The following is a 49,847-nucleotide window of genomic DNA, read 5'->3' as shown; positions in this document are numbered from 1 at the left end:
CGCATGCACCGGGCCGACGAGCCGATGCTCACAGTCCCGCCGTAGGGGAATGAACGTAGTGAATCGGGAGACCCGCACAGTTTGCGCACGCGCCTGTTGGCCGCGGCCCGGGCCGAGCGGGTGACCAAAGCGGTCACCTGTCATAACCTGCGACACAGCTTCGCGACTCATCTGGCCGCTGCCGGGGTGCCGCTGCACCAACTGCAATCCTACCTCGGCCACGCCCACATCGAGACGACCACCGTCTACACCCACCTCACTCCGATCAATCACATCGAGGCCATCGGCTACGTGGACGCCCTGGTCAAGCCGATCCTGCGCCGCTAAGAGTGTCCGGAATCGGGCAGCTGCGCTGCCCGCGGGAGGGCGAGTCACGCCCGCTTACCGTGGCCAGAGTGATCGAGCGCTTCGCTCCGGCCTACTGGGAGCGATACGGCTCGCGCATGAGGCTGGAACAGCGCAAGGCCTTGCAGGCCATCCTCCAGTGCCGCACCCCGGCTCTGGGAGGCCATCGCTATGCCTGTGGATGCGGCCACGAGCACCACGCCTTCCACAGTTGCAATCATCGGCTCTGCCCGCGCTGCGGAGCCGCCGATACCCAAGAGTGGGTTCGCAAGCAACTCGGCAAGCTCCTGCCAGTTCCATACTACCTCGTCACCTTCACGGTGCCCTCGGAGTTACGGTCCGTGATGCTGGGCAACCGGCAGGCTATGGAGCTGCTGATGGGTTGCAGCGCCCGGGCTCTGAACGAGCTCCTCGCCGACCCCGCACGCGGATGCCGCTTCGATCATGCCGGCTTCTTCGGGGTCTACCAGAGCTGGACCCAGGACATGCGTTTCCATCCCCACGTCCACTACGTCGTCCCGGCCGTTGGTCTGGATGAGCGCTGGAAGCTCAAGCATCCGAAGAGTCCGAAGTTCCTTATCCACGCCCAGCCACTGGCCATCCGCTTGCGCACCCTTTTGACGAACGCCCTCCGGGACCACGGGCCGATCCGAGACGAACTGTTCTGGAAGCTCGCCAAAACCGACTGGAACGCCGATGTCGACCGGGCCGGAAACGGCGAGAACGCCGTCAAGTATCTCGGGCAATACATCCGTCGCAGCGTCATCTCCGATCATCGTATCCTCGCCCTCGAGGGAAACCGCGTCCGTATCCGTATCAAAAACCGCGATACGGTATCCTTCGAAACCCGGACCCTCGACGGAGTCGAGTTCGTCCGCCGCTTCCTCCTCCACGCCTTGCCCGATCGCTTCCACCGCATCCGCTACCGCGGATTCCTCCACGCACGGGGCAAGCCCCGCCTGCTATGGCTTCAGCTCCTGCTCGATGCCAAACTCCAACCACCCCCGGAATCCACACCGGTCCATGGACGGGAGATCGCCTGCCCGCGCTGCGGAGGCCCCATGCGCAAAATCAAAAAGATGCCCCGGGCCCCTCCAGCCCATCGTAACGAACACTTCTTCCACGCCGTGGCCGCATGAACTCTTTCATGACCAGCCGCACCCCGTTGATCTCCGTCGATGCCCCGCCGGAGCCCGGTTCCTCTGTGCCCACCCCATGAATACGACAGAAATGGATCCGAAAAACCGATCGGACGCCCTTCGCCACTACCCCGGGTCAGCTCGATCTCTCGAAAACCTCCCCAAAACCAACCGCCATCCTCGGGCAATACATCCGTCGCAGCGTCATCTCCGATCATCGTATCCTCGCCCTCGAGGGAAACCGCGTCCGTATCCGTATCAAAAACCGCGATACCGGATCCTTCGAACCCCGGGTCATGAACGGAGTCGAGTTCGTCCGCAGGTTCCTCCTCCACGCCTTGCCCGAGCGCTTCCACCGCATCCGCTACCGCGGATTCCTCCACGCACGGGGCAAGCCCCGCCTGCTATGGCTTCAGCTCCTGCTCGATGCCAAACTCCAACCTGCTATGGCTTCAGCTCCTGCTCGATGCCAAACTCCAACCACCCCCGGAATCCACACCGGTCCATGGACGGGAGATCGCCTGCCCGCGCTGCGGATGCCCCATGCGCAAAATCAAAAAGATGCCCCGGGCCCCTCCAGCCCATCGTAACGAACACTTCTTCCACGCCGTGGCCGCATGAACTCTTCCATGACCAGCCGCACCCCGTTGATCTCCGTCGATGCCCCGCCGGAGCCCCAGCTACTTTGTGCCCATCCCAAAAATACGACAGATAAGGACCCGAAAAACCGATCGGACGCCCTTCGCCACTACCCCGGGTCAGCTCGATCTCTCGAAAACCTACCCAAAACCAACCGTCATCTCCGGCCCGGAAAAAACGGTCAGGCAAAAACGAGCCTGATAGAAAACGCATAAGCCGACCGTAGACCAAAGGCGCTCAGCGGCTTGTCCAACCATCGTTCAAGTCCGAGCCTCGTTCCTCGGCTCGGCTAGAACGTTTATTGTTCGGCGTAGATGAAATCGTACGGTTTTTCAGCCTCATCGCTGAATTCGTGCTGAATGCCGCAGAGAACCGTTTCGAAACCTTTTTCACGGAGAAACGCGGCTAGGTGCCGTTCGGGATGTTCGAGTGTGAACCCAAGGTGAGCTAGGCCCCACATGCCCGATTCATGCGCCGTCTGTCCAGTGAGGAGCGCCGCCCGACTCGGAGAACAGGTGGGGGCGCAGCAATAAGCCTGGCGGAAAAGAGTCGATTCCCGGGTGAAATCCTGGAGATTTGGTGTGGGAACAGGAAAGCCGTAGGGGGCAATGTATCGACCCATGTCGTGGGTATGGATGTAGATTACATTGAGGGTGGAATTGGCGGTGGTAGGCATTCTTCTGTCTTGGGCTTTAGTTTTCGATTGGATGGTAAAATTCGATTGAAATGCATTGCAAGATAAGGTCTATTTCAGGTTTTATCCGATGTCCAAAGCAAATTTGTAAAATCAGTGTTGAAGATAGTGGATCGGCTATATTTCCTGTGGTGATGGCGGGAAAGATCGTATCGATGAAACAAATTGCAGATTTGGCCGGTGTGTCGACTGCAACGGTTTCCAGAGCTCTGCGGAATCAGGATGTGGTTGATGTTAAGACACGTCAGCGCATCATGGATTTGGCGAATCGATTGCAGTATCGACCCAATCAACTGGTTCACGGTGTGATTCAGGGAAAAATTCGCCTGGTTGCGATTGTCATCGGGAACAGCGAGGCGGAGTCGACTTCTCGTTTGATTTCTGAGATCCAGGCCCACTTGTTCAGCAATGGTTATTCGACGGTTCTCTACAATACGGACCAGGATATCGAGAGGGAGATCGAGTGCCTACACAATGCCGTCGAATACCGGGTTTCCGGGATGATTGTCTCGACTGTGAATTATAATGCGGGAGAAAAGCATTTCTGGGAGCTTCGGGAGCATGGGACCCCTTTCGTCCTGTTGAGTGCGTACGGCGAAAGTGTGAAAGCTCCTCATGTGCACTTGGATGACGAAGCGGTCAGTCGTAAGGCTCTTCTCTATCTCGTGGAAGAAATGGGGCATCGGGACATCCTCATCCTCGCCGGTCCCGAAGCGAGTTGGGGGAATAGCCTGTTTGGGGATTGGGGGCGCCTCATGCAAGAGTATGGAATTGATAATGTGAAAGAACGCTTCGTTGCTTCCTTGTGGGATATGAAGAGTGGCTACGAGTCCATGAAGCGGGTCCTTGAGTCTGGACGTCGCCCTTCTGCAATTGTCGGGATTACGGATGATGTTGCCGCCGGAGCGATGAGAGCAATTCGTGAATGCGGGTTGTCGGTTCCGGAAGACATTTCCGTGATGGGTTTTGGGAACTATCGGTATGGTGAAGTGCTCACTCCACGTTTGACTACGGTGGATACCGGATATCGGGAGGTCGCCCGCAAAAGTGCAGAGACTCTTCTGAAACTGATGAAGAAGAGCCGCTCGGGAGAGGATGGAGGAGAAATTTCAGGCGAGGGGTTTGGCCAAACGGTTCAAGGTTCCGTAATTCATCGGGAATCAGTCGCTCGAATGACTGAGTTGAAGAAAATCTAAAGGCCAAAATTCGGAAGATTCAGATTTCGTTCATTTTGTCGTTGCGGCCTTTTTATGTAATGCATTTCATTTTGCGGTATCAGAATCTCCTTTCTTCAGTAGTTTTCCAATAATGGCGCCTCGCTCGATATATCTCCTGGATCAAAAGGCATGCGACCTCATTTACCGGCGGGAAGCCCGTGATCGCATTCATACTTTAACGGAGAGCGACGGGTTGGTTTATGGCCGAGAAGAGATCCTTGCCTCCCCAGGATCATTTTCCGAAGTGGAAATCGTTTTTTCCGGATGGGGCTGTCCGAAAATGGATGAGGAGCTTCTCGATGCTCTGCCGAATCTAAAAGCCCTTTTTTATGGCGCGGGTTCGGTTCGGTATTTTGTGACGGAGTCCTTTTGGAAGCGTTCGATTCTCTTGACGAGCTCTTTCCGGGCCAATGCGATTCCGGTTGCCGATTATACGGTAGCATCGGTCGTCTTTGCTCTTAAGCGAGCGTGGCTCGACAATCGCGCCATTCGTAGCAATCGAGAAACCGTGAACCGAGATCTGAGTCCGGGAGTGTATCACGGATCGACCGTAGGGATCGTCTCGTTGGGAGCGATTGGGCAACTTGTTTGCAAAAGGCTGTTCTCTATGAATCTCGATGTCCTCGGGTATGATCCCTATGCTCCGTCGGCCATTTTTGACGAATTTGGGGTGCAGCGGGTCAATAGCTTGCGAGAGATCTTTCGCTCATCGAAAGTAGTGAGCCTGCACGCCCCATTACTCCCGAGCACCGTGGGAATGATTACCGGGGAGTTGGTTCGACAGATGCCGGAAGGTGGAGTCTTGATCAATACGGCGCGAGGGGGGCTTTTGGCTGAGTCAGAGGTTTATGATGTGGTCAAAGATCGACCGGATCTCTTCGCTGTTCTCGATGTTCTGACGGAAGAAGAGAATTTGAACGCTTCTCCGTTTGCTCGGCTACCCAACGTCTTTTTGACTTCTCACATAGCTGGGTCGATCGGAAACGAGTGCTATCGAATGGGAGATTTTGCGGTGGATGAGGCGGAGAGATATCTCTCCAGCCGACCCCCTCTGGATGCTGTAGTTGAGGAAAAAATAGAGCTCATGGCGTAGTTTGGCTGAATTGCCTTCCAGTGGATCTCTCTAGTGGATGCGAGCCGATCCAGATTTGCCGACGCCGGATAGGTGAGGTCGGCGGAAATCGATCTGTTGCCCGATTCTCTGCCTCAAGCACAGTTTTATTTTTCTCTATCGAATCTTCGGCAGATCATTGCCATCACGAGTTTCTGAATGGATGAATACCGAGATCTTTGCCTATTTTATGAAATGCATTACATTTTGGATTGACGCATCGCTTAGCTGGAGTTTTGCTACGTTCGTTTTTCGAATCTAATCCAAAAAAGGAGATTACCCCTATGACACGACTCAACCGATCGGGACGATATACCCCATTTCTTCTGACTGCCTTTTTGGCTACTAGCGCTTTGCAGGCGGGTACAGTATTTGAAGATACCTTTGATTACGCCAACAATGACGCCCTGAGGGCTGCCTATCCCATTGTCACGTCTGCGGGTGGGAATCCTGTCAATTTGGGGACGAATGCTGGGGTCGATCCCGACCAGCCGTATCTTTCACTCAGCAATGTGATTGTTGAGCATGATATAGGAACCACACTGACTCAAGACTGGACGGTTTCTTATAATGTGATCCACACGAGCTATCAAAGGTATACTTGGTTTGCGATGCTGAATGATGCGGGTACGGGAGGATACGCATTTACGTGGAATTCGGGGTCCGAAACGAGCTATGGAGGTAAAGGCTTCGTGACCATAGAGAAGCAGACAGGGGCCGTCGAAAGTTGGAATGACAGCTCAGTGTTGGACTCGTTGACCCTGGAACTAAATTCGGGGCACAAGGCAACTGTTGATGGAGGCGAGGGGATGGCCTTGTTTGAAGCATCATGGGATTCGGCGACGAGCACGATTACGATATCGGTAGATGGTAGCGTTTTAGGATCCGTAACTGACTCCACTTTCAATTCTTTTTCCAAAATCCAAATCAAAGGGAACGCTTTCCAAGCCTACGATAATATCGTGATTACCTCCTCGATTCCGGAAATGTCGTCCTCCTCGATGACTATCTCTCTACTCGCTCTTTTTAGTTGTTTTGGACTTCGCAGGAGACGCTAGAGGAGTATTCGGCGACCATACTGCAGGCTAACTCGCTTGAAGATATTGAAATCTGGGCGATCTAAAAAACATTCGGCGTAGCTGGGTGGGAGGTTGTTGACTCTGGGATCTTCGGAACATGGTTTGGTCTGAGAGAATAGGATTGTGCGATGGGGTTAATAGATTCTCTCGCCGCGATTCTATTGCGAATGAAGTCCAACGGACTCTTGAGGTGTAGCGGGCGGGTGGATTCCATCGTCCCGATCTAGACTGATCGGAGATCTGAAGGTGGAAATGGGTCAAATTTTTTCGATGACACTCGGTTCCGCAAGTCGATCAAAGTCGGCTCCAGCGAGCGTTTCCTCCGGTCCGATGACCACGGCAGATGGATTGGATTTCAGACCTCCAAACTGTCGGACGCCATCGACCTCGATGGTCCAGAGGTCTTGATTGCATCTCCAGGAAACGCGACCTGTTGAGCGATGAATGCATGGGATCTGGGTTCTCTTTGGGCTCTTCAGTTTTTTGCCGAGATACTGGATTGCGTAGCTCCAGATTTGAAGCGGAGTGCTGGTTACTTTGAAGAGGTCGTCGTCTCCATTGAGGGTGAGGGGAATCGAGCCGTCAGAGAAAACATAGGCGGCCATAGTCTGTTCGATTTTGTCGAAGGTCTTTTGCTGGTCAGGATTTGGATTTCGCCTCAAATGATCTTTGAGACAAAGAAGGAGTTTAGGAGTTTCCGTCATCACCTGAGGGTTACGGGTCCATGACTTTACGTAGCTCTTGTCGTCAGGGTCGGTTTCAGCGCCCCAGCCGAAATAGGTCCAACCCTCCGAATCGGTGAAAACTGCATCGAAGAGGTGATTACACACATTATCGAGGACGGCTGGCAATCGCTCATCGCCGGTGGCATGATGAGTGATCTCCAACATCCGAATAACGAGATCATGATAGCCGGTGCGCTCGGTGAAGTTGGGTTTGTCGCCTCGTTCGAAAAGGCCGATATTCTCGTGGTAAAATCTTGGGGAGAGAAAGAAATCGAGGGTCGGTTTTCCGTAGGTTTTGTAGAAATGATCCTCACCGGTTATTTGAGCATGGCGCGCCATAGCCGCAACAACGACCAAATCTTGATTGGTTACGCCGCAGAATCCGGCGTCGGGTAGGGGACCTGACCAAACATTCCCCTTTTTCCACCAGTCGCGGGCCAAAAATCCGAGGTTTTTCTCAATGGCTTCGGCCACTGCTGGCTTCCGCTCTTCGAGGGCGCCGGACCAGTCCAGATATTCAACCAAAGTGAGAAGGGGAAGGCCTTGGTGGATGGGGCAGGTTGGGTCGGAGGAATAGATGGGCTCCCCTTCGTTTGCCGCATGCCGAAAGCCTCCGCCAGGCTCTTGAAGGAATAGAATATTGGCGATGATGTCGTCAGCCTGCCAACGCCAAGTTTCGTCTCCAGTGTAATCAAAAAGAGCGCGCATGCCCTGAAAACGGGGGTAGGTTCCTGGAGCGGTTTGACCGTGGTAACGCCGTTGGAGGCTGGACGATTCTCCCCAGCAAGCATGGAGGAGAAGAGTTCCGAAGTTGCCGACGGCTTGTCGCCAGCTGAGAATGTGGGCCGTTGCCATGTCGACCATCTCTTGGGTAAACACGGATTGCGCGGTAGCCTCTGGGCGTGGGTACTGAATATGCGTTGTCATCGATCGCTGTTTGTTTTGAGTCGAATTGAAAGAGGAAGATTCGAGGGAGGCCTTGATTGGGGAAGGAATGTTATTGGTTCTGACTTTTTCTCGGGATGAGAGGGTCTATGAGAGTTATATTGATGGTCGGAGTTTCATGCCATGAATTCAGCGCTGGCGATGTCGTTCAAGAATATTGCCACGGCATGGAACTTGCCCAGAACCATGGGTGCATAGTGCGCATTCATTTCTTGAGGTAGCATTCAAAGGTTCTGAGGGCAGGATCCTTGGTTTGGATCATCCATTGTTTCAGTTGGCTGCGTATTGAGTGAAGGTTGTCGTTTTAGGCGGGTGTTGGATTAGATTTTGTCTGTCGTTTGGATTGATCTCGAAGTCGTAGTGTTCTTCCGGGACGCGGTAGAGAAAGTGTTCGACTCGCTCTGCGATCCGAGGATCGATTTGGGGCGCATTCCTTATGGCTTGCATGGTTCGCCCGGATTGAGATTAGGCATCCGGTTCCTCAATATTTTTGCAATGCGTTACATTGGTGTGAATCTTCTTCCTGTCAAGATTTGCTTCGGAGATTCTCTTTCAGGGGGAAACTTCTTGGACTACAAATGAGTCCAACCTTTTCTCATGGCGCTACGAACTCAGGATATGACTGGAAAATTTCCCCAGTAGTTTCGATAGGAGAGGGAGATGCATAGAATGTCCAGATTGAGTTAGATCGGCGTGAAATCAATACCCTCACGTCGTGAGAGACTTGAGGTGAAAGGGAAGATTTAGTTTGACGATGTAATGCATTTCATTAAGGCTTTTGGTTTAACCCTTAATTCCCCGAGTAATGGCTTCTCTCAAAAAATCGACTCTTGGCCTTCCCACATATTTCTTTGCTTTTCTAGCCCTTGTGGTTTCTGGGATGGCGAATTCCGCTGCTGCAGTGGAGAATCTTCCGGATTCCTTTTATGAAAGGACAGGGCTCGAGGAGATGCCGCGTATCGACTACGCAAGTATGCCAGTTGTAAACGTAAAAGACTTGGGCGCTTTGGGAGATGGTGAGCAGATCGCCAATCCTTATTTTGAGAGGGCCGTTGAAGCGTTGCAGTCGCAAGGGGGCGGCGTTCTTTTCATTCCGAAAGGAACTTATCATTTCGAGATGGATGAGTCGAATCCTGCTTCGATGATCCGTGCCTATGGGAAATCAAAGCCTGGCAACATCTGGCATCCGGGAGGAGGGGAAGGACTGGAGAATATCCACTTTGTCGGAGAAGGGATGGAGTCGGTTCTCGAATTCGAATTTACCAAGACGCTTCCTCATTACGCCTTCCATTCAAACGCGATGATGATCACGGGTGGGAAAAATATTTCGTTGCGAGACTTGGCAATTACGCAGACGCCGTTCAATCGACAGCGCCGAGGTGGTGATGTGAAAACGGGAAATTCCTTTCGGACGGCTAAAACGGATCAGATTCAATTGATTAATGTTTATGTGGATCAGGGGGATCTGGGTCTCGGCTTTTTCTTTTCGAAAAACATCTGGGTTGTTGATTGTGACATCCGGAATACGCGAGCGGACAACGTCAAGGTGGACAACTGTGATGAGGCAACCGTCGCCTACAATTACATGGAAGAGCCCATGGATGATAACACCTCCATGATTTACTATAAACAGCATCGGGATACTCCGAGTCATGGGTATCGCTTTTTGCAGAACACCTTGATTGGTCCTGGATTTGGCCGGGGATTTATTATGGCGGGCGAATCGATTCGAGTCGAAGGGAACTGGATCGAGAGAACTTATGGGAATGGTATAGCCTCCTATGGGCTGCTTCGGGATTATACGGTGATTGACAATACATTGGTGCGCTCTGGTTTGGCGGCCCGTTCGGGAAATCCTCGTCCATACCACTCAGAATCTCACTATTCGTCCGCTTTGAAACTCACGGGAGGGCCTGCTGCTGTGGCGGGGAATCGCATTTATGGTCCAGGAGGAATGGGGCTGCGCATGAAGGGCATGGAAGGTGCCTCTATGGAGGGAAACCGGGTTGAGTTGTCTGAGGCGGAGGGATTGGTTTTCCTGAAGGGGGAGACCCCGGATGAAGTCGCTTTTTCGAGCATCTTCTTTGAAGGAAATACATTTGTCCAAAACGCTAAACCGATTTTGCTCGGAGGTAAATTCGAGGACTCAGTTGTTCTCGGCAACCTTGTCTCCCAGGCACCGATCGATGAGGGGTCCGGGGAAGAGATAGCAGCTGGCTTTGTCGTTGAGGACCTCGATCCCGAGTATTTCGATGTCTATGCATTTGCGCGTGAAGAGACTGCTTACACCGATTTTGATGCGCCGACTTCGACTGATATCTTGGAGCGAATCGGAGAAGAGTTTGTGGATGTTCGTGACTACGGAGCCCTGGGGGATGGGGTTCACAATGACACGGAGGCATTTCAGACCGCGCTGGCCGCGCTCCCCGAGGCAGGGGGGACGCTCTTCGTTCCAGAGGGAATCTACCGGATTGCGCCGATGGAGGAGTATGCCACTTTCCCCTTTACGAAGATCCGCCAACACATCCGCATTGCAGGACGAAATAATATTCGGATCCAGGGAGAGGGACCAGGCAGCAAGCTAATCTTTGAGAGTCTGGATCATCAGGGACTTCGCTTCATCGGTTGTGAGAATGTCGCGGTGCAGAGTTTGATGCTGACTACCGACGAGACTGCTCCGCTTCGTCGAAACCGGGCCTTACTCGATTTCTCCGGATGTCGTGGCGTGCTGGCCCAGTATGTTTCCACGGAAGGCGGAGAGGGGCCGGCGATTCAACTGGATAATGTAAATGAGGGACTCGTTGTGGACTGTTTGATTGAAGGCTCCGGTCAATATGGAATCCGTCTGCAAGGGGCCTGCCAGATCTCGCTAAGCCGTAACGAAATTCGTGAGACGCGCGACAGTGCGATCCATATTGATTCCTATGGTTCGATCATTCGTGACAGCGATTATGTCACCGTTTCCGAAAACCGAATTCTTGGCACTTTGGAGGGCGCCGGTTTGGTAGTCATTTCCGGAAAGGTTCAGCTACTGGATAATGAGATTGAGGATACTTACCTTTCGGGTGTGTATGTTTACCAACCCGGCATGGGTTGGGCCATGAACGAGTTGACCGTTCGTGGTAACCGGATCGTCGATTGCGGACAGCACATCGCACATTCGGGAATCCTCTTTGGTACGCCTCTGAGACGGGGCGACCGGGGCAGGGTGCTCATCGAAGGGAATGAGTTTACCGATCTTCGCCATAACGGTGTGCATGTTGCCTTCGGACGCAGCATGATATGGGGACCGCAGGGATTTTACTCGTTTACTGTCCGGGATAATACCTTTGAGAATATTGGAGGGACAGAGTGCCTGATTGAATTGCAGAGCCACAGTGAGGGTAAAGATGATGATATTCAGATTTCCCATCTCGATGTCGATAGTCCAAGCCTTTAGGTTTGAAGCAGAGGAAATCGCCAGAAGAGTCTGGAAGAGATTCCCGTCTCGTTCTTGAAACAATGGGTGTAGGCAGCAGTGTTTTGGATCCCAAGTTGAAACGCTACTTCCTTGTTCGGTTTCTTCGACTTCAGCATCCTAGACTGGGCCGCTCGATATTTCCCGGTGGGGGCGAAATCGTTCCGCGAGGTTTGTCCATAGGTTTGAATGAAGTCGAACGGTTTACTCGATATTCAAGTTTTTGTCGGGGTCTGGTTCTAGAGCTAGGTGATTCTTTTCCGGGGATGCCACCGGTCTATCGAAATAACATAGTCGTTTTTCCGGTGTAATTTGGGGCTCTTCACTTGACCGGGAAGGCCTCTTATTTACGATGAAATGCATTACATTGACCTTGCCTCATATCATTCCCCGCTTTCTGATTTCGTCTTCTACCCAGTTGTCCTCTCAACCCTTTTGTCTTACTCGCCTATGAATCTAAGAAGTTTACTCTCTTGTTCCTTAGCTAGGCTTCGTCGATTGATGATTTTCCCGGTGATCATGGTCGCTGGTTCAAGTTGTGGCTTTTTCGTAGCGGGATCGAGCGCGCAATCCAGTTTCGAGGGGACGGTGTTGGATCAGGAGTCTCCCGATATCCGGCTGATCTTACTGACCGAGCAAAGCTATACTCTGAATCTATATTACAGTGACGAGCCGCTCTCTGCTGAAGGGCAGGCAGGGACTACGGTCCGCCCGCAGGGTCCGATTGTCGTCGGAGGACGTGGTTTGAGCCAAGCAATCCCTCTCTCCGGATCGGTTCTCTTTCTCTGGGCGAAGGACGTAGGCACTCAGTCGGGTTTTCGTATGGTTGCCAAGGTTACTCTTGAATCTGAAAACGTGGATCAAGTGGTGTTACTTCTTCCAGAAAACGGGAAACTGAGAGGATATCCGATCGATGCCTCTGAGGAGAATTTTAAGGGGGGGGCGACTCTTTTCTTCAACACTTTGGACGTTCCTATTGCCGCCCGTTTCAATGACGACGTTTCAGTGGTTTACCCCTTCAAGCCGCTGATTGTCGAAGCTCCCGAGTATGAAGGGAAGTCTTGGTATGGATTACGAATGTATGAACCCGTCGAGGGAGGGGGCGCCAAAATATTCTGTAGCGGTCGATGGCCTTTTCAGAGTCATGTTCGCGTCTATAATTTTATTTACCGAAATTCCACGAGTGGGAGGATTGATTATCGGGCGATCAATGAATTCCGATGATCGGGAAAGCGCACCGATTCTTCAAAGCAGGATGATGGAAAGAAAAATTACAGATTCTCGCAGCTCCGGTTTTGCATTAGTCATTAGCTTGAGTTTGATGGCTTTCATTCTCTTGCTGCTCCTCAGTGTTGCTAGTATCTCCAGTGTAGAATTGAGAACTGCATCCAATCATATGGACCGACTGCAGGCTGAGCAGAATGCCCGGCTCGGCTTTATGATTGGGCTGGGAGAGTTGCAGAAGCAATTGGGACCGGACCAGCGAATTAGTGCTCCGGGGAGCCAGCGCCTTTCGGACACAGATACTTCGGCTCGCAAGCACTGGACGGGGGTTTTTGATTCTTGGAGCGACAGCATAACTGCGCGGCCACAACCCAATTTTCGTCGTTGGTTACTCTCGGGGAGTGAGACCGTTCTGGATAAAGTCGATACGGTTTCCAATGGAGCCAGTTTGGCTTCGTCCCTAGTGACTCTCGTCCCTGCAGAGTTTGACGGAAACGTAGAGGTCTCCGGAGCAGTTGAAGCTGGCTTGGAGCCCGTCGCGGATCTGGGGGATTATGCCTGGTGGGTGGGAGATGAGAATATCAAAGCGCAGCTGGGTAATCGATTGGATGCACCAGCAAATCCGAGAGAGGCCTCGGGCCAGTTGATGTCCGCCCCTCGTGCGGCTCACGAGTTTTTTCTGGGGACTGGGGTGGCCCCCGGATCTCCGGTGTGGGATCGTCTCCTCGTTGAGGGGCAATACCGATTCATCAACCCAGGACTCGATCTTGATGGCACGCCTTCTTTTCATGACTACACACTGCATGCATACGGGATGGTGACGGATGTTCGGTCGGGCGGTTTTCGGAAGGATCTCAGCCTCTTGCTGCAGCAACCTTTGGCGAGTTTGGAAGCGGAACTCGGGGATCCACTTCCGCCCTTATACACCACCAATGGCGTGGACGGGTTCAATTTTTTCGAGCTATGGCGTGATTTCAATGTGTGGGGGGAGATTCAGTATCTCATTGCTCCTCCCTCTCATGAAGATGGGAACCTTATCGCGTCCGAGACTCCATTTTTGGTCGCAGAACCTACTCCGACCGCGGCAGCGAACGATCCGTTCTTGGCGTATAAGCACATTACTCAACTCAAATGCGAAATCATTTTTTCGCTGATTGCGGAAGAGGATGGTGCGACGGGAAAGTATGATCTGTATTTGGTGGCCGATCCGATTTTTACGATCTGGAATCCCAGCAATATTGCTCTACAAATTCCGGACTCGGTGGTTTCTACCTTTAAGGTGTGGAGACCTCCCTATGATTTGACCCTTTATCTTGATGGCGTTCCTCAAGACGTTGAGTTGGACAAGGTTCTCTCGCCCAATTTCGTGAGTGGGAAGTTGGGAAAATCGCAGGACACGGTGATCCGCCCCGGAGAAGTCCAGATACAATCACAGGGGTTTGGGGCGACTATGCAAAAACACAAAGGTATAGATATCAAATTCTTCTCGGCGGGAATCGGTTGGGAAAACGGTTCAGGCTATAAGGTTCTGCTGGACGATTTTACCGGTCTGGATGGAAGCACCGAGGTGACCTTCAAAATGGATCGCAATGACAGTGCTCTGCATTACGGGTTGGTAATGTTGGGGAATTTGTTTGGAGAGCCTCCCTACGGGTCTCACGTTCAATATGGATCTCACGTTATTGGTGATACCATTCCTAATACGATTCGCGCTACGAATTATCCGGAAATGTTTCCCGGCATCCCTTTGGATCCATCTTATTCGATTTCCGTATCGGCTCTGTCGGTCATCGACCCCATTACGAATTCGCCTCAAAAATGGCCGTTGTCTATCTTCTCATTTGGAGCGAAGACTGAGTCCGATCCAAATTTTTCCGGCCTCCCGGGTGAACGGCGGACGGGGCGGAGTTTGCTTCGTTTCAATCCAGCGACCTATCGGTTGAAAATGAACATGAAGGACGATGCCGACATCGAACTGGCTTTCCCATGGCAGGTAGGAATGCGACCTCTTACCAGTTTGGGCGGGGCGATTGAGATGGATGTCGATGGACTCGGCTATTTTGGTGGATCTTATGGTGCGGGTGAGGGAGTCTCGAATTTGGTGGCCTACACCATCGCTGAATCCCCCATTCATTCTCTGGGGGCTGCGCAAAATTTTGTTCCCGATGGGAGAGGGAAGAATTGGGACGACGGTCATGCCGAGCCCACTCTGATCCAAGCGATCGGAAATTCGTTTGCACCTTCGGTCATTCCCTCCAGCGCCACCTCTGCGGACGCCGGAGATATCACCTATGCGGACCACTCTTACTTGGCAAACGAAGCTCTCTGGGATGACTACTTCTTCTCATCCATCGACCCCTTTTCGCAACCGGCCTATAAGAATAGCGGGGCAGCGTATTCCGAGCAACTGGATCGGTTGGAAGCCTTTGTAGGATTAAATGGGGCGCCTTCCGTTTCCTTGCCCAATGGCCGATTTCATCCGTTTCCCGAAGACGATCCCGCAGGAATCATTTCGACACTATTCTCTGGAGCACAGCCACGGAGTGATGCTTACGAAAAGGTGGGTGCCAACCTAACGATGGATGGCATGTTCAATGTGAACTCTACTTCGGTTGAGGCCTGGAAAGCGGTGATCGGAGGGCTCAAAGGCCTCTCCATGCCCGTCCGACCGGTGAATGGTATTTCGGCAACCGCGACCCTCACCGAAGGTTCAAGTTCGACCAGCAATGCAGTCGTTGCCGCTGGGACGGCAGCTGCGGGTGGGGAGATCGATCCGGCAACTCTCAGCAATCCGGCAGATCCGGCGCAGTGGGTCGGTTTTCGGACCTTGAGCGACCTCCAGATCGGTGAGTTGGCAACCGAAATCGTCGAACAGGTTCGTCTGAGAGGTCCCTTTCTGTCGCTGGCCGATTTTGTGAACCGCCGGATTTCAACGGATCCAAACGTTGCGGTCTCGGGCGTCTTGCAAACGGCATTGGATAACCCGGCAGTCTCCATCAATTCTGCTTATCGTACAGGGGGTCGATCCCTGAGTTTGGCCAATGCCCAGAGCGATGGTTTCCCTTTTCCTGAGGCCGAGGCGGGGGTGAAGTCCGTGGCCGCCCCGGGATACGTCGATCAGGCCGATATTCTGACTTCTCTCGGCCCGCTTCTTTCGGTCCGTAGTGATACTTTTACAATTCGATCTTATGGAGATCGGCAGGATGCCTCCGGGGATGTGGAATCCCGGGTTTATGTGGAAGCCATTGTTGAACGGATTCCTGATTTCGTTGATAGTAGTGTCGAGAATTTTGAAGACGTAAGCAATCTATCAAAGATCAATGAGACTTTCGGTCGGAAGTTCCGTGTCGTTTCGTTCCGAATTATCGATCCAGACGATTTGAGCTAGGGAGGATTTGGGTTCTCGCATGGTTGTGGATTCCCGGGGTTCTTCCCGGTTTCTCGATGATTGGTAATCTGTGGAAGGCTCTTTGCGGGTTCAGTCCGCATTCGTGGATCAGCCTGAATAGCCGGGATGATGTTGAGGGATCTGAAGGCTGCACGAAGAGAATGGTAAAAATCGTTCTTTCGTCGCTGCGATTACGACAATTACTGTCGTGTGATTTAAATTGCTCCGAATTGGTGTGTTGTTGAGAGGCTTCCCCAACTCCAGCGCTTGCTTTCGCTCTCAAATCCTCTCATCGTCATCTCCCATGATTCGTATCTCTCTTCTTCTTCTCGTTTCGATTTTCCTCTCCGCCTGCAATTATTCCCAGCCGGATTTTTCGGAGGAGGACGGCCCTGAGGTCGGTCCAGTTGCCTCGGTTCTTGATGGCGACGAGGATGCCGATCCTTTGGCAGCGACGATCGATGCCTCGAACGAGAATGCCGAACTCGAAGAAACCGATCCGCTTCTCTATGACCAGCAGGAAGCGGAAATGGCCAATCCTTGATTGGCTGATCGGTTCTGGAGTCGGTTGAATTTTGATTTCAGTGATGACGGAGCAAGTTTCCGGCGTCCGGGATCTTTCGCGCGAGGATCTGGCGGGTTGTCAGGAGATTTACCGCCGGGCGGCTCTCGAGAGTGACCCCCATGCTTATTCATCGAAACAGCGGGAGGTCTGGGCATCTTTCGCCGATGAGGAGGGATTCTCCGATTTTATGATGGGGGATGGCGGCTTGGTTGTGGAAAAGGACGGCGCTGTCTGCGGATTCAGTTCGTATGAGGAGAACGGTTACATCCGGTGCTTGTATGTGAGTCCGGACTTTCAGCGTTCCGGCGTCGGAGGGACTCTCTTGTCGATCATGCTCAATCGCCTCACGGGCTCACCTCGGATTTGGACGATTGCCAGTCTTTTTAGTCGCGGTTTGTTTGCCCGTCACGGATTCACACTAACCGAAACGGAACACAAAGTGCATCGAGGGGTCGCCTTCGAGCGCTACATTATGGATTTTACTTCCCGATGAGCCGAGAACTTCCCATTTACCAAATCGATGCCTTTGCCGAAGGCGACTTCCGCGGAAATCCGGCAGCGGTCTGTCCGCTGGTGAAATGGTTGCCGGATACGCTGCTGCAGATGATTGCCGAGGAGAACAACCTCTCGGAAACCGCTTTCTACGTACCGGAAGGGGAGGGCTTTCGCATTCGTTGGTTTACGCCGACGGTCGAGGTAGACCTGTGTGGGCACGCGACCCTAGCGGCAGCGCGGGTGGTCTTTGACCGGGGAGCGGTCGAGGGGGATACCATTCTTTTTCACTCGCGGAGCGGACCCCTCCGGGTGAAGCGTGATGGCGGTTTGTTTCGGTTGGATTTCCCGTCGCAGCCGGGTCAGTCCTGCGACATGCCCGAGCGTCTCGCTCACGGTTTGGGCGGCTGGCCTGTGGAGTGCTACCGAGCCGCCGATTTCCTCGCCGTCTTTTCCAGCGAGGAGGAGATCTACGCCCTGGAGCCCGATTTTCAGGCGCTCGCGACCCTTCCGGGCCGCGGAGTCATCGTCACCGCCCCAGGGACGGACGTCGATTTTGTCAGCCGCTTCTTCGCCCCCAGTCACGGGATCGACGAAGACGCCGTTACCGGGTCGGCGCACTGCACCTTGACCCCTTATTGGGCCAAGCGTCTCAACAAAACCGAACTGACCGCCTGGCAGGTTTCCAAGCGCGGCGGAGTCCTCCAATGCCGCCTCCAAGAGGACCGCGTCCTTATCTCCGGGAAGACCCGACTCTTCCTGAAGGGGACGATCTGGATCGACTGAAGTTCTCTGAAAGGGTGGGGAACTCGCTAAGACTGGGTGTATGAATTTTGACGTTCGGCGGCTGATTTCTTCTCTGGGTGGACGAACATCCGAAGCCATGTCTTTCTGTGGGTGGGTTGCTTTCAGCGCCCACCGAGGTGCGGGAATGTGAATTTGGGGGCAGATTTTAATTTTTCTTGTTCTTATGGCCGGAAGATTCAGGAAACCGGATAGACTGGATCTGGACCGGTTCCGTTTACTCGGTCAATCTAGCGCCTTCGGTTACAGTGGGAATTGGCTCTCCCGATCATTTGGAGAATATCCAAGTTTCTTGATAGGGGGGGCTCTACCCCCGGTGAGGCATCTATTGCGAATTGATTCGTTGATCGTTAGGGGATGGAGTGTTGTTTCAAAATCCCTTGAATTTTGGCGAGATAATTGCAGGTGAACCTTCGATTGTTCCCGGTATTCGGTTTTGGGAGATAATCACTCAACACAAAGAATATCATGATCGAATCGATTGAAGCGGGAGTTTCCTGGGTGAATGGATGGCTTTGGGGGAGTGTTCTCCTGATTTTGCTCGTGGGGGTCGGGATCACGTTGATGGTCGGATTGCGATTTATTCCGGTTCGGAAGTTGCCGATCGGGTTTCGGCAGTTGTTTGGTAAGCGAAAGGAGGAGGGGGACGGGGATATCCTGCCGTTCAACGCTTTGATGACAAGCCTCTCGGGAACGATCGGCACCGGGAATATTGTCGGGGTCGCCTCGGCAATTGCGATTGGCGGACCGGGGGCTCTTTTCTGGATGTGGTGTACGGCGGTAGTCGGACTGGCGACGAAATATTCGGAGGCGGTGTTGGCGGTTCATTTTCGGGAGAAGGACTCCCTGGGCCAGCACGTGGGCGGGCCGATGTATTACATTCAAAATGGTTTAGGGAAGAAATTCGTCTGGATGGCGGTCTGCTTCTCGATCTTCGGGGCGTTGGCCGGGTTTGGCATCGGAAATACGGTGCAGGTGAGTTCCATCGCTCATGGGCTTGAGGTGAGTCTTGGAATGCCTCGGCTCCTCACCGGGCTGGTGGTGGCGGTGCTGGTCGGCGCTGTGATTTTGGGAGGAATCAAGCGGATCGGCTCGGTGGCCGGTAAGATCGTTCCGGTGATGTCGGTGGCCTATATCGGTCTTTGTGGAGTTGTCATCGTGATGAACCTATCGAGCCTGCCGTCGGTTTTGATCGAGATCCTTGAATCGGCGTTTTCTCCGGTGGCGGCGACCGGGGGATTTGCCGGATCGACGATCATGATTGCGGTGCGGATGGGGGTCTCCCGCGGAGTCTTTTCGAATGAGGCGGGTCTGGGCTCGGCTCCGATCGCCCATGCGTCGGCCCAGACCAACAGTCCAGTGCGTCAGGGGACTTTGGCGATGTTGGGGACGTTCATCGATACTTTGGTCATTTGCACGATGACTGGAGTCGCGATCGTGCTTTCCGGGGTGTGGACGCAGGATGTTCAGGGGATGGAGCTGTCGATCCTTGCCATGAATACTCTTCTGCCCGCTTCGGGCAATTTGATCGTCGTCAGTGGGATGGTGATCTTCGCTTTCACTACGGTTCTGGGCTGGGCGTTGTATGGGGAACGCTGTGCCGAGTATCTATTTGGAGTGAAGATCATTCTTCCTTATCGGATCCTTTGGGTGCTGGCGGTTCCTGTCGGTGCGGTGATGGATTTGCGCTTTATCTGGAATTGCGCGGATATGCTCAATGGCTTGATGGCTTTGCCCAATTTGGTGGCGTTGCTGCTTCTCTCCCGGGTCGTCTTTTCCCTGACTCGTGACTATTTTTCCCAAGACGAATGACGGCGGGTGGTGATTCTATGGATTCGACGATGAGATCTGGGGACCGATGAGCTTCGTTTGTTTGATTGATCGGGTGAATCCTCTTTCGCGTTAAGATTGAGATAGCCATTCTCATGGGCTTTGGTCCATTCTATAGGATTTGGTTTTCGTATGATTTTGTCCCTGTTTACCCTGATTCGAATGCGCTGGGCGCTCTGTGTTTGCTTAGGGTTTTGCACCATCTCCAGCAGTGTCTGGTCGGCGGATTTCCATTTGGGTGAGGAGATGCCAATGGAGCAGATTCGGGGATACGGTCTTCTTCAGGATAAGGAGGGGAGTCTGGATCCGAACGCGGTGGTTTCCGGGAATCTGGATGACAAGTTTGTTTCGTCAGATCGGAGGTTAACCTCTTTGGGAATTACCGATGACGGATGGTGGATCCGGTTTGCGGTTGAAAACGCCGAACCGGAAGAGCTGCCGTTTGTCGTGCATTATCCCTTCCCCATGGTGGATCTGGTCGATTTCTACCTGGTAGACGATGGGAAGGTGGTTGATGTGGTTAAGCAGGGCGAGAAGCGACCCCGGAGTGAAGAGGCAATCGGAATCGAGGGGTATGGGGTCGAATTTATGGTGCCGGGGGATTCCCAACGCGTGGTCTATATGAGAATTCAGAATCCCCTGAGCGATGTTCTCGACAGTTATTTTGAGGTGGGCTCTCCCGAAGCCTTTGAGCAGGAGAAACATTGGATCAGCATTTTCTTGGGATTTATCCTTGGGGGAGGGATCATCATCCTCATTTACAATGCCGTCATTTGGGCGGTTGTGCGCGAGCAGATCTACGGGTGGTATGTGGCCTATCTGGCGCTGGCTCTTCTGACCTTTTCGGTAGTGTCGGGGTTTTGGCACCATTTTATATGGGTCCACCAAGGGTTTCTCAGCGAGGCGCTCCCTCCTTTGCTCTCTTCGCTGACTTTTGTCTTTTTGATTCAATTCAGTCGGCACTTTTTGCTGACGCATCAGCTTCTGCCCAGAATCGACCGGATTATGAAGTGGGGAATGTTCTCCCTATTGCTTCCTCCGATTTTGTTCTTTTCCGGATACTCCGGAGCTGCCGCGAGGACCGCCATGATCTTCGTCCTCGTGCTGAACATTTTGCCGGTTTTGGGAATTTATCTTTGGCGAAAGGGGAACCAGGTCGCCAAGATCTATGCCGTTTCCTGGGCGATTTGGGTGGCTGCCATTTGTGGTCTGAGCGGCCGGGCTCTGGGGTGGTTTCCGACGAACGATTTCACACTGCGTCTGGGGTGGCTGGGAATCTGGGGAGAGGCGGTTCTGTTCGCCTTGGCTCTTGTGGCCCGAATTCGGATTCTTCAGCAGGAAAAACTTGCCGCAGAGGCTAGGGCGAAGTCCTTTTTGGAGCAGTCAAAAACCGAATTGGAGCAGCTCGTCACGGAGCGCACGCGGGACCTGGAGAACAAACGATACGAACTGGAGGTGCTCAACGGTGAGAAGGATAAGTTTTTCTCGATCATTGCCCATGACCTGCGAAACCCGTTTCGGGGCATCTTCAGCCTGAGTGAAATCCTCGCGGAAGATTGGCGCAACCTCCCGCCGGAGGAACTTCAGTCTTCGCTCGACGAATTGCATGATGGCGCCGAGCGGTTGAATCGGTTGCTGGAGAATCTTTTGTCATGGGCTCAATTGCAGAAAGGGAGCCTCCAGATCAAACCTCAGGAGTTTCCCCTGGAGCCTTCGCTGAGGAGCTGTGTCGAGCTGTTCCGAGGCATGGCCGATCAGAAGCAAATCCAGCTGAACCTGTTCGTGGAGCCAGGGCTCGTGGTCTTGGCTGATGAGCCGGCCTTGGAAACGGTCATTCGCAACCTCTTGAACAATGCATTGAAATACTCTGAGGCCGAGGGGAAGGTCGAGGTATCGGCTGAGCGGCGGGGAGCCTCCGTCGTCATCGAAGTCAAAGATTCGGGCGTGGGGATGGAGGAGTCGAAAGTGAAGACTCTCCTCACTCTTGGAGAACAGGAGTCGACCCCTGGCACCTCCGGCGAGCAGGGGAGTGGTCTCGGACTCCTGCTTTGCAAGGAGCTCGTAACCCTCCAAAGCGGACGACTCGCGGTGAAAAGTGAAATCGGGAGAGGCACTCGGTTTACGGTCGAGCTTCCGGCCCCAGGAAAGGAATGACGGTATATTATTACAAAGATCGTTTCTTGAAAGGCGGAGAAACTCCTGTGCCCGTGGAGGACCGGGCCTTCAACTATGGAGACGGAATTTATGAGGTCGTGCGGTTCCACCGGGATCGTAGCTTTGGTCTACAGGAGCATTTGGAGCGGTTGCGGGACAGCGCGGAGGCGATCCGGATGGCGCTGCCTTTTCCGTTGGAGGAAATTGAGTCGATCGTGCGGTCGGCAGTTTCTCAGGTCGAGGATGAGGTTGTGGACGTCTACTTCCAGATCAGCCGGGGCGAGGCCCTACGGGTCCATCCTTTTCCGCAGACAGATCCGGTTCTCTCGCTCTATGCGCGACCGGGGAGGATCTATACCGAAGATTTTCGGGAGGCGGGCGTGGCGGTCATCACCTTGCCCGACGAGCGCTGGAGCAACTGCTACATCAAATCCCTGAACCTCTTGCCGAACGTTTTGGCGAAACAGGCGGCAGTCGAGGCGGGGGCCTATGAGGCCGTTCTCATTCGGGATGGATGGGTTACCGAAGCCTCAGCGAGCAATGTATTCGGATATCACGACGGAGTCTTTTTTACGCATCCGGCCAATCGTCATATCCTCAACGGCATCACCCGGCGCTTCCTTCTCCGCGCCATACAGAAACTCGGCTTCACCGTGCAGGAGGAGCCCATGTCTGAGGAATTCTTTCAGAATGAGGTCGAATCCGCCTTCATCACCAGCACGACGATGGAACTGATGCCCATTTCCAAAATCAATCAACGGGAACTCCATCCCCTGGGTCCAGAGTCGCCCGTCTGGCAAATCCTCCAAGCATTCAGGACTCTCTAGCCGTGCAATCAAGAGTAGCACAGGCTGCCAGCCTGTGGCCTTTCTTGCGTGTTCGTTGCACAGAGCCGCGCAGCTGAAGCTGAGCGGCTACGCAAAGTAGGGGAGTAGCTTCAGCTGCCCCCTCTTCGTGTGCATGCGGACGGTTTCCATAGAAAGTAGTGAGAGCTTCTAGCTCTCTCCTGCGGATGAGAAGAGAGATAGCGAACGTCGAACGTCGAAAGAATATTAACTCAGGCGCGCCCGCGCGGGGTAAGGTTCGGAACATTTAGTCGTCCATCAAGAGTAGCATAGGCTGCCAGCCTGTGGATTTTTCCGCAGGTTCGTCACACGAAGCCGCGCAGCTGAAGCTGAGCGGCTACTTTTTGCGTCTGCGCGACCCGAGTCTCAGCGAGTCCTCAGTGTGCTCGCGAACCGTTTTCGCCGAAAGTAGTGAGAGCTTCCAGCTCTCTCCTGCGGATCAGAGGAAAGATGGCGAACGCCCAACCCCGACGAGCCCCGCCCGGAAGATCCAGGACTTCTAGGCGCCCATCAAAAGTACCACAGGCTGCCAGCCTGTTGCCTCCCCCTGACGGGCTCCTCATCTATCCCTTTTTCCATGGCGACTGTCTGTATTTACACGTATGCCCTAGATCACTCCGGACGCGATGACGGCGGCGACCACGGTCACCTGTCCGGCGAGGATCATGATGAGGCTGGCGACTACGCCTTCTTCTTGGCCGAGTTCTCGGGCTTTGGCGACTCCGGCTCCGTGGGCACCCATCCCGAAGAGTGCGCCTCGGGCAAAGGTGGAACGCACGGGGAGATAGCGGAGCAGGGTTTCTCCGATTGCGGCTCCGAAGAGACCGGTGAGGGCGGTGAAGACTGCGGTGAGTTCTGGGAGGCCTCCGAGGCGTGCCGAAGCGTCCATGGCGAGTGGAGTAGTGATGGACCGGGGGATCAGACTCGCCCGCATTTCCGGGCTCAATTCAAAGAGCGAGGCGAGAAACCAGGAACTGCTGACCGCGAGGAGGCTTCCGACCAGCACGCCGACCCCGAGGAGGACCCAGTGACGGCGAACGAGGGCGCGGTGGCGGTGGATGGGGATGGCGAAGGCGACGGTCGCGGGTCCTAACATCCAGACGAGCCAATGTGTGCCACTCAGGTAGTCGTGATAGGAGGTTTGCAGCACGAGAATGAGAAACCCGCATCCGACCCAGGTGAGGAGGAGAGGCGAGCTCCACCAACGGCCATAGTGTTGATGAATGCGGCGGGCGGCTAAGTAGACGGCGATGGTGCAGACCGCCCAGAATATGGGTTTAGCGAGCGGGGGCATGGCGTAGACGAAATCCGAGTTCGACGATGCAGGCAGTTCCGCTCATGACGATGAGGGTGCTGGCAAGAACGGTGATCAGTATCTTTACGCCGAGCAGACTCAGAAATTCTGGGTGATTGACGAGGGCGAGCATCGCTGGAACGAAAAAGAGCATCAGATGGTTGAGGAGCCCATCGGCCCCTTGCTCAAACCAATCGAGGCGGAGAATTTTGCAGTCGAGAAGAATCCAGAGAAGGACCAGGCCGACGAGACTTCCGGGAACCGGGCAGTGCACGATGTGGGTGAACGTCTCTGCGATCCACCAAACTCCGATCAATCCCAGAGTCTGAATCCAACGGAGCGGTAGCTCGGGGCGGGCAAGAGGAGCAAATATGGACGGCGTGACAGCTTTCATAACGATGGGGTTACTATACCCAACGATGGGAGATTCCGGAAATGAATTGACGGAATATTTCATATTCGAATATGGAATGATTGATGGAGCTGCGTCACTTGGAATGTCTCGTCGAAGTCGTCCGTCACGGAGGATTTTCTGCGGCCGCGCGCGCCTTGGGAACGACCCAGCCGACCGTGAGTAAAGCCTTGGGACAATTGGAACACGAATGCGGCACCCGCTTGCTCGATCGACTGAGTGAGGGAGTGCGCGTTACGGATGCCGGTGAGATGGTCCTTCGCCGGGGAAAGGCGATGTTGGCGGAGCGGGATAATCTTCAATCCGAGTTGGCAGGTCTACGGGGAATGGAGACCGGACGCCTCCGGCTGGGATTGCCCGTGCTGGGTAGCAGCGTTCTCTTTGCGCCGCTCGTAGCGGCTTACCGGCAGCGCTATCCGGGGGTTGAAATCGAGCTCCACGAGCAGGGGAGTCAACACCTAGAGGAGCTGGTGCGCAGTGGGGAGATTGAGATGGGAGCCACCCTCGATCCAGTTCCCGAAGACCTGGAGTGGGATCTGGTCATTGATGAGCCCATGATGGCCCTTTTACCGACGGGCCATCCTCTGGCGGAAAGAGAGTCGATCAAGTTCAAGGAGCTGACCCAAAGCCCTTTCATCCTTTTCGAGCGTGGTTTTGTTCTGAATACCATTCTCGCCCAAGCTTGTAGGAGGAGACGCATCTCTCTCGATGTAGCGGCCCGCGGAGCCCACGCCGATTTTATCATCGCGCTGGTTTCGGCTGGGCTGGGCGTCTCTCTCCTTCCCTCACTGGAGTTGAAGTCGCGCGGAAAGCTATCCGTCGAAACCGCTCTCATCGACGAGAAAGACCTACGCTGGCGTTTGGGCCTGATCTGGCGACGAGGCGTCAGCCTTTCTCCGGCGGCTCAGCGTTGGCTGGATCTGGTACGCGGGCAGTCTCGGTAGGTGCGGAGATCTCCGAAAGTGCTTCGCACCTTGAGAATGTTCGACTTCTTCATCCCTAAAAAAGTACCACAGGCTGCCAGCCTGTGTTCCCTCTCTGGTTGAAATACGATAAGTAGCTGGATTCCTAACGACGTCTTTGTTAAGAACCCGTGGCAGTGGCGGAGAGCTGCCTCTCCCGATCCGGCGCAGTGCGGCTTGGGCCAAGCCGCGCGACCTTTGAAGGGCGTCCCCCTTCCTCGCTCCGAAGGTGCGATTAGGACTTCCACCAGGGGCATTTTCAAAATTTTTAATCGAGATCTGCCAGTTCCTTCGCCCGTTCAAGCCCTTCTTCTTTGGTTTCGAATTTTCCGTCGAGTTGGTCTTCGAAAAGTCGGTTGAGAAGCTTGCCCATTGGGGGGGGGCAGGGATGAACACCGAGCTTGAGGAGGTCGCGGCCTTGGAGGATGGGCTGGGTCGTTTAGTTGGCAGTTTCGCGGGCAAGGCTGGAAGCCATGCTCCACTGTCGGTAGGGGGCATGATTGGGCCCGGATTAGAACTACGGAGTGCTACTTTAAGAGGATCTCGAGGCATTCGAAGGTTCCTCGCTTGGATTTAACGAGTTAAATCCTCCGGAACTTGCGGAATTTGCGTCCGAGACCAGTCTCCAGTTTACTCGCAAATGAGCCGTGTTTGGAAAATTGCCTATCCCACAACAGGCGTTATCCTTAGGTTTTGCGAATACCGACTACCCCTTTTTGCTAACTGTTTTATTTGAGAGCTTCCATGAGACGTTTATCCCCAGCCAATGGCTTCGCATTGGTCATCGCGATTACTCTAATGGGGTTTATTCTCCTCATTCTGGTTGCCTTGTCATCCCGGGTGCAGATTGGGATGCAGAGTGCGACGACGAATGCCGCTACGGTCAAGGCGCGTGAGGTAGCTCTGTTTTCGCTCGGTGAGGCGATGGGGCAACTGCAGCGATTCACCGGACCGGACCAGCGAACAACAGCGGCGGCTGATAGGACATCCGGGAGTCAGCCTGGAAGCCGTCTGTGGACGGGGGCGTGGGCGAATACAAATTCTTTCGGAGAGGAAACGAGTAATCCGCAGTTGCTGACCTGGTTGATCAGTGGGAATGGATCCGTCGATTTTTCGGTGGGGGCCGGGGCCGATAATTTCGGGCAGTTGCTTTCGACGAGTGCGGTTCCCTTCGATCCTGCTGATTCGGTTGTTTTGGGGGCAGCGGAATCTCGCGGATCTTCGGCGGATGATATTTTAGTGAACGGGCAGCCGGGTCGACTCTTGATGGGGCCGGGTACTGTTGATCGTGCGGAAGACTATGTCGTCGCCCCTCTTGTGAGTCTCGGCGGGACGCCTGGGGCTGAGTCGGCCGGGAAATTTGCGTGGTGGATCGGGGACGAGGGGGTCAAGGCGCGCTTTAATCTGGTTGATCCCCGTGCCAGCGGGACCACGACTGACCGGGAGAATTTTTATCGTTTGCTTACGGCCCAGCGTCCCGGTATCGAACTCATGACGAAAGACGGAACGACGGTTATTGGTTCTACCTACGATGCATCGGGGAAAGATGCCGGAGCGGACCAGTTCCGTATAGGTCTAGCCCGAGTTGATTTGTCGGGTCAAATCCCTCTTCTCGAAGGGTTTGGAACGAATACGATGCGGCAGGCCATGCGTCGACGTTCTCCAGACTACAGTCTGTATTCGCAGGGTGTTTTGGCAGATTCGCTTCGGGGAGGATTACGCCACGACCTGACGGCATTGTTTTATCAGGAGCCTGGAGACTGGACGGGGGATTTGAAGGATCAGTTGGATGAAATGAGTTCCTTTGATGTGGACGGATCCCGTCGCATCGCTGGTTTTCAGAACGCTTCGATATACAACGATAGTTCACTTTCGATGTCTCCGAGTGTCCCTCCTGGTACTCGGTCGCCGTCAGCGGCTACCTGGGAGCAGCTGGATAGTTTCTTTGACTATTCAGTGACCAATAACGGTCAGATTGACGTGCAGGCTCAGAGTGATAACCAAATGGGCGTGTCTCCGGTTTTGTTGCGCTCCGGAATGGCTTTTGACGTGAGTTGCGCTGCTGATGGGACTGGCGGCAAAATTCATTTCTTTCCCCACGTCGTATTGTGGAACCCCTACAACACTACGCTGCGTGGTAGCTACCGCGTTCGTATGGAGTTTGCTGATAACAACAATACAACGGCGAAGTTTTTGTATTTCGTTACCCCCAGACTTGAAAGCGATGGGGTGACCCCCATTCCCGATCCACCCTACGCCGTATATCACCAAGAACTAATCGCACCGATCAAATCGGGGTCCGGAAAATACAGTGATCGTACGCTGGAGTTTGAAGTCGGATCTATCGCAATACCTCCAGGCGAGGCATACGTCTTCACTCCGGGGTCGTCTCAACCCTACGATAATTCCGGCAGTAATGGATTGACGAATGGTTATAACACCTCGAACGGGTTCACCCGAAACCTTTCCCATGTGTTTACGCCGGAGGAGACTTCGGCTTCTGCGATCGTGCTCGCAAACGAGGAGGGAGGCAACGGAGGAACGGTTACCTTCCATTTACTGGACGATACAGGCAATGAGTTGCAATTGATTGATGCCGTGGGGCTGGCTCAGTTCGTGAACGTTGACAATGATACTAGCGCCTCCCAAGCGACCCAGATCAATCCCAGCGGATTCAACGCTTTTCGGGATATAGAGGCCGGGCCGGTGAATGCTGGTAACCAAGTCGGCATCTCCATTATCAACTCGCTACAAGAGACCGATGGGCGTTTCAATTGGCTGGCTAATGTCAACCAGCGTGCAAGGTCCATGGGTCGGGCCTGGTTCGAGTGGAACGGTGGATGGAGCACCGTGCCGAATTGGTCGATCGCGAAAGCCAACACGGCCGATTCTACTTGGAAGATCGACTTGCTGTCATCTTCTCCCGCACGGAGCTACATCGGACCCGGCCGGATGCCCACGACCGGGACGAGCGAAGCAATTTTATTCAACATTCCTCAGGTCGATACTCCGTTGATTTCCATTGGGCAATTGCAGCATGCACCTATGAGTGCGACTGGTTCCGGTTTGGAACCGAGCTATCCCTTTGGCAATGCTTATGCGGATCCTCGCATTCAGCAGGATCGGCTCTTGCGGCCCAATACAAAATCGCCTGCTTCTGAAGGTTCTGGGGCGGGTATGCATCTAACGGATGTCTCCTACTTGCTCAATCGCGCTCTCTGGGATCGCTATTTTCTGTCGGGTCGTCCCGATCTATCGACTTCCCAGTTACAAAGCTGGTTGGATCGTCACGAGCCACTCCCTTTTGCCCCACTTACCTTTCGAGAGGGCTTTGGGCCTGTTGATGTGGAAGATTTCGACCTGGCCGCCTCTAGTCTCCTGAACCGAGGTGCATTCAATGTGAACTCTACCTCGGTCGAAGCCTGGACGGCGGTGCTTGCAAGTCTTCGCGATGTAGAAGTTGACCCCGAAACCGGAATTAGTGGTGCGGCTATTTCGGGGACCCCCTACATCCGAACCCCTTATGTTCCCGGTGCACGAAATGTCTCATCGCGTTTTGATCGGTGGGCCGGGTTTCGGAGTTTGACCGACAACCAAGTTCGCCAATTGGCGGATGAGATCGTGAACGAGGTTAGAGCTCGTGGACCTTTCCTGTCCTTGGCCGATTTTGTCAATCGCACTCTCGAAGCCTATCCGGACGAAACTGGGTTAAGTGGCACCCTTCAGTCAGCGATCGATGCGTATTCCTCGATTAACATGACCGTTTTATCGCAGGATAGGCCGCCGGTCGGCACAAACTCGCTCCCGTCTGGAAAGGACGAGGTGTGGAAAGTGGGTGCGGTGGATTATTTTCTCCAGAATGCGGCCGCACCTCGGCGAGCGTTTGCAAAATATCCCGGGCGGGCTAAGGCGGCCATGGCCCCGGGTTTTCTGAGCCAAGCAGATATGCTCCAGGCGCTAGCGCCAGCCTTAGCATCTCGATCCGATACCTTCACGATTCGCGGCTATGGTGAAAGCGCCGATTTCGGTTCCTCCGGGCTAGCTGGAGGTCGTGTCTGGTATGAGGCGATCGTTCAACGGCTTCCTGAGTATGTCGATGCAATCGGCAATGCGGCTGAAGTTCGTCCAGTGACAGGAGGCACCGTCAATTTAACGACGATGAATCAGAGCCTCGGACGTCAGTATGAACTCATATCCTTCCGCTGGTTGGAGGCGGACGAAATCTAAAGGCAATGCAAGTAATTTCCTACATCGGCATCTTTCGATTGCTCCCTCTTTTTTTCGTGATGAGCGTAGGGGCCCAGCCCTCCGAAATGCAGGAGGCCCGTCCCGTGACTTTGCGGGTGGTCTCCGTGAACGGAATTGTGACGGATCTGGCCGTTCGTTCTCCCGGGAATGATCGAACGCGTATCATCGCGCGTTCGAGTTCGATCGGCCAACCGATAGAAGCACTGGCTATAAACGGTTCAGTGGATTTTTATCGGTTTCCCCGGGTTGCCCCTACGAATTCTCCGGGAAGTGCAGAACGAGAAGAGCCAGTTGTTGCCCGAATTGATGTTCGGAATGGGGGAGATGAGTTTTTGGTGCTCATTTCGGCAGTTGGTCGCGGGGAGCAACGGAAGTTTGGGATCTTTGCGACTTCTTTTGCGGATCGCTCGCTGGGGCCTGGACAGACTCTGGCGCTCAATTTCACCGAGTGGCCGTTGGCCGTGCGTATGGGAGAGGATATCTCCCGCATTGGGCCGGGTCAGTCCCAAGTGCTCTTTTGGCCGCCCAGTTCTGATGGACATCTGAATGTTCAGATCGCCCGTTCGATCGACGAGGCACAATGGGAACTGGTAACGAGCACCCGTATCAGCATCCCGTCCGAGAGGCGTTTATTCATTTTGCTCATGCCGGGGGCTCAGGCGGAATCGGATGCTTCCGAGCCGGTGATTGCCGTGGGAGCCCCGATCGAATTTCGAGTCATTTACGACAGACCCACTCCGCAGGACTGACGGCTCCTGCCTGCGTGCGCGGTCCGATTAACATTCAATTCTCCTTTCTATGCCTATTCCCAAGTTTCTCTCATTAGGGGCATCGTTGCTTTGCCTCGCTATATCCTTTTCCACTGGTTTGGGGTATGCTGTGGCCGATGTCTCGGAGTCTTTACCTTCCAAGGATAAATTTCACCTTTTTCTGCTCGCCGGACAATCCAATATGGCGGGACGAGGCAAAGTCGCTCCAGAGGATAAAATTCCAAATCCGCGGATTCTGATGCTCTCCGAAAACGGTGAATGGGTGCCGGCGGTCGATCCGATTCATTTTGATAAATCCATCGCCGGAGTCGGTCCGGGGCGAAGCTTCGCCGAGGCCATTGCGGATGAACAGGAAGATGTGGTCATTGGGCTCATTCCTGCGGCTTGTGGTGGATCTTCGATTACCAAATGGGTTCCAGGGGGCTATCACGAGCAGACCAAGAGCTACCCTTATGACGATGCCGTTTCCCGGACCAAGCGAGCGATGCAGGACGGAACGCTGAAAGGAATCCTTTGGCACCAGGGGGAAGCGGATGTTTCGGGCAAGCGTGCTGCGAATTATGAAAAGAATTTGAATGTTTTGATGAATCGATTTCGGACCGAATTCAGCGATCCGAACCTGCCGATCCTCGTTGGGCAATTGGGGCAATTTCCGACGAGACCGTGGAATGCGGACACGTTCCAGGTGGATCGGGCTTTGCGCGACTTTGCGATGGAAACGGATTATGCAGGATTCGTTTCGAGCGACGGCTTGACCTGTAAGCCGGATAACACCCATTTCGATGCCAAGTCTCAACGGGAATTCGGACGACGATTAGCAGAGGCCTACCTGAAATTGATCAGTGAAGCTCATTCCTCTTCGGGACCCGGTTCCCCTCGGTTCGAGAGCGGTTTTGAGGAAGCTTTGGACGGATGGGTTATCGATGAGAGCGAGCCCATGAGTTCAATTCGTTCGGAGGCAGCACATAACGGCGATTGGGGACTCCGGGTGGAAGATTCTTCTACGGAGGAGGGTTCGTCAGTTGCTACACCCCGATTGCCCGCTGAGCCGGGGCAGATTTTTCGGTTCCGGTTTCTGGCTCGCAGAATCGACGGGAAAGGTGTGGGGGGCTATCTTCTTTTTTATGATCGAGAAGGTCATCGGATCGATTCGCCCGATGGCAGAGAGAACTTGGTCTCCGTCAACAGCCGCACGTGGCGTGACTATTCGGTCGTCGCGGTCGCACCGGATGGGGCCGTCGAGGTCGAGGGCTGGCTTCATTCTTACCGTAGGGACACCAGCACCACTGACTTCGATACTCTGCGTTTGGAGGTTTACTCGCCGGATATGACCCCGCCCTGGACTCCCAGTTATAAACTTGATCCGAACGATACACTGCTCACCGATGCGGATGTCCCCGGACCGGATGGGTTCGTGTATCCTGACTGGAGAATGGCGGGCGTCTCGGGAGGGATTCCGCAGCTACCGATCATCGTCGGCGTGGATCGATTCGAGGGACATGAAGGGGATGACATCGCGACATTGCTGAACGATGCCGTAGCAGAGGTCGCTGATTCTGGGGGTGGAGTCGTTGAGCTTCCGCCCGGGGAGTTTCTCCTCAATCGTCCGGTTGTCATTTATGATTCCGGCGTAGTGATTCGAGGAGCAGGGCAGGAAAGGACCCGGTTGGTTTTTCAGGATTACATTCCTTATGGGGAAATTCGTAGCCGGATATGGTCCCCTGATAAGATTATCGGGCCGAACGGATTCTTTGAGATTCAAGCCAACCCGAAGAATCTAGTGGAATTACGTGTCTCCCATGGAAGTTCGATTGTAGATGCTCGCAGTCGGAAAGATCACTGGGGCAATCGATTTTTCCTGCGTTGTCGTGGAAAGGATCTTTTGGGGAAACTCGGCCCTGGAACGCATACCCTTAAGGCTACGATTGGCTACGCGAATGGGGATACATTTTCCGACTCTTTTAGCGTCACCGTGTCCGAAGATCCTCAGCCGGGAGATCGGTGGCTGGATCAGCACGCAGCGATCATGGTACTGGGAGGAGGGCCGGTTTCTTCCGTTATGCCGTTGTTGGAAACGGCAGAGCGAGGCAGTCGCCAGCTTAAGCTGGCGTCTGGATACGGACTTAAGTCGGGAGATCGTCTTTATATCGAGGCGCCCGCTACACCGCGATGGAATGAAATTACGGGCAATGTTAGTCCTTGGGGGACATTCAGAAGCAATCAGCTGGAGGTTGTTTCTGTCGATGGGGATACAGTTACGGTCTCGCAGGCTCTTCGGATCGACTTCCCAGTCGAAGACGGTTCGTTCGTCTGTCGCATACGAACCGCCGAAGGGGTGGGCATTGAGGACCTGACTATTGAGCAGAAGGTTTTCACCCAAGAGTTGGTCGGGCCGCGCATACCTGAAACCCTCTGGTATCCGATCGAAGATTTATGGACCGACGGGGTGACGTTTTGCTACGCGTGGAACAGCTGGGTTAGCTCGGTAAAGATCGTCAATGCCGGTCGCAATCCTTTGTATTTTACACGTTCGAAGTTCTGTGAGGTGCAAAATGTGGAGGTATTTGACTCTCTCTTCAAAGGGGGCGGCGGCACGGGTTACGTTGGTTTTGAGCGCTCCTACGATTGTCTGATGGAGGACGTCTTCACCCGCGGCATGCGGCATGCACCGGATTTGCAATGGGGTTCCGCCGGAAATGTCATTCGCGACAGCCACTTTGTCGGCAGTGATGCCCAGTGGCACGCCGGTTGGACTCACGAGAATCTATTCGAGAATAATCGGATCGAGCAGAGAGAGTCGGATCTCGGGCAAGGAACTTATGGGCACGGCTTCTTTGCTTCGGGGCCCAGCAGCACTTCGCACGGGCCCCAAGGGCCCCGGAATGTCGTTTATTACAATGATGTCATCGCCCCGAAGTCTGGCGTTACGATGCTCGGTGGGAATGAGGCATGGATAATCGTCTACAATCGTTTTGTTGTTGGCGGAAAGCGTGGGATCTACGTCAAGGAGAAGAGCTTCGATCATATTATTGCCGACAACGTATTCGCGCTCCCCAACGGACAAAATCCCGCCATTCTCGTGGGCGCAGCGAATTGTACGGGTATCGAGATCCTGGACAATCGATTTTATGGTCCAATCACGGAGGTGGCTTCATTTGCACAGGGGATTGGCGAGTTTCTTCGATTGGAAAACAACCGCATCTTTCCTCTACCTTCGGATCGCGAGTTTGAAGTCCCTCGTCCGGAACCCAGGATTCGTTCAATCTTCGAATGGCAACGTCAGCAAGCCCGGATGTCGGCCGAAAACGATGCTCGGAAGGTTTCCGAAGAATAGGGTGACCGAAAGATAGCGAGAGCAGCTTTTGTGATCGTGTGGGAATCGGTTGGAGAGAGCTTACGAGAGACCGCTAGCTTCCCGCGCCCCAATGGTTTCTGTCGGACCCACGGGGAGAGACACCCGCGTCGCGGGTGAAGACCAGGGCAATTTCATTTCCGAAAACAGAAGACCCTTGCGATATCCTTCTAGGATCTCCGCGTCCAAGCCCGGCAGGAAAGTAAGTTTGGTCTCAGGCTTATCGTTTGAGTACTGCAGTTGACTGGCTGGGAGAGCTATCACAGGAGTCGCCTGAAATCCTTGGACACAGGAGGTGTGGGCTATGGCTGCTTCAGGGCCGCATACCGCCGGGAATTTGTGTGGGTCGCGACAGCGGTCCAAGCAGTATCGGAATTTCTCCATCGGATCACCTTCAGGATTTCCATAGTCCTTCTGATCACCGTTGGAAAGCCGGGCGATGATCGAGCCGCCGGCGGTGTATTCGATCTGGGCCTCATCGCAGGAGAACGAGAACTGGGGGCCGATCTTTTCCTTCGTGCAGTGCGTGGTGAAAAAGAGGACCTCCGGACCTTCAACGGTTTCCAGCCTGCAGCAGGCGGTATCGAAATTCTCGATCAGGTTTCCCCGGTAGCACTCCGCCTCAATGATCTTGGGTGTGGCAGATAGTGTGGGGGAGATTCCGGCAACAAAGAGCATGTTGTGAAGAAAATGAGCGGTGGCGTTGTTTACCGGACTGTCAAAGACAGGTCGACCCTCTGGATCGCGAACTCGTCCAGCCCAATTGTTTCTTTGGAAGTAGACCTCTCCTCGCGGCCAAGCTACGCAGGTTCGCAGCGATCGGAGCGAGCCCAGCCGGCCAGCGAGTATGTCTGTCTTCAAGGCCTGCACGGGTGAACTGAAAGACCATTGGTAGCCGATTTCCAAATATCGGCCGGAGGCATCGCGCGCTGCCATCATTCGGCGGGCCTCCGCCATTGTCGCGCAAATTGGTTTTTCGCAGAGGACGTCCATGCCGGCCGCTAAGGCCGCACAGGTCTGAGACGCGTGAAATGCGATCGGAGAGACAATAACCACGAGATCCGCCTCGATTCCCGAATCCAGACAATCCTTGAGATCGTCGAAAGCGGGAACTCCGGTAGATTGCAGGTATGCCCATTCAGGGTTTTGAGCTGCTGCCGGGTCGATAACCGCCTGAAGACGGACCTCCCCCAGGGTTTCCAGGCGGAAAGTTTCCTGGAGGAATCGGAATCCATAGCCGTTGATGCCAATGAGGATGACGCCTACGCGTTGCGTTTTCATCCTACAACTCTCCGGTAGGGCTCTTCAGCGACAACCGCGGTATGCGTTAACTCGTTAAATTCGTTCTATTTTTCGATGGGTCGTAGGGTTCGTCCTTCGTGGAAATCGCTTTGAAGCATCATGACCCGGGGTTGCTCATCTTCCACCGTGGTATTGGACTCTACTAAGCTGGCTAGTAGTTCGATTCCGGACTCTCCTAAGCTTAAGGTATTTTGATAGGTGCCGCTGATTTCTTCGTCCTTTCGGCAGTCGAGGTGCAGGAAGCCGATTTCCTCCGGGATCCTCAACCCGAGATGGCCCATCCATTTCCAGAGTGTTTTATTGCCTCCTATGACGACTTCGGGCCGGTGTGATGCAACCCATTTCTGAAAGGCCTCTTCGGTCCACTGATCGGGTTCGAAGATCTGAATGGTTAGATTCGGGAATAAGTATTGAACCACGGTCAATCCCGCCCGCCAGAGGTAATTCACTTGTGCGACTTCATCCTTGCGCAGGGCGAAACCGATCCGTTGGTAGCCACGTTCAACCAGATGCTCGACGGCCAACTGCACGGTATGGATGTGATGGTTGCAAACCCGAGGGATGTTCGGTCGTTTCATCGAGTATCCAAACGTCACGGCGCTAAAGCCTTTCAGGTCCATGTCAAAGGAATGGTTTTCGGCGGGTAGCGGAGGTATGAGCACGCCTGGTATTCCTCGTGCGCGGAGAACCTCGGCTAATCGGGTGGGGTTCGAGCGGTAGTTGCCCAACCAGAAGTGTTCCACATCGTATCCCAGACGTCGCGCGGCCTGTTTCGCTCCATTGAAGTAGTCCGGATACACAGTCAATCCTTGCCAGTGGTTTTCCGTTTTCAAATTCGTGATAAATGCGAGCGTTGCCCGATAGACATGCTTCCGACGCTGGCGCACTTCCGACATCAGGGCGCGAACCAAAGGGTTGGAGCGATAGCCCATTTCGCGAGCCATGGCCTGGACCCGTTCCCTTGTGGCGGCCGCTACCTTCGGCGAGTTGCGCAGGGCCATCGAAACCAGTGCCCGGGTTACCCCCAATCGATCGGCGATGTTCTGCAGAGTAACGGGAGGAGTGGGCTGATCTGAGGAGTTCTTGGGGGGCATTGTTTCTGCGGGAGGGGGGAAGTGGATCGGGGAAGAGTCGAGTCGCTGTGGATTGGAGAGAGGGACCAGCTTATGGGTTTAACGTGTTAAAACCTCTCGGCATTGCGAGTCTCAAGTCAACCCTTGAGATTGATCGAAGCAGTAAGCGTTCTGGTTAGTATCTCTCCGTTTCAGAATCCCGCTCTCGCGAGGGATGATTCCTGCGCTTATTGTTGGTAATAGTATTCACTAGGATTATGCGAAAACCCCCTTTCATTTTAATGCTTTGCTTGTTTCTTGCCAGCGCGAGCACCAGCTTGTTTGGAGACAGCTTTTATGTGAACGGAGATTCCGGTCACGATTCTGCGGGTGGTCGCGTTCCGGAAGACGCACTGAAAACAATCCAAGCGGCGATCGACATTGCTCAACCGGGCGACCAAATCTGGGTCGGCCCGGGTCTCTATCACGAGACGATCATTCTGACACGGGGCGGCACAGTTGATCAACCGCTGGAAATTATCGCTCAGGATGGCGGCTGTTATCAGACGGTCCTGTCGGGGGCGGTTCCCGAGGTGCGTAGTGGGAAGGTCTCTTGGGAATTGGTCGATCATGACTTGGGGCTTTATCGAATTCCCTTGGATTATCGTCCGGTGCAAATGTTGGGCGACAGTGTGAACCTGCCACCCTATGAGAGACTGGATGACTTGAAAGCCTTTCACTTTGTCGATGACGACTATCCCGGGAACACACACGGATTCACTTGGGATGCCAGTGAGAAATATCTCTATGTGCGATTGAATGCGGGCGGCAAATACGGCGCGGTCGATCCCAATGACGCCACAATGGCGGTAGGACCACCTACGGCCGGTGGTCGCTGGGGCAATCAGCCCAATCGTCCGGATAACTTTCTGATCGCACTGAAGTTTTCCGGTTCGGCCCATGTGATTCTTGACGGTTTTACCTTCGAGACCCCCGGTTTGGCGGGAGTCTATTCCGAGGCGGACGATCTGGTCGTGCGTAACTCTTGGTTCTATGGCTGTCGGTACGGCGTGGCCGGCAAGGAGGACGGGAGCACCGCTCGGGTACGGGTCGAGCATTGTTTTTACACACAGTTCCCGGTCTACACCGATATTGAAGAAATCATTACGGTTCAGTCTAAGAATACTTCTCCCGATAGCCCTTCCCAGCGGAGACCGCAACATTGGCAACGCAAGGCAGGGTTTCTTCCAGTTACAGGGGGATTGCAGCGGCCCTACAGTTACGAGACGGGTCTCATTCGCCGTATCGGTCGGGAGTGGGTGATTCGGGAAAACTGGGTTTGGGAATCCTTTGAAGCCTTTTCCAGCGGATCTGTCTCCAATAGTAGTCACTCGATTATCGAGAAAAACCGAATCGAGCGCATCGGCGACAATGCCTTTGAAACGGAGGAGCACGCGAGAGACTTAACCATTCGAGGCAATATGATCATAGACGCGTTTGAGCCATTCTCTTGGCAGCCCTTGAGCGGAGTTCCGCTGCCGGGGCCGATCTACCTCTATGACAACGTATGTCTGCAGACGCCGGGGGATGTCGATCTCTGGGAGGATTCTACGAGCCGGGGAGGGGTTTTTAAAATTGGCATCAAGTATGATCGGTTCTGGACGGATGGACGAATGGGGGAGATCCCGGAGGATGTGACTCCTGCTCCAGGAGGATTCTGGGTGGTGCATAACACCATTGTCGCCCCGTACAAGCGCCTTTTTACGTCGCTTAATCGAGAAGGCCGCCGATTTGAGCATTTTTTCTTTCTCAACAATATTCTCCTGACCGGACAATTTTCGGTATCGAGGCAGCCGAATGGACCCGAGGGAATTCAGTATCGGAACAATATCGTTTCTTTCGGGGACGCTACTCCGGAAGGAGAGGAGATTGCTGAAGGGCTCTCCATCTGGGAGGTGGAGGCTTCGGCCGTTCCCAAGGCAATTTTGCCGCACTCTCGCAGCGCGGTTTACATGCCTCAGTTGCTAGCTGACCGTTTTCATCCATCTCAACTGTCCATAGAAGGCTCCGATAATCTTAGCCTCCCACTGCCCGAAGGAATCCCTCAACGCATGGTGCCGGGGGCGACGCTTCCTTCTTTCCATGCCGGACCTATTCCGAGGTCGAACGCCCATTCAAGTGCGATTCCTGAGTCTGGTTCGAATGATGGGATCAGCTCTGGGGTCGAAGAATAAATCCAAGGCAGTTGAGTCGATAGGATGAGCACGCAGCCTTCCTCTTGGACGGAAGCACCCTGCGGTTACGGCTTCTTTTGTTGGCCCTCTCGCATGGAACGGGCAGAATCGAAGTGTCGGTGATTTGACGACGATTCTCGATATTTTCGGAGCATTCCTAATTGACGGAAGGATGGTTAATTTAACGAGTTAAATTAACCATCCGTTGCCTGAACAGTGAGGGAGGAGAATGCTCTCTTCAAAATCTACCACCCCTGAAATTCGGGAGACTCAAAGTCACCGAGGAATCCCTCAATACACCAACGAATCATGAAAAACCTCAAAGCAAAAACATTGATCCTCACTCTGACCCTTAGCGCATCAGGCTGTGGACTGAACGCCCAGACTCTCCTCTACGAATTTAATTTTAATGATTCTGGGAATGCCACGGGCACCACGTCAACCGGTAGCAACACAACAGAAGCCGTTTTCGACGGAGCGGCGACACGCGGAGCGGACGGTTCCGGAGTATCCGGTTTAGCGGGAGACTACGCTTTTGATATGACGGCACCCGATGCAATGGGGAATTCCGCCACTTCGAATAAGAATGCTGCGGCGACGGCCTCCTCAGCTAGCGGTGCGAGCGGTTTTGGAGGCTCGACCTCTTTTACGATCACTGGATGGGCCAAGGCTGAATCGACGCCTGGATCATTTGCCCGAATTATCCAGTTCGGGTCTTACAACGCGATCTATTTGCCCAACAGCGATGCATTGACCTTGGCGTTTCGGCAAGGTGACGGTTCGGCAGGAACCGAAACCCTCAATGAATCCAGTTCTCTCTTTGATACAACGGATGAGTGGGTCTTCTTTGCTACCTCTTATGACGGAACTACGGGCCTGACCAGCATCTATGCGGGCTCGAAGACGGATTCGGTCTCACTTCTTGGCACGGCTACCTTTGATCCGGACACCGTCCATACAACTTCTGAGACGCTGCTTATCGGTAACTCCAGTGGCTACAACCGTCCCTACGATGGTCTCCTTGATGATCTGCGAGTCTATACAGACGGAGGAGCAGCTGATGCTTCGGGCGCACTGAGTCTCGGTGATTTGGAGGGCATACGGGCGAATGCGATTCCAGAGTTGAGCACGTCCTCGATGTTTGTCGGGTTTTTCGCAATCCTACTGGTTTTTCTTCGGCGCAGCAGGTTTGGGGATCGCTGAATCGAAAATTTTGGTCGTAAGTGTTCCGGGCAGTCTTTTTACACGATGTCCGGAGCCTCGGCTCGAAAGGATCAAATGAATCTGATGGAGAACCCCTTTAATGTCAGGATTTTCGTTACTGGACTCTCAAAAGCGGTTCGAATTCGAATGAATTTTCGAGCCTTGGCGCTCGCCGTTTCGATGATGAGCTGTTTCAATACGATTTCTATGGCGACTCCGGAATCTCAGGACGATAGCGACCTGCGCAATACTTTCGATCAAGCGCGCGGTGAGAATTGGACAGAAGTCATGCGCTTTTCAGGACGGGAGCCTTGGCAGGATCACTGGTTTCTCGATGGGCACAAAGCGACGCTCAAGAACTTACCCAATGGCCTTTTTTATTCGGCTGGACCGATCGCGAGGGATAATGCGTCTCATGCGGTCTTGTGGACTCAGCAGAGTTTTCAAGGCGACCTTAAGCTGGAATTCGATTATACTCGGATGGATACGGTCGACCATTATGTGAACCTCATCTACCTCTTTGCAACGGGGACGGGTGAAGCCCCTTATGTCGAGGACATCTCCCAATGGAATGATCTGCGACAGATTCCATACATGAAAATGTATTTCGACCATATGAACTTGTTGCACATCAGCTTTGCGGCTTTTGACAATGATCCCGAAGCGACGAAGGAGTCCGCTTACATTCGTGCTCGCCGCTACCCTCGCTCGCTCGCTGGAGGTGACTTTAGTAAAATGGAAATCGAGCCTGATTATTCGGCTGTCGGTCTTTTTGAACCTGGAATCACTCATCATATCACCGTGATCAAGCGGGGAGAGGAGTTGCTGATGCAGGTTCAAAACCCCACTGAATCCCGGTTTTTTCGTTGGGATCTATCCCAAACTCCCAACTTGAATGAAGGTCGAATTGGTCTGCGGCATATGAATCAAAGGGCGGCGATTTACAGAAACATTTCGATCTCTCAGGCTGAATTGTCGGATCAATAAAGACTGTTTCGATAATCTGGGTTCTGAAAATTTCGTTCTAACAGATTCCGTTCATCATTACCGGCGATGAAGGGCCCAAAAGCTTTCTCGGCCCTTTGCAAAATCACTTCGTGCTCTCGTTTTGCGAAAGCGAGAGAGTCGGGTGCTGAAGCCACCCGATCCCAGGTCATCAGCAGGATCTACGCAGGTGGAGCTCGTTTTCTTAATCGAGATCTGCCAGTTCCTTCGCCCGTTCGAGGCCTTCATCTTTGGTTTCAAATTTTCCGTCGAGTTGGTCTTCGAAAAGTCGCTTGAGAAGCTTGCCCATTCTGGGGCCGGGATCTACGCCGAGCTTGAGGAGGTCGCGGCCTTGGAGAATGGGGTAGGGGCGGTTGTTGGAGACGTTGAGTTCCTCGGCGCGGTTGAGGAGCCACTGTCCCTCGGGGAAATCTCCGGGAGGCAATGGGGGGCGTCCGGCTGTATCGGCTCGGCAAACACGGAGGAGGCGGTCCAGGCGGCCGACTTTGTCCGCGAGGCGCCGGACGGCGGCCGGGCCGGATTTGTGCTCGAAGAGTTGGCGGGGGCGCATGTGGGTGACGACCAGGGGCTCGATTTCTTCGATCAGGGATTTCTCCCGAGTCATCCGCGAGAGGAGAGCTCGCGTCGGATGGATTCCCGCCTTTTCGTGGCCGTAAGAGTGGATGCCGCCCTCTTCGTCGGTTGTGGTAGTCGTGGCTTTGCCGAGATCGTGACAGAGGACGGCGAGGCCGACGATGAGATCCTCCTTCTCTTCTCCGATGCGCTCGCGGGCGAAGGCGTCGAGGCAGAAGCAGGTGTGCCGCCAGACCGTCCCTTCCGGGTGCCAACGGGGATCTTGCGGGCAGTCGACGAGAACCTCCAGTTCCGGGTAGAAGCGGAGCCAGCCGACTTCTTCCAGGAAGAACATTCCTTTGGAAGGGATCTTCCCTTTGAGAATGAGTTTCTTCCATTCTTCAAAGATGCGCTCGGCGGCGAGGTGGGTCTGCTCCAGGGTGCGGCAGACGGCGATCGTTTCCGGGGCGGGCGTGAGGTCGAAGCGGGCGATGAATTGCATGGCCCGGAGAACCCGAAGGGCATCTTCGCCAAATTGGTCGGAGACGTGGCGGAGGATGCCGGCGCGCAGGTCTTTCTCGCCTCCGTAGGGATCCATCAATTCTTGGGTGAGCGGATCCCAGCCAATGGCGTTGATCGTAAAATCCCGACGTCGGGCGGCGGTGGCAAAATCCAGATCAGGATTGGCTTCAAAACCGAAATCGGTGTGGCGGTTGCCGGTTTTCCACTCGGTACGGGGAATGGCGATGTCGATCGGCTGGTCGCGGACTTTGACGACGGGGAATGAACGGCCGACTTGAATGAGGGGAATCTCCCGTCCGAGCTCGCGCTCAATGGCATCGAGTGAGAGGCCGAACACCTCGAGGTCGAACTCAACGGGAACCTTCCCGGAAAGAAGATCCCGCACGGCCCCCCCAACCAGGAGCAGACGACCTCCCGCGGCCTTCGCTTGCTGGGCGAGATTGCGGATGAGAGTAGCTTGCTCCGCCGGAACGGTTTCGAGGAAATTGGACATCTTTCTCTTTCTAACGGAGGTCCGTCTGGGTTTCCAGTGGGAAAAGGGAGGGCCGGGGGGGGGCGGAGCACAGATTTTAATCCCTCCCCCTTGGAGCGGTATTTTTCCTTTGTAGCGGAAGTGCGAGAGCACTTTCGATCGGTATGTTCGGGGATCGGCTCCGAAAGCGCCCTTCCGCCGTGGTCCTTCCTACGGGGCGGACTGAAGTCCGCGGTCCGCTGGCGCCGCACGGGTTCTATTGATTCGGATAGACGTAATCGTCCTCCGTGAACAATTGGCGGTCGGGGCCTGCGGAGCGTAGGGTCGTGTTCTCGCTGCTCAGGGGATGGAAAAAGAGGGGAGTTCCCCAACGGTCGGTGAGTTCGCCAGAGGGGTTGATAGCGGGATGATTCGCGGGGATGGCCGCGAGCCGAAGGCTGTTATTGCCGGTGAGGACGGCGGTGAATTCGGCGTTGGTTCCGAGGGGGCGAGTGGCGAGGTCTTTTACGAAGAGACGGGTCTGGTTGAGAAGGGTGTAGACGATTTCCAAATCTCTCTGCGGGCTCTGGTCCGGCTGATTGATTTTCTGAGCAAGGGGGGAGGTTGGATTGTGAGGGGCTGTGGTTGGGAGGATTGGTTCCCTTGGGGAGGTCTTTTCCCGGACAGTCGCCGGGGCCGGCGCGGGGCGACTCTCCGGTTGCCGGGTGGAGATCCAGAACACGAAAAGGCAGAGTGCGAGAGGGATCAGGATCCAGGCTCTGAGCTTCATGGCATTTGTATCCTAGGGAGAAGGGTTCGTCCTCGGAGTGCTAAGACATATTCATGAAGCCAAGCGGGCCGCTCGCGGCCGAGGGCGTGTAGAAGTTCGTAACATTGGGAAGAACGGTGGGCAGGTCCTGGGGGCTGACTCCGAACCAGAGTGCGAGTTCCCCGAAATAGGCATCGACGGAAGTGGTGGGGATGAGGCGTCCCCGCCCGGTGTCTTGCAGGTTTCCTTCGAATAGGTCCGGATAGGTGCCGTAGACTTGTCCTCCGTTGACCGCGCCTCCAACGATGAGGTGATTGCCTCCCCAAGCATGGTCGGATCCGGCGCCGTTAGAGGTCAGGGTGCGTCCGAAGTCGGAGGCGGTGAAGAGAGTTACGTTGTTTTGCTCGTTGAGTTCGGTGAGGGCGTTGTAGAAGGCGTCGACGGCTTCGCTGACCTGTGGGAGCATGGTCGCCATGGTGCCGAGCACCTCGTCGTGATGATCCCAGCCACCCACTTGGACGAAGAAGGTTTGGCGGTTCATATTCAGGGCGCTGTGGGCACTGATACTGCGAGCGACCATGCGGAGCTGACTGGCGAGGTAGTTTTCCTCGGGGAAAACGGTTTGGAGCGGAGTGGCCTGATCAATCGCCGCCGAGAATTCCGCGTGGGCATCCATGGCGCCCTTTCCCTTTTTCGCAAACGTATCGACGAAGAGGTTTTGGTAGTCGTGGGTCAGCTGGCTGTCGATCGCCGCGCTCATGGCGGGATTGACGCCCCATGTGAGATCGTAGCGGCTGCGCCCAGTAGAACCGTTCGGGGAGACGACGTACTCGAACACTTCATTGCCCGATTGCCAAGTGTTGTTCCCGGCAATGGAAATGTTCATGGAGATGTTCTCGTTGTTGTTGAGCGAATGGAGGAGGTCGGCAGTGCGTCCTCCCCAGCCGATGGACGACGTATCCTGCGGGACAGAGGTTTGCCACTGCCGGATCTGGTCTGCGTGGGAATAGAGCCCGAGGGGCAGAATGACCGATTCGGCCTGATACTGTTCTTTGGTGGTGGGTTGCACCAAGGTGCCGACGTTGGCGAGCCAGGCTGCGTTCCCCGCGTTGCAGAGGGCCTGAATCTCCGGCATCCCACTGTGAATGCCGAGATCTTTACCAATGGGCTGGTTCAAGGTGAGGGGCAGGATCTCTCCGGCGGATTTGCTTAGGGCCAGGTCTCCGCGGATGGCGGCATACTCCGAATACTCGGTATCTCCATATGGGAGAAGCATGTTGAAGGAATCGCATCCGCCGGCGAAAAAGAGGCAGACCAGCGCTTTGTAGTCGCCGCCAGTGGGGACGCTCTGGGCGGCGGCCGTGTTGGCCATCCGCAGGTTCAACAGCGTGGAAAAGAGGGCGGTCGAACCGACCGCTGAGCAACAGGCTTGTCCGATGAACTTGCGGCGGCTGATTCGTTTACTCATGACAAAGGGAGCGGGGTTAAAAACTGGGCGTTTCGGTGGATCAGTAGAGGACGGCAAATTCCGGGGAGCTGGCGATGAGATAGATGGCAAGGCGAACCTGTTCGCTCTCGGACTGATTGAGGACGTCGGGGCGAGTCAGGGTGAAGTGGAGGAGCTCACGCATTTCATTGCTCATCTGCCCGTGCATCAAGGTGACGTCCAGATGCTCCAAGAGTGCGTCCGTATCGCCGACCAGGGCGAGCTCGTCCGAAAAGTCGAAATGCACCTCGCGGGTCGGTCGATCACCGTTCCAAGTCACTTGATACCAAATCGAGCTGAAGAGGTGATTGGGGACGCGGATGCCGGTGACCTCGTTGGTGATTTGGAATTCAGGGGCGACCAGTCCGGCATCTTTGATCGGCCCAGAGGGTTGATAGGTGGGGCTGAAGAAATTGAAGACGCTGGGGGAGGAGAGAGGAGTCATCCCGTATTCATCCTCAATCCAGTAGATCTCATAGATGCCGGATTCGCTGGCGGCATCAAAGGCGCGTGCCAGAGACACGAAACGGAGATAGGGTTCCCGCTGCATTCCGTAGTGTGGGTCCTCCGAAACGGAGTAATCGCGGGCTTCGGGGTCGAGGAGGATGGCTTTTACAATGGCCTGCATGTCGCCTCGGACGCCTTCCCCATTGTCTGCGAAGGCGGCAGCCACCCGGCCCACATAGCCCGGGGATGGATTGGAGGTGACAAGCCTCTGAATCAAAAGCCTGGATACGAAGGGACCGATATTTTGATGATTGAAGAGAACGTTCAGGGCGCGATCGACATCGGCGTAGGCGTAGTCGGTTTCCGGCTGGTTCGGATCGTTGGCCGGGAGGATCGTTCCGAGCACGTTTTTACTCCCTTGGTCGTGGTGGAAAACCTCTCTGGACTGCCATTGATCCGGGGCTACTTCGAACCATTCGGTATAGGGGCCGTTCCACATCTTCATGGGCTCGACGTAAAAGTCGTCGTAGTTGAAATCTTCAGGAACCTCGGGCCAAAAGAACTCCCAACGCACGGTGGTGTCGCCCGCACCCCAACTCATCCCGGTGAAAACGCGGGCCAAGTTGGTGATATCGCTATTGTCGTAGGTCGGGATAGCCTGATTCTGCGGGTCGAGGAGGACGGAGCCATCCGGGCCGAGCATCCAGAGCCCAATGGTGAACAACTGCATGATCTCCCGGGCGTAATTCTCGTCGGGGAATCGGCCCAATTCCGGATCGGGAGGTTGGTTGCCTTGGTGGCTGAGATAGATTCCCATGCAGGGGTGAAAGGTGACGTCCTCGATCAACTCGCGGTAGTTGCCAAAGGAATTGGCGAGGAGCATGTCATAGTAGTTGAGCATTCCGCGGGGAGTGCGATCCGGTGCCCCGTGGTCGGAAATGACGAGAATCTCGCTGAGGGCGAAGGCGATCCGTTGGCGGAGGGGATCGGGAGCATTCATCGCCTGCTCCCACCATGCCCTCATTTTATGAAACGAGTAGGGGCCGCCTCCTTCGTCGATCCAGTCGATGGCCTCGAGGACGGGCTGGTGAAGTCCGATCGGCTGGCTGAATTGGTTCTCGATCCAGTCTTCAATTCCGAGGGTCTGAACTTCTTGAATGAGTTCGGGTGTGGGGCCGAAGGTCGCTTGGGTGAGAAAGCGGGCGGCCTCCTTGGCGGAGACTGGTCCTGATCCGTCCTCAATGGTAATGGTCGCTGAGTCCTGCGGATCGAGAGTGTAATCGCTCCCCTCCAGGAGGGTGAGGGTGACTGTTTCGTCTCCTTCGATCAGTGAATCGGTGATCGGAACCACTTGAACCCACGCCGTGTTGCGGCCGAAGGGCATTTCAACGGTTGAGGAAATTGCATTGTAGTCGGAGTCGGAGGTTGCGGAGCCCGTTTGGCCGAGGTGAATCGTGAGGGCATCAACCCCACCGGAGCGGCGGATCGCAAAGACGGCCGGATCGGGCCATCCTTCGTGAGTGGTGGCGTCGACGGCGCTAATGGAGACCGTATTTCCCGAGACCACGGCGCCAGCGGCGCGGGTGTAGTCCGCTGTCGGCAGGCGCATGGAGTTCGGCGTCTCGGGATCATAGCCGAGAAGGGCTTCTTCCCAATCGTTGAGACCGTCGCCGTCGCTATCGAGGTCGTTGACCTCGAGTCGCATGAAAAGGGCGGAGGATGCGGGGAGGGACAAGAACGTGTCCATGGTGTCATCTATCCCGATCCATCTGCCGTGAAGGCTCCAGGAATCCGGAGAAAGATCCGGGCTGGTCCAGAGGATGTACTCCTTGTGGCCTCGCGCCATCCACTGGATCCCCATTTGCCCCGGAGGAAGCCTACCGGTCTCCATTTGTGGGAGCAGCTTCGAAGCGGGATTCCATGGATCGGTGCCCGCCACCGCCTCGTCAGCATTGGAGGCTCCGTCTCGGTCCTCATCCCCTTCGGGCAGCAATCCCGTGGCCCGGAACGTATTCTCCCAGACATCGCTTTGACGATTGTTGTTCAGATCCAAGGCTGCCAAAGCAGCGATGGGTGCCAAGAGCAGGCCGAGAAGAAAAAAGAGGGTATTGGGGGCGGGCACGGTACAATCAAGTCTCTCGAGGGAAACTAGTAGTAGATTTAACTGAAAAAGCGAGCGCGGCTTATAGCAATAAACCGTTTTCACCGGGTTCTGACAGTCTGCTCCAAGGAGGAAATGTGCAAAAAGATCCTGGCTGGATTCAAGAAATAGCTGAAACAACCGGAATCGGCCATCTGTCCGGTTTAGAAAAGTTACGTCGAGTCTTTCCGGGACTGCAGCCTACACCCGGAGTTGAAGCAGATTGATCGTTGCGTCCAGGGGGCCTGATGACGGGGCTCGTGAATTATCTGGCAGGGTTGGTTTGGAGTGAGAGGCAGTAGATTCTACTGCAAAATGAATTGTGAACCCACGACCTCTAGTCGGATTCGGAGCCTTGTGCGTGCTGTGGAGATTCAAAATTCAGAAGCGCCATTACGTCGTCGATACGCTCTCCTCCGGTTTGCCAGACGGCTCATCTCTTTGGTTCTCATATCCTATTCGGCTAGGTCCATTCGCTGGATAGAGGGGGCCGCGGCACAGGCTGGCAGCCTGTGGTACTTTGGCTGGAGGGCTCACTTTCTTTTCTCGGGAGAAATGGCTGTCGCCAAGTCTTCCCGTATGTTTTCCTTGGAGTTGTATGGTAAACGTCCTCGAAGAAACCAGTCTGCTGGAGCTCACTCCGGGTGGGGTGGTTGTGTGCCGCCAGGAGAAGGGGGGGCTGCGTTCTGGATTTGCTGGCGGTGAGGTGCCCGGCCTGATCTTTTTGGCGGGGCGGAAGCGGGACGAAGCTGATGATGGGAGTGTCCATTTTTGGCGGAAGGTGGGTGTCCGGTTTTTGGAGGAGGTTTGTCACTTGCCGGAGGGGATGGGAAAAGGCGCTCTGGTCGTGCGGGAACCGGAGGCCACTGAGTGGCAGGAATGGGTTCTCAATGCGCCGCCTCTGCGGGGCGGAGAGTATCTTTCGGTGGAGGTTTTGTCCGCGGTGTGGGAGCGGTTGCGTCAATGGACACAGAGCCGCATCAACGATGTGGGGGGAATCAGTGTCTTTCTCGAAGCTTATGCCCCGAATTGGTCACGGGTAGGCCGGGTCACCCTGCATCTGGCCGAGAATCCGACTGATCCGGAAAATCCCTTTGCCTTTTTGGCCACCTACGCCACTGGATTGACGCCTTCCGGGGAGTTGCGGTTGCTCCCTTTGGCCAAGGCGCTCAAGGAGTTTTCCGAGGAAAGAAATCGGGAGGTGCTTCTTCGGTTGCTTTCTCCGCTGCATCGTGCCTCCGAGAATTCACCGCTCATCGCCGATCTGATCGAGACCGGGAACATTTTTCAACCGATCCTGTGGAGTCCGGCGGAGGCCTATCAATTTCTGCAGAGTGTTCCGCTCTTTGAAGAAGCGGGTTTGTTGGTGCGACTGCCAAATTGGTGGAAAAAGAGGAAGGGACCTCGTCCCCAGGTTGCGGCGACGATCGGCAAGAAGCGGACCTCAGGGGTCGGGCTTGAGGGGATGCTCGACTTCTCTTTGGAGGTGGTCGTCGATGGGAGGACGTTGACGCGACAGGAAGTGGAAGCGTTGCTGGACGGGGAAGACGGGCTCGTGCGTCTCGGGGGCGATTGGGTCGAGGTGAACCGGGAGCAGTTGCAGGAAGCTCTGGATCACTGGCGAGCGGTCGAAGAAGCGGGTGGGCTCTCCATGGTCGAGGGAATGCGTTTGCTGGCCGGGGCTCCGGGCAATCTCCAGTCGGAGGAAGAGCTGGAGGCACGTCGGGAGTGGGCTTTCGCGCAGCCCGGCGAGTGGATGTCCGAAATGCTGGGACAACTTCGGTCGCCGGATCGTGCGGCCGCCCCCTCGTCGTTAGAGGCGACTTTGCGTCCGTATCAGGAGAAGGGGCTGAACTGGTTATGGTTTTGTGGACAGACGGGGCTGGGGGGATGTCTGGCCGATGACATGGGGCTGGGGAAAACGATTCAGGTGCTCGCAGCCTTGCTGCGGAGAAAGGAGGAGTCCCCAGCGGCGAAAACCTCGCTCCTCGTCGTTCCCGCTTCACTGATTGGGAACTGGATGCGGGAAGCGGGAACGTTTGCGCCGAGCCTAAAGCTCTTCGTCGCCCACCGCTCGGATTCGGCTGTCGAGGATCCGAATGCCCCGGATTTTGCCGAGGTGGAAGCGGCCGATCTGGTCATCACCACGTACGGGACGTTGCCCCGACTCAGGTGGCCGACGGAGCGGATGTGGGGATGGATCATTCTGGATGAAGCCCAGGCCATCAAGAACCATGGGACGCGGCAGAGCCGGGCGGTGCGGAAGCTTCAGTCCGAGGCCCGCTTCGCCCTGACCGGAACTCCAGTCGAGAATCATCTCGGAGACCTCTGGTCGATTTTTGACTTCCTCAATCCAGGTCTTCTGGGAACGGCTTCGACTTTCCAGAGATTTGTCAAAAATCTGAGGACGGGCGATCAAGAGCGTTTTGCCCCGCTGCGACGTCTGGTTTCCCCCTACATCTTACGACGTCTCAAAACGGATAAATCGATTCTGGACGACCTGCCCGAGAAGACGGAGATGAAGGTCTTCTGCGGACTCTCTCCAGCCCAGGCAAAACTTTACCGGGAGAGTGCGAAGTCCTTACAGCAGGAGTTGATCGCCAGTGAGGGAATGCGTCGCAAGGGGGTAGTGCTTACCTATTTGATGCGCTTTAAGCAGATCTGCAATCATCCGGACCAGGTGGCCAAATCCGGGCATTACGCTGCCGCCAAGAGTGCCAAGTTCCAGCGACTGGCAGAGCTTTGTGAAGAGATCGCTTCGCGGGGGGAAAAGGTGCTGGTCTTTACCCAGTTCCGGGAATTGACCGGGCCTCTGGAGGAGCTTTTGGGAACGGTGTTTGGTCGGCCCGGTTTGATCCTCCACGGCGGGACGCCGGTGAAGGAACGCTCGAAGCGGGTTGATGATTTTCAGCGGGCGGAGGGCCCGCCGTTCTTCGTTCTTTCCCTCAAGGCTGGGGGAACCGGGCTCAACCTGACGGCCGCCAATCACGTCA

General features: G+C 54.8%; 34 protein-coding genes (1 of these 34 only partly in view). 23 read left to right on the top strand and 11 right to left on the bottom strand.

Annotation, left to right across the window (positions count from 1 at the left end; all coding sequences use genetic code 11):
* Positions 1-81 precede the first annotated feature (81 nt).
* From H5P30_RS21820 to H5P30_RS21810, 3 genes are all read left to right on the top strand, one after another.
* Positions 82-327, top strand: a complete 246-nt coding sequence (locus H5P30_RS21820) for a tyrosine-type recombinase/integrase (RefSeq protein WP_185692353.1) — start codon at positions 82-84, stop codon at positions 325-327.
* A 2-nt stretch (positions 328-329) separates the two neighbouring features.
* Positions 330-1,484, top strand: a complete 1,155-nt coding sequence (locus H5P30_RS21815) for an IS91 family transposase (protein ID WP_185695038.1) — start codon at positions 330-332, stop codon at positions 1,482-1,484.
* An 80-nt stretch (positions 1,485-1,564) separates the two neighbouring features.
* On the top strand, positions 1,565-2,074 hold the full coding sequence (locus H5P30_RS21810; RefSeq protein ID WP_185695042.1) for a transposase: 510 nt from the start codon (positions 1,565-1,567) through the stop codon (positions 2,072-2,074).
* A 347-nt stretch (positions 2,075-2,421) separates the two neighbouring features.
* Here the strand turns inward: H5P30_RS21810 and H5P30_RS21805 are convergent, their stop codons facing one another.
* A complete protein-coding gene (locus tag H5P30_RS21805; protein WP_185695037.1) occupies positions 2,422-2,799 on the bottom strand; it encodes a sulfatase-like hydrolase/transferase in 378 nt (125 codons plus the stop codon).
* 173 nt (positions 2,800-2,972) lie between these two features.
* Between H5P30_RS21805 and H5P30_RS21800 the strand changes: the two genes are divergently transcribed.
* The 3 genes from H5P30_RS21800 to H5P30_RS21790 all read left to right on the top strand — a co-directional run bounded on the left by H5P30_RS21800 (position 2,973) and on the right by H5P30_RS21790 (position 6,203).
* On the top strand, positions 2,973-4,013 hold the full coding sequence (locus H5P30_RS21800; RefSeq protein ID WP_185695036.1) for a LacI family DNA-binding transcriptional regulator: 1,041 nt from the start codon (positions 2,973-2,975) through the stop codon (positions 4,011-4,013).
* 112 nt (positions 4,014-4,125) lie between these two features.
* Positions 4,126-5,127 carry a hydroxyacid dehydrogenase gene (locus H5P30_RS21795; RefSeq protein WP_185695035.1) on the top strand — a complete coding sequence of 334 codons (1,002 nt, stop codon included), beginning with the start codon at positions 4,126-4,128 and terminating at the stop codon, positions 5,125-5,127.
* 302 nt (positions 5,128-5,429) lie between these two features.
* Positions 5,430-6,203 (top strand): hypothetical protein, encoded by a 774-nt coding sequence (locus tag H5P30_RS21790; RefSeq protein ID WP_185695034.1) that lies wholly within the window; start codon positions 5,430-5,432, stop codon positions 6,201-6,203.
* Positions 6,204-6,481: 278 nt separating this feature from the next.
* On the opposite strand, the gene H5P30_RS21785 is transcribed toward H5P30_RS21790, so the two are convergent.
* Both H5P30_RS21785 and H5P30_RS21780 read right to left on the bottom strand, forming a co-directional pair.
* The gene (locus H5P30_RS21785; protein WP_185695033.1) at positions 6,482-7,876 is read right to left on the bottom strand and encodes a hypothetical protein; all 1,395 of its coding nucleotides are present in this window, start codon (positions 7,874-7,876) and stop codon (positions 6,482-6,484) included.
* Between the two features lie 288 nt (positions 7,877-8,164).
* Complete coding sequence (locus H5P30_RS21780) at positions 8,165-8,341, bottom strand: hypothetical protein (protein ID WP_185695032.1); 177 nt, start codon at positions 8,339-8,341, stop codon at positions 8,165-8,167.
* Positions 8,342-8,699: 358 nt separating this feature from the next.
* Here H5P30_RS21780 and H5P30_RS21775 point away from each other — a divergent pair, with 358 nt between their 5' ends.
* From H5P30_RS21775 to H5P30_RS21735, 9 genes are all read left to right on the top strand, one after another.
* On the top strand, positions 8,700-11,333 hold the full coding sequence (locus H5P30_RS21775; RefSeq protein ID WP_185695031.1) for a right-handed parallel beta-helix repeat-containing protein: 2,634 nt from the start codon (positions 8,700-8,702) through the stop codon (positions 11,331-11,333).
* A 519-nt stretch (positions 11,334-11,852) separates the two neighbouring features.
* On the top strand, positions 11,853-12,575 hold the full coding sequence (locus tag H5P30_RS21770; protein ID WP_185695030.1) for a hypothetical protein: 723 nt from the start codon (positions 11,853-11,855) through the stop codon (positions 12,573-12,575).
* 97 nt (positions 12,576-12,672) lie between these two features.
* Positions 12,673-15,963 (top strand): hypothetical protein, encoded by a 3,291-nt coding sequence (locus H5P30_RS21765; protein ID WP_185695029.1) that lies wholly within the window; start codon positions 12,673-12,675, stop codon positions 15,961-15,963.
* Between the two features lie 304 nt (positions 15,964-16,267).
* A complete protein-coding gene (locus tag H5P30_RS21760; protein ID WP_185695028.1) occupies positions 16,268-16,507 on the top strand; it encodes a hypothetical protein in 240 nt (79 codons plus the stop codon).
* Between the two features lie 43 nt (positions 16,508-16,550).
* On the top strand, positions 16,551-17,021 hold the full coding sequence (locus H5P30_RS21755) for a GNAT family N-acetyltransferase (RefSeq protein WP_185695027.1): 471 nt from the start codon (positions 16,551-16,553) through the stop codon (positions 17,019-17,021).
* Positions 17,018-17,806: a PhzF family phenazine biosynthesis protein gene (locus tag H5P30_RS21750; RefSeq protein WP_185695026.1), complete on the top strand. Its 789-nt coding sequence runs from the start codon at positions 17,018-17,020 to the stop codon at positions 17,804-17,806. The genes H5P30_RS21755 and H5P30_RS21750 overlap by 4 nt, the downstream gene beginning before the upstream one ends.
* Positions 17,807-18,295: 489 nt before the next feature.
* Positions 18,296-19,636: an amino acid carrier protein gene (locus H5P30_RS21745; protein WP_185695041.1), complete on the top strand. Its 1,341-nt coding sequence runs from the start codon at positions 18,296-18,298 to the stop codon at positions 19,634-19,636.
* A 150-nt stretch (positions 19,637-19,786) separates the two neighbouring features.
* Positions 19,787-21,808, top strand: coding sequence for a sensor histidine kinase (locus H5P30_RS21740; protein WP_185695025.1), 2,022 nt, complete (start codon positions 19,787-19,789; stop codon positions 21,806-21,808).
* Positions 21,805-22,635 carry an aminotransferase class IV gene (locus tag H5P30_RS21735; RefSeq protein WP_185695024.1) on the top strand — a complete coding sequence of 277 codons (831 nt, stop codon included), beginning with the start codon at positions 21,805-21,807 and terminating at the stop codon, positions 22,633-22,635. Before H5P30_RS21740 ends, H5P30_RS21735 begins: the two co-directional genes overlap by 4 nt.
* Positions 22,636-23,260: 625 nt before the next feature.
* On the opposite strand, the gene H5P30_RS21730 is transcribed toward H5P30_RS21735, so the two are convergent.
* Both H5P30_RS21730 and H5P30_RS21725 read right to left on the bottom strand, forming a co-directional pair.
* A complete protein-coding gene (locus H5P30_RS21730) occupies positions 23,261-23,947 on the bottom strand; it encodes an LrgB family protein (RefSeq protein ID WP_185695023.1) in 687 nt (228 codons plus the stop codon).
* Positions 23,931-24,341, bottom strand: coding sequence for a CidA/LrgA family protein (locus H5P30_RS21725; protein WP_185695022.1), 411 nt, complete (start codon positions 24,339-24,341; stop codon positions 23,931-23,933). The genes H5P30_RS21730 and H5P30_RS21725 overlap by 17 nt, the downstream gene beginning before the upstream one ends.
* An 83-nt stretch (positions 24,342-24,424) precedes the next feature.
* Here H5P30_RS21725 and H5P30_RS21720 point away from each other — a divergent pair, with 83 nt between their 5' ends.
* The 4 genes from H5P30_RS21720 (at position 24,425) to H5P30_RS21705 (ending at position 33,673) form a co-directional block, all read left to right on the top strand.
* Entirely contained in the window at positions 24,425-25,303 is an 879-nt protein-coding gene (locus tag H5P30_RS21720; RefSeq protein ID WP_185695021.1) for a LysR family transcriptional regulator, read from the top strand.
* Between the two features lie 762 nt (positions 25,304-26,065).
* Complete coding sequence (locus H5P30_RS21715) at positions 26,066-29,548, top strand: hypothetical protein (protein WP_185695020.1); 3,483 nt, start codon at positions 26,066-26,068, stop codon at positions 29,546-29,548.
* 5 nt (positions 29,549-29,553) lie between these two features.
* Complete coding sequence (locus H5P30_RS21710) at positions 29,554-30,318, top strand: hypothetical protein (RefSeq protein ID WP_185695019.1); 765 nt, start codon at positions 29,554-29,556, stop codon at positions 30,316-30,318.
* 49 nt (positions 30,319-30,367) lie between these two features.
* A complete protein-coding gene (locus H5P30_RS21705; protein ID WP_185695018.1) occupies positions 30,368-33,673 on the top strand; it encodes a sialate O-acetylesterase in 3,306 nt (1,101 codons plus the stop codon).
* Positions 33,674-33,733: 60 nt separating this feature from the next.
* Here the strand turns inward: H5P30_RS21705 and H5P30_RS21700 are convergent, their stop codons facing one another.
* A complete protein-coding gene (locus H5P30_RS21700; protein WP_185695017.1) occupies positions 33,734-34,972 on the bottom strand; it encodes a Gfo/Idh/MocA family protein in 1,239 nt (412 codons plus the stop codon).
* A gap of 65 nt (positions 34,973-35,037) precedes the next feature.
* Positions 35,038-36,087 carry a LacI family DNA-binding transcriptional regulator gene (locus tag H5P30_RS21695; RefSeq protein ID WP_185695016.1) on the bottom strand — a complete coding sequence of 350 codons (1,050 nt, stop codon included), beginning with the start codon at positions 36,085-36,087 and terminating at the stop codon, positions 35,038-35,040.
* A gap of 236 nt (positions 36,088-36,323) precedes the next feature.
* Here H5P30_RS21695 and H5P30_RS21690 point away from each other — a divergent pair, with 236 nt between their 5' ends.
* The 3 genes from H5P30_RS21690 (at position 36,324) to H5P30_RS21680 (ending at position 40,469) form a co-directional block, all read left to right on the top strand.
* Complete coding sequence (locus tag H5P30_RS21690; protein WP_185695015.1) at positions 36,324-38,279, top strand: hypothetical protein; 1,956 nt, start codon at positions 36,324-36,326, stop codon at positions 38,277-38,279.
* A 309-nt stretch (positions 38,280-38,588) separates the two neighbouring features.
* Positions 38,589-39,482 carry a LamG domain-containing protein gene (locus tag H5P30_RS21685; RefSeq protein ID WP_185695014.1) on the top strand — a complete coding sequence of 298 codons (894 nt, stop codon included), beginning with the start codon at positions 38,589-38,591 and terminating at the stop codon, positions 39,480-39,482.
* Positions 39,483-39,629: 147 nt separating this feature from the next.
* Positions 39,630-40,469, top strand: coding sequence for a hypothetical protein (locus H5P30_RS21680; protein ID WP_185695013.1), 840 nt, complete (start codon positions 39,630-39,632; stop codon positions 40,467-40,469).
* 202 nt (positions 40,470-40,671) lie between these two features.
* Here H5P30_RS21680 and H5P30_RS21675 read toward each other — a convergent pair whose 3' ends face one another.
* The 4 genes from H5P30_RS21675 to H5P30_RS21660 all read right to left on the bottom strand — a co-directional run bounded on the left by H5P30_RS21675 (position 40,672) and on the right by H5P30_RS21660 (position 46,836).
* Positions 40,672-42,054, bottom strand: a complete 1,383-nt coding sequence (locus H5P30_RS21675; RefSeq protein ID WP_185695012.1) for a CCA tRNA nucleotidyltransferase — start codon at positions 42,052-42,054, stop codon at positions 40,672-40,674.
* Between the two features lie 235 nt (positions 42,055-42,289).
* Complete coding sequence (locus H5P30_RS21670) at positions 42,290-42,802, bottom strand: hypothetical protein (protein WP_185695011.1); 513 nt, start codon at positions 42,800-42,802, stop codon at positions 42,290-42,292.
* A gap of 40 nt (positions 42,803-42,842) precedes the next feature.
* On the bottom strand, positions 42,843-44,249 hold the full coding sequence (locus H5P30_RS21665) for a DUF1501 domain-containing protein (RefSeq protein WP_185695010.1): 1,407 nt from the start codon (positions 44,247-44,249) through the stop codon (positions 42,843-42,845).
* Between the two features lie 40 nt (positions 44,250-44,289).
* The gene (locus H5P30_RS21660; RefSeq protein ID WP_185695009.1) at positions 44,290-46,836 is read right to left on the bottom strand and encodes a DUF1800 family protein; all 2,547 of its coding nucleotides are present in this window, start codon (positions 46,834-46,836) and stop codon (positions 44,290-44,292) included.
* 943 nt (positions 46,837-47,779) lie between these two features.
* Here H5P30_RS21660 and H5P30_RS21655 point away from each other — a divergent pair.
* A protein-coding gene (locus tag H5P30_RS21655) for a DEAD/DEAH box helicase (protein ID WP_425504941.1) crosses the window boundary here: on the top strand, positions 47,780-49,847 show its 5' portion. Its footprint extends 263 nt past the window's final position; only the first 2,068 of its 2,331 coding nucleotides appear in the window; it begins with the start codon at positions 47,780-47,782; its stop codon lies off the right edge, out of view.

The organism is Puniceicoccus vermicola, from assembly GCF_014230055.1.
GTDB lineage: Bacteria > Verrucomicrobiota > Verrucomicrobiia > Opitutales > Puniceicoccaceae > Puniceicoccus > Puniceicoccus vermicola.
Note: the sequence above shows the minus strand (reverse complement) of the source record. Positions and strands in the feature narration are given on the sequence as shown.

What these genes read in the sequence shown, in the direction of transcription:
- H5P30_RS21805 (WP_185695037.1), bottom strand. Translation starts at nt 2,799, where the DNA reads ATGCCTACCACCGCCAATTCCACCCTCAATGTAATCTACATCCATACC.
- H5P30_RS21800 (WP_185695036.1), top strand. Translation starts at nt 2,973, where the DNA reads ATGAAACAAATTGCAGATTTGGCCGGTGTGTCGACTGCAACGGTTTCC.
- H5P30_RS21795 (WP_185695035.1), top strand. Translation starts at nt 4,126, where the DNA reads ATGGCGCCTCGCTCGATATATCTCCTGGATCAAAAGGCATGCGACCTC.
- H5P30_RS21790 (WP_185695034.1), top strand. Translation starts at nt 5,430, where the DNA reads ATGACACGACTCAACCGATCGGGACGATATACCCCATTTCTTCTGACT.
- H5P30_RS21785 (WP_185695033.1), bottom strand. Translation starts at nt 7,876, where the DNA reads ATGACAACGCATATTCAGTACCCACGCCCAGAGGCTACCGCGCAATCC.
- H5P30_RS21780 (WP_185695032.1), bottom strand. Translation starts at nt 8,341, where the DNA reads ATGCAAGCCATAAGGAATGCGCCCCAAATCGATCCTCGGATCGCAGAG.
- H5P30_RS21775 (WP_185695031.1), top strand. Translation starts at nt 8,700, where the DNA reads ATGGCTTCTCTCAAAAAATCGACTCTTGGCCTTCCCACATATTTCTTT.
- H5P30_RS21770 (WP_185695030.1), top strand. Translation starts at nt 11,853, where the DNA reads ATGATTTTCCCGGTGATCATGGTCGCTGGTTCAAGTTGTGGCTTTTTC.
- H5P30_RS21765 (WP_185695029.1), top strand. Translation starts at nt 12,673, where the DNA reads ATGGCTTTCATTCTCTTGCTGCTCCTCAGTGTTGCTAGTATCTCCAGT.
- H5P30_RS21760 (WP_185695028.1), top strand. Translation starts at nt 16,268, where the DNA reads ATGATTCGTATCTCTCTTCTTCTTCTCGTTTCGATTTTCCTCTCCGCC.
- H5P30_RS21755 (WP_185695027.1), top strand. Translation starts at nt 16,551, where the DNA reads ATGACGGAGCAAGTTTCCGGCGTCCGGGATCTTTCGCGCGAGGATCTG.
- H5P30_RS21750 (WP_185695026.1), top strand. Translation starts at nt 17,018, where the DNA reads ATGAGCCGAGAACTTCCCATTTACCAAATCGATGCCTTTGCCGAAGGC.
- H5P30_RS21740 (WP_185695025.1), top strand. Translation starts at nt 19,787, where the DNA reads ATGATTTTGTCCCTGTTTACCCTGATTCGAATGCGCTGGGCGCTCTGT.
- H5P30_RS21735 (WP_185695024.1), top strand. Translation starts at nt 21,805, where the DNA reads ATGACGGTATATTATTACAAAGATCGTTTCTTGAAAGGCGGAGAAACT.
- H5P30_RS21730 (WP_185695023.1), bottom strand. Translation starts at nt 23,947, where the DNA reads ATGCCCCCGCTCGCTAAACCCATATTCTGGGCGGTCTGCACCATCGCC.
- H5P30_RS21725 (WP_185695022.1), bottom strand. Translation starts at nt 24,341, where the DNA reads ATGAAAGCTGTCACGCCGTCCATATTTGCTCCTCTTGCCCGCCCCGAG.
- H5P30_RS21720 (WP_185695021.1), top strand. Translation starts at nt 24,425, where the DNA reads ATGGAGCTGCGTCACTTGGAATGTCTCGTCGAAGTCGTCCGTCACGGA.
- H5P30_RS21715 (WP_185695020.1), top strand. Translation starts at nt 26,066, where the DNA reads ATGAGACGTTTATCCCCAGCCAATGGCTTCGCATTGGTCATCGCGATT.
- H5P30_RS21710 (WP_185695019.1), top strand. Translation starts at nt 29,554, where the DNA reads ATGCAAGTAATTTCCTACATCGGCATCTTTCGATTGCTCCCTCTTTTT.
- H5P30_RS21705 (WP_185695018.1), top strand. Translation starts at nt 30,368, where the DNA reads ATGCCTATTCCCAAGTTTCTCTCATTAGGGGCATCGTTGCTTTGCCTC.
- H5P30_RS21700 (WP_185695017.1), bottom strand. Translation starts at nt 34,972, where the DNA reads ATGAAAACGCAACGCGTAGGCGTCATCCTCATTGGCATCAACGGCTAT.
- H5P30_RS21695 (WP_185695016.1), bottom strand. Translation starts at nt 36,087, where the DNA reads ATGCCCCCCAAGAACTCCTCAGATCAGCCCACTCCTCCCGTTACTCTG.
- H5P30_RS21690 (WP_185695015.1), top strand. Translation starts at nt 36,324, where the DNA reads ATGCGAAAACCCCCTTTCATTTTAATGCTTTGCTTGTTTCTTGCCAGC.
- H5P30_RS21685 (WP_185695014.1), top strand. Translation starts at nt 38,589, where the DNA reads ATGAAAAACCTCAAAGCAAAAACATTGATCCTCACTCTGACCCTTAGC.
- H5P30_RS21680 (WP_185695013.1), top strand. Translation starts at nt 39,630, where the DNA reads ATGAATTTTCGAGCCTTGGCGCTCGCCGTTTCGATGATGAGCTGTTTC.
- H5P30_RS21675 (WP_185695012.1), bottom strand. Translation starts at nt 42,054, where the DNA reads ATGTCCAATTTCCTCGAAACCGTTCCGGCGGAGCAAGCTACTCTCATC.
- H5P30_RS21670 (WP_185695011.1), bottom strand. Translation starts at nt 42,802, where the DNA reads ATGAAGCTCAGAGCCTGGATCCTGATCCCTCTCGCACTCTGCCTTTTC.
- H5P30_RS21665 (WP_185695010.1), bottom strand. Translation starts at nt 44,249, where the DNA reads ATGAGTAAACGAATCAGCCGCCGCAAGTTCATCGGACAAGCCTGTTGC.